The sequence below is a fragment of the Campylobacter sp. BCW_6871 genome, from assembly GCF_001762325.1.
Lineage (GTDB): Bacteria > Campylobacterota > Campylobacteria > Campylobacterales > Campylobacteraceae > Campylobacter_D > Campylobacter_D jejuni.
This window is the reverse complement of record NZ_MJWQ01000065.1, coordinates 63,215-105,894: the sequence shown is the minus strand read 5'-3', so window position 1 is coordinate 105,894 and position 42,680 is coordinate 63,215. Positions and strand designations below refer to the sequence as shown.

Here is a 42,680-nt window from a genome sequence, read left to right as displayed (position 1 = left end):
TTCTAAATCTTCATCATTTTTATCATCTAGTTCATCTAAACTAGGCTCAGTATCCAAAGCTGTATGTTCTTGGCTTAAGTCTTCTTTTTCGCTTCCGCCATCTTCCAAAGTTAAATCTAAATCAGTTTGAATGTCTTCTTGATTCTGTTCTTTAGTTGTTTCTTGTTCTAAATTTTCATCTTCTAAATTTTGAGTTTCTAAAGTTTCGTTTGCATTATCATCTTGCGCATCATCATCAAAACTCAAATTTTCCATTCCATCTGAATTTATATCTAAAGAATTTTCATCAGGCAAATCATCTAAATTTAAATTATCTAAATCCAAGCTTATATCAGCATAAGGATTTTCATCATTGCTTAACATTGGCAAATCAATAGATGTATGTTTGTTTGTATCTTTATTATTAAGTAAATTTAAAAAATCTGTAGGTAAAAAAGGTTTTTGTAAAATTTGCGCATCTATATCTTCTACATTTTGGTTTCGCGGAGCTAAAAAAATCAATCTATCACATTTTTCTTTAAGAATTTTTAAAGGTGCTGGAGTATCGCTATCTACAACAATCACATCATAATTACCCAAATTTTCACTATAAGCATTAAGTTCTTCAAAATCATAAGACATTTTTTTAGCACTAAGGCTTACAAGTCTTGAAACTACAGGGTTTTCATTTAAAAGTAAAATTTTCATCACTTTAATCCTTAAAAAATAATCACTATTTTACGATAATTTCATTTATCCTTTCCTTAGGAGAAAAAAAGAGTTTGCATATGAGTAAAAAGTTCTAAAATTAAATTTTTAAAATATTGCATCATAACTAATAAAATAGCGATCAAAACTACAAAGCCTAAAGCTATCTTTATAGGATAGCCAATAACTAAAAGATTAAATTGTGGCATTGTTTTCATCAAAAGTCCAAAAATAACATCGGCTAAAAGTGAAATTCCAAGTATGGGAAAGCTCATAGTAAAACCTATGATGAAAATATTAAACATACCCATATTTAAATAATGCATTAAATTCTCATGCGGATAAAATCCACCTAAACTAATATAACCTAAAGAATGACTTAAAAACAAAAGCATTAAATGATGACCATCAAAAGCAAGAAAAAACATCAAAGCAAGCAAATTTAAAATTTGTGCCGTAATAGGCATACTCGTTCCAGAACTTGGATCTAATATACTTGCCATAGTAAATCCCATAGTAAAAGCAATCTGCTCACCTGCCATCATAATAATAGCAAAAATAATTTGAAGCATTAATCCTGCTATCATTCCAAAAATCACTTCACTAATAAGCTGTAAAACAAAAAAACTATCTAAATGCAAAGATTCTAATCTAGCCAAAGGATATAAATACATAGTCAAAAATAAAACTATAGTACTTTTTATCACCATAGGGATAGAATTATGTGAAAAAAAAGGAAAAAAAACTATAAGACCACTCATTCTAGCAAGAAGCAACATAAAAGTTACAACATTTTTATCGCCTAAATAATTAACAAATTCCATTGGCGTTTATAGTATAAGTTTTATCACAAAAACTTGCAAGCTTACTATCGTGAGTTACAAAAAATAAAGCTGCATCATTTTCTTTAACATAGGAAATTAAAAGTTCGATAACATTTTTAGCATTATCAAAATCCAAATTTCCAGTTGCTTCATCAGCAAAAATAATCTTTGGTTTTTTACAAAGCACGCGCGCGATACTCACACGCTGTTGTTGTCCGCCGCTAAGCTTTCCTATTTTTTGATGTAAAAGCGTATCAATACCTAATCTTTTTAAAATTTTCTCATCTAAATCTTGACCCGATAAAACACTAGCAAGTTCGATATTTTCTAAAGCTGAAAAACCTTTAAAAAGATAATGTGTCTGAAAAATAATACCAAAATCATAACGGCGAATTTTTAATCTTTCGTTTTCATCTATCTGATAAAGACTAGAACCTTTAAAAAAAACTTCACCTTTTTTTGGAATTAATAAAGAAGAAAGTATATGTAAAAGAGTAGATTTGCCACAACCGCTACTCCCTTGAATAGCAATGCAATCTTTAGTGTTTAAAGTAAGATTTAAACCCTCAAAAAGCGGATAATCAAAACTATGGCTTAAATTTTCCGCTCTTAAGAGTTCCATTTTTAACCGTTTTTAAAGTTGTGCAGCAACTTCAGCCGCAAAATCTTCAGTTTTCTTTTCTAAACCTTCGCCAACTTCAAAGCAAATAAATTCGACAATTTTAATTTTTCCGCCAAATTCTTTTTCTTTTTCGGCAATTACTTGTTCTACGGTTTTTTTATCATCCATTACATAAAACTGACCCATTAAAGTAAGTTTGCTATCAAGTTGAGAATTATCTGCTATAAAGCTATTCATTTTACCTGGGATAATATTGTCCCAAATTTTTTCAGGTTTACCTTGAGCTTTAAGCTCTTCTTTGATTTTTTCTTCAGCTTCTTTTAAAATTGCATCGCTTAATTGTTTGCGACTTGCAAATTGAGGAATTTTATGTTCAGGTTTATTTGGATCTTTAAGTCTGCGTCTTTCTTCATTTTCTTTTTCAAGTTCAGCAACCAAAGCTTTGTATTCATTTTCAACAAAAGTCATATCCAAATCTTCATAACTTAAATAACTTGGTCTCATTGCTGCAATATGCATACAAATTTGTCTTAACAAATCTCTTGATTTTGAAGCCACTTCAGCGCTATCACAAGCTGCAGCGATCACAACACCAACACGGCCATTTGTATGGATATAACCATTTACAACGCCATTAGGACCTGCTTTTAAAGTTGCAAATCTTCTTACAACTAAGTTTTCTCCTATAGTTGCAATTTGACTTTTTAAATATTCTTCAAATTTTACGCCATTGATTATGCTTGAATGAAGTTCTTCCACACTTTGTAAGCTATTACTTTGAATATGAGCTGTAGTATCTTTTGTTAAAGCGATAAACTGATCATTTTTTGCCACAAAATCTGTTTCGGAATTAATCTCGCTTACAGTTGCGCTTGTAAAATCATCGCTTACTTTTACACTTACTAAACCTTCTGCAGCAAGTCTATCTGCTTTTTTAGCAGCCTTACCTAAACCTTTTTCTCTTAAAAGTTGTACTGCTTTATCAAAATCTCCATTAGTTTCACTCAAAGCATTTTTACAATCCATCATCCCCGCACCTGTACTTTCGCGGAGTTCTTTTACCATTGCAGCAGTGATTTCAGCCATTATTCTTGCTCCTCACCGAAGTCTTCTTCGCTCATCGCTTCATCTAAAACTTCTTTTTTCTCTTCATCGGTGATTTCTTTTTCTTCATTTGCTAAAGCTTCACCATCTTGTTCTCTTAAAGCTTTTCCTTCATTAATCGCTTCAGCCATTTCTTGACAGAAAAGTTGCACTGAACGAATTGCATCATCATTTCCTGGAATAGGATAAGTTACCAAATCAGGATCGCAGTTTGTATCTAGTGGAGCTACAACAGGAATTCTTAATCTATTTGCTTCTTGAACAGCAATTTTTTCTTTTACTGTGTCAACAACAAAAATCATATCAGGTTGAGTTTTCATATAACGAATTCCACCTAAATAAGCTAATAATTTTTCTTTTTTTCTTGTAAGCATTAAAGCTTCTTTTTTAGTTAAAAGCTTAATACTTCCATCTTCTTCCATTTTTTCAATTACTTCTAATTTTCTAATTGATTGGCGAATAGTACCAAAATTTGTCATCATACCGCCAAGCCATCTATGATTTACATAAGGCATACCGCATTTTTCAGCGTATTCTTTAATCGCTCCACCTGCTTGTTTTTTTGTTCCAACAAAAAGTATAGTTTTTCCTTCGGCAGCAGCGTCACGAACGATATTATAGGTATATCTAAAATATCTTAAAGTTTTTTGTAAATCAATTACATAAATACCTTTTCTCTCGCCAAAAATGAATTTTTTCATCTTTGGATTCCAGCGTCTTGTTTGGTGTCCAAAATGCACACCGCATTCTAATAAATCTCTCATACTAACCATGAGTTTCTCCTTATAAATTTAGCTTTATTCCTCCACATCCCTTAATTTACACAAGCTAAAAAGGATTGATGTGTGTGAAATGAAGCTAAGATTCTATCAAATTTAAGTTTAGTTTTTACTTATATATGTAGTCCTTAGTAAGGCTTAGATTATTATTGATTTCTTTTGTGATTAAAAATTGGAACAAATCCACGCTTCCAACACGAAAAGCAGAGGCACAAGAACGAAGGTATAAATCCCACATTCTTATAAATTCTTCATCATATTTTTCCCTTACCTTGTCCAATACTTTGTTAAAATTTTCATCCCATAAATCTAAAGTTTTTGCATAGTGCATTCTTAAACTTTCTGCTAAAAGAAGATGAAAATCCCACTCACTCATAGCACTTACAACCTCTCTTAAAGAAGGTAAATATCCTCCTGGAAAAATATATTTATCTATCCAAGCATTTGTTTTTCCTTCAAACATGGCTAAAATAGAATGTAAAAGCATAGAACCTCCAGGTTTTAAAACTTGTTTTACTTTCATAAAATAAAGTCCTAAATTCTCTTTGCCTACATGTTCAAACATACCCACAGAAACAACTTTATCAAAATAATTTTCAAATTCTAAATCTTGATAATTTTGAAGTCTTATTTCTATTTTATCTTCAAGATCAAGTTCTTTTACTCTTTCCTTGGCTTTTTTACACTGCTCCTCTGAAATAGTAATTCCAACAACCTTAACCCCATACTTTTGAGCCGCCATAATAGAAAGCCAACCCCAACCACAACCTATATCTAAAAGCTTTTCTCCTTCTTTTAAATCAAGTTTTTTAAGGGTATGTTCTATTTTGTTAATTTGAGCTTCATAAAGAGTATTATTAGGCTCTTTAAAATAAGCGCAAGAATAGCTCATAGTATCATCAAGCCAAAGCTTATAAAAATCATTACCTATATCATAATGACTTTTGATATTTTTACTTTCTTGCTTTTGAGTTATTTTACTCAATACATCTTTTTTGGTTTTAAAAAATTGCTGATTAGAAAAATAATATAATACCCTAGCCATTTCATCATAATCGCCCTCTATGTCAAGTTTTGCCTGCATATAATGTCTTGCAAAAACCAAACTTGTATCACCAAATAACTCCAAAAAAGGAATTTTTTCTTTAAAAATTAAAGAAAATTTAGCAGGTTTGTTTCCGATAAAAAATTCTTCTTTATCCCAAAAAACAACTCTAAAATCCCCATAATCCCATTTTTTTAAAATAGATTTGATTAAAGTTTTTTCTAACATAAAATACTCCTAAATTCTAAAATAATTATATTTTGAAGTATCTCTCTTTAAATATTAAAAATTAATAAAAATGAAGAAAAAATAAGATTTTTGCCATTATCATTAAATAATGGCAAAAAATGTAATATTAATGTAATTTAGACCAAACAGAACGCTTCCAACCTATAGCAAAAATACTTAAAATTACAAAGAATATCATTACATAAATTCCTGTAGTTTTTCTTTCTTCTTTTTTGCTATCACCCACTTGATCAATATAAGATACAACCTTAGCCTGTGCAGCTTCTGTTAAACCTACTCTTGGCATAGCGGTTCCTGGAAGAAGTTTTTGAGTGTTATTAATAAAATCATGTAAATATTGCTCACCACGAGATCTTATCATCATAGAAAGATCAGGCGGAACAGAACCTAAATAAGTTTTTAAATCATTTTGATTTGATGGAGTAAAAAAGCTATCGTATTTCATATCATGACAACGTCCGCAAGCCTCAATAAAAGTTGCTTTATCTTTAGCAAATTTTATATCTTTTTCCATTAAAGCCGCTTTTTGAGCACTATTTTCCATTTTAGCATATTTTGCCTCAACATCTTTCTTAATAGTAGCATCTTCATTGGTTTCAAATTTAACACTCACATCTTTAAGATAAGCAATTACATTGGCTATATTTGCATTTGTAGCTTCTTCACTTTCTCCTGAAGTATCTTTATTGTAAGCTGTCATAATAAAAGCATCACCAAATTTATGATCTACTTTTAAAGCAAGCGCAGGATGCATAATCAAAGCTGCTAAAAATTTTTCATCAAAAATAGCACCAGCTGCACTAAGATCAGGTGGTATTACTCCCATAGAAGAATCGGTGATATTAGCTGCTATTCCATCTTCTTTTACACCATGACATGCAAAACAGTTATTTTCAAAAAATTCTTTACCTTTTTTTGCATCACCCTTAGCAAAATCGATCTTTGCAACATCTGCCCAAAGTGTTTCAACTTTGCTTAATTCTTCTTTTGCTTTTTCAAGTTCTTTGTTTGCACTCTCTATTCTTTTAGCATCTCCTGAAGCTTGTGCATCTTTTAGAGCTAATTCTTTAGCTTCAACTATACCTTTTGCAAAAGTAGTATCTTCAACAGCAAAATCAAAATTTGCAGGAGCAACATGAGGTTTCATCACTGAATGAGCATAAGGCTCTACCCCCCAATATACAAGCACAGTAAAAACTACCACAACTAAAAATATTTTTATTTCTCTCATTGTTTAGCTCCTTTTCTCTCCATAATAGTAATAACCGGTAAAACTACAATAAGTAAAAGTAAAAATACTATAGAAGCATAAAATCCTACCCAAGCATTTACACCTGTTGGAGGTAATTTTCCATAAACTGTTAAAACAATTAAATCAATAAGCAATATCCAAAACCAAATGAAAAATAAAGGTCTTTCATGGGCTGGTTTTACAACATCACTTCTATCAAGCCAAGGAAGCAAGAAGAAAATCACTTGAGCAATACCAAATGCAGCCAAACCTATATCAAAAGCTTTAATACCTGCAATATCAAAGAAAAATCCTCTTAAAACTTCATAACTCCATAAGAAATACCACTCAGGATAAATATGAGCTGGTGTTTTAAGCGCATTAGCCGGATCAAAATTAATTGGATCCATTGCAAATTCAAATTTAAAACAGACTAAATAAAAGAAGAAAATCATAAAAAAGCTTATATACATAAAATCTTTTGATAAAAATCCTGGCCAAAAAGGAATCACTTTAGAACCCTTTGTGTCACCTGCCATGTACTTTTCAGCCTCTAAGTCAAAGTCAAGTTCTTCAGAAATTTCATTATTAACATGAGGAATTCTTAAAGAATAGAAGTGAAATGCTATAATAGCAATGATAACTATAGGAAGCAAGCACACATGAAGCATAAAAAATCTTGTTAAAGTTGGATCAGAAACCGCATAATCTCCACGAATCCAAATCACAAGCTCAGGGCCAATAAATGGTATCCCTCCAAAAAGATTAGTGATTACTTGAGCTGCCCAATAACTCATTTGTCCCCAAGGAAGCATATACCCACTAAAAGCTTCAGCAGAAAATACAACAAACAAAAGCATACCGCTAACCCAAATCATCTCACGACCTTTCTTATAAGAACCGTAATAAATTCCTGTTAACATATGTATGTATATAATCAAAAATACAACAGAAGCGGCAACACCATGCATGTGACGCCAAAGCCATCCATAATCCACCTCTTGCATAATAGTCTTATTCACACTATCAAAAGCAAGTGCAGTATCTGGTTTATAATACATTACAAGTAAAAGTCCTGTAACAAAAAGCACTGCAAAAAGAGTGGTTAAAATAACCCCCATTGCCCAAAGAAAGTTAATTTGCTTTGGTATCCAATACTTTACCATTAAAACATCAAGTAGTTTATGTACTGCAAGTCTTTGATCAAGCCAATCTACAAGACCATTAGCTTTTCTAATTTGTGCCATCTTAAGCCTCCGCTATCATTTTTTTATATTCAGGACCCTCTTCGCCTAAAACAAGTTTGGTTCCATCGATCTTAAAAGGAGGAATTTCAAGAGGCTTTGGAGGAGGTCCAAAGACATTTTTTCCACTTGTGTCAAATTCTCCACCATGACAGGCACATTTAAACAATTGCTCGCTTGGTTGGTAAGCAGGTATACAACCCAAATGCGTACAAAGTCCTATAACCACAGTATAAGCTGCGTTATCTACCACAACATCACGTTTTTCATCTTTTGGCATACTCGCATCTTTTTTTAATATAAAAATAGGCTTTTTACGCCATTCTATAGTTCTAAGCTCTCCATCTTGCATTCCTGATAAATCTACTGTAGTAAAACCTGCAGCTTTGACACTTGGAAGTGGATCCCAAGTTTTTTTCATCGCAACAAGCGAGAAAACACCGCCTACAGCAGCTACGCTTCCAAATGCAAAGCCCATAAAGCTTCGTCTACTCTCAGATGTAGCCATAACTTGTCCTTTCGATTTTATTTTTTAACCAAGTTAAAAGTTTATCGAAATTAAAATAAATTTTTTCTTTGTTTAACAAATTTTGATATTTAGACAATAAGAGCAAAAAGAGAAAAAACAAGCACAGGTAAAGTTATCAAAAAGCCAAATTTAGAATATTGCCAAAAAGAAATATTAATGCCTTTTCTAGCCAAAACTCCAAGCCAAAGCAAAGTTGCCAAAGAACCTATTGGCGTAAGTTTTGGGCCTATGTTTACCCCCAAAAGATGCGCATAAATCATCAAGGAATCAAAAGAAAAATTCTCAAAATATTCTTTTAATGCCAAATCGCCGATTAAAACCATAGGCAAATTATTAAACACAGAAGATCCAAAAGCTGAAATCAAAGCCACACCAAAAATTCCACTCTTATCTTGCATCAAAAAAGCATAGCTTTTAACCAAAATTTCACTCACGCCTATTTTATGTAAAGCAAAAACCACCATATAAAGCCCAAAACTAAAAAGCAAAACTCCATAAGGTGCTTCAAAAAGAATTTTAACACTTTTTTTACCTTGAATTTTTAAAACAATAAGCCAAAAAATTCCCGCCCAAAGCAAAGCAAAAAAACTTATTTTAATATCAAAAATTTCACCTATAAAAAAACTGATCACAAAAAGAAGTAAAAATACTATGCAAAGAAAAAACAATTTCAATGAAATTTGCTCTTTTTTGACTAATTTAAATTCAAGCCTTTTAGGCAAAACTCTCCCATAAAGCATAAAAACCATAACTATAGTAGAAAGCAAAACAAAAAAATTTGGCAAAAACATATTTTTAGCAAATTCTAAAAATTCTATCTTAAAATAATTTGCTGTAATGATATTGGTTAAATTTGAAATAACCAAAGCATTTGAACTTGCATCACATAAAAAAGAAAGACTAAGCAAAAAAGAACTTAAAATAAAAGCATGATTTTTACAATCTTTAAGAGTTGAAAATAAAGCTATAATAATAGGTGTAATGATTAAAATCGCTCCATCGTTAGCAAAAAATGCAGAAAGAAAAAAGACAAAAATCAACAAAAATAACATCAACTTTTTTGTGCTAATATAAATTTTTTCTTGATTTTTCTCTCTAGAAAAATGCAAAATTTTACTCGCAATAAAATCAAAAAATCCTAAAGCTTCCAAGCTAAAAGAAAGGATAATCAACCCAACTAAAGTTAAAGAACTATCCCAAACCAAAGAAAAAACAAAATAAGCATCTTTAAAATCTACCAATTGAAAAATAAAAACAAAAAAAGCTCCCAAGCTAGAAAATACCCAAATAGGTAAATTCCATGGACGCCAAAAAAGTAAAATTAAAGTAGATAAAAAAATAAAAAAAGCAAGCATTTAAGCTTTTTTCTTTTGCATTTTGATATAAATTTGCAAAATATCCAACGCCGCAGGAGTGATTCCACTGATTTGACTTGCAGCAAAAATAGTTGGAGGTTTATGATGATTAAGCTTTTCTACAACTTCATTACTCAAACCGCTTACACTTTTAAAATCAAAATTTTCAGGAATTTTAAGCTCGCTAAGATTTTTCATTTTTTCTACTTGAGCTTTTTGCATACTAATGTAATGATAATACTTTGCCTCATTTAAAATCTCTCTTAAGGAGTAATGATCCATAGTTTCAAACATAGGATCAAGTTTTTTTAATTTTTCTATATCAAAACTTGCTCTTGCGACAATTTTTTGAAGATTGACTATAGAAGAAATTTTATCTTCTCCTAAACTCTCTAAAAAAGCATTATTTTGGTTATTAGGCGTGAATTCTTTAGAAAGTAAAAATTCAAGTCCTTTTTGAAGATTGTTTGCGATATTTTGTATATAAGTAAAATCTTGCTCGCTTAAAAGCCCTAAATCATAGCCATATTTTCCAAGTCTAAGTATAGCATTTTCTTCCCTTAAAAGCAGTCTAAATTCCGCTCTTGAAGTAAACATTCTATAAGGTTCTTTTGTACCTTTTACTACCAAATCATCGATTAAAACTCCTATATAAGCTTCATCACGCCTTAAAATCAAAGGCTCTTTCATATCTATGCTTAAACTTGCATTGATTCCTGCCATAAAGCCTTGTGCTGCAGCCTCTTCATAACCTGTAGTTCCATTAATCTGTCCTGCACAATAAAGATTTTTAATCTTTTTAAGTTCTAAAGTATGCTTAAGTTCAGTTGGCTCTATATAGTCATATTCTATAGCATAACCAAAACGGGTTATTTTAGCATTTTCAAAACCCTTTATAGAACGCAGCATTTGAGTTTGCACTTCATAGGGCAAAGAAGTAGAAAAACCATTGATATAATACTCCGTTGCATCGATAGTTTGAGGTTCTATAAAAAGATGATGACTTTCTTTGTCGCTAAAACGATTGATCTTATCTTCTATAGAAGGACAATACCTTGGCCCCACACCTTCAATCTGTCCTGTAAAAAGTGGGGCACGATAAAAATTATTCTTAATAATCTCATGCGTAGTTGTATTAGTGCGTGCGATATAACAAGGAAGTTGAGTAGGATTAAAATTTCTTGAACGAAAACTAAAAGCTTTAGGATTTACATCGCCATCTTGGATTTCAAGTGCGCTAAAATCAATACTTTTTGCATCTACTCTTGGGCAAGTTCCTGTTTTTAAACGCCCCATTTTTAAACCCAAAGTTTGTAGATAATTGCCTAAATTTACTGAAGCAAGCTCCCCTACCCTTCCTGCTTGAAGTTTATTTTCGCCTATATGAATAAGTCCATTTAAAAAAGTCCCTGTTGTAAGTATCACTTTTTTGGCAAAATATGTATTTTCTAAATTTGTTTTTACGCCTTTAACTTCATCATTTTCTACGATTAAAGCATTCGCTTGTTCTTGAGAAATTTCTAAATTTGGAAGTTTTAAAAGTTTATTACGTGCAATGATACGGTACTTATCCATATCAATTTGCGCCCTACTTCCTTGAACGGCTACGCCCTTGCTTTCATTTAAAATGCGAAATTGTATTCCCGCTTCATCGGTGATTTCACCCATAAGACCACCCATGGCATCAAGTTCTTTTACCAAATGCCCTTTTGCAAGTCCACCTATAGCTGGATTACAACTTGCTGCTCCTATTTGCTCAATCAATGTAGTTAAAAGTAAGGTTTTTTTACCCATTCTAGCAGCAGCAGCACTTGCTTCAACACCCGCATGTCCACCACCTATAACAATGACATCAAACATATTTTGCCTTGAAAAATGTGAATTTTTAAAAGAAAGATTATATAATATTTAGACTTAAAACAAACTCGTTTTAAGCCTAACAAAAATTTATTTAGCTTCTTGGAGAGAGAAAATTAACTCATTATAAGTTTTATCTGCATCTTTGCAGAAATTTTTAAGCATCTCAACACCCTTATTTAAACCTTGTTGCTGTTCTACTCTTAAAAGATCGCTATAAAGGCTTTCTATTGTAGAAATAGCGCTTTTATTTGGCATACGACGAACGGAATAATAGCCTATGATATTATTATTAATATCTATTGATGGAGTTACATTTGCAAAAACCCAGTAGTAATTGTTATCTTTAGTTTTGTTTTTTACGTAAGCAAAAATTTCCTTACCCTCTCTCATATAATCCCATAAATATTTAAAAACAGTTTTTGGCATCTCTTCATGTCTTACTATGTTATGAGGTTTATTTAAAACTTCACCCATGGTATAACCTGCATACTTTAAAAAATCATCATTTGCATAAACTATTTTACCTTTTAAATCTGTTTTAGAAGTAATTAAACTATCTTCTTGTAAAAAAATTTCTCTTGACATTTCCCCACCCTCTTAATTTATATTTTTAATTTTGCTAAGATTTCAGCACTTCTTTGCTCTAGTGATTTAATATCATTTACAATCGCATCATAAGCTTTTTGATCGATATAATCTTGACTTGATTCTTCTATTGCTTTTTTAGCGTTATCTTTTATAAATTCTTTAGCTAAATTTAACTCAGTTTCAGAACTAAGTTCATTAATAACACCTTGAGCTCTCTCATCTTGGCAAAGATTAGAAATTGGATCTACACTTTCAAGATTGAAATTTTGAGCCCCATTTAAATTTAAATATATATTTGATTTATAAAGAATATGATCGATTTTAACTACAGATAAAATCAATCTCTTTGCAAAGGATCCAAAATTAACACCAAGAGCACTACTATTTTCTTCTAGACGTTTAAAAGCTTGAGAAAATTTATTAATTCTTTCTTCAGATTCACTAACAATGTTAAAAACTTGATCGCTGCCACTTTGGATATTTACAAAATCCTGTTGCATAGTCTGAATTGCAATGGAAATTTCGCTTGTAGATCTTTGAGTTCTTTCTGCTAACTTTCTAACTTCATCAGCCACAACCGCAAAGCCCCTACCATGTTCTCCTGCACGTGCAGCTTCAATAGCAGCATTTAAAGCTAGAAGATTGGTTTGATCAGCTATATCGCGTATTACTTCAACCACTGAAGTAATATTTTGGGAATTAGCCACAAAAGTTTGTACTGTTTCCTTGCTCGAATTTACAACATCCATTAAAGAACCCATGGCACTTTGCAAAGAATCCACCTCTGAGCCATTTTCTGTAGCTGTATGAGTAATGGCATCAACTGTATCATATACATTTTTCATCATGCTAATATCTTGATTTAATGAGCTAGAAATTTGAGACATATCTTTATTTTGATTTCCAAGGCTTAAATCCATTAAAGTTCTTGATAAAGCATTTTTAAAAGTGGATCTTGCTGTCACTTCTATGTTTGCTAAAGCTTTATTTATAAATTCGATATTATGAGCAAAAATTCCTTTTAAACCTTCAGGCAAAGCCTTACGATAAAATTCGCCTTTTTGGGAACAAGAAATAGAAGTATTAATTTCCCTTAAATAAGCTTCTAGTCCATCAATAGTATTGTTAAGATTATCTGCTATTTCGGCTAATTTTTTGCTTTTTGTTTTTACATAGATCATTCTATTGTCAAAATTTCCTTCTTTTAACTCTCTACAAAGAACCAAAAGTTTATCTATCATTATTTGCTCATCTTTGTGTTGTCTAAGCAAATAAATCATTAAAACAGCGATTAAAATAAAAATTATCACTCCAACATAAATATGAATAAAAATGGCACCTAAAACACCGATAATACTTAGAAAAATAGTTAATAATAATCCATTTTTCACCATAAATTTACCCCTTTATTAAAAATTTTTGAAGTCATAAATTAAAGTAATACTTTAATAATATATATTACTTTAATTTTTAGGCGAAAATTATACAATAAAAAAGATTAAATATATCTTATTTAATTATTTTCTTGTAAGTTAAAAATAAGTTCATTATAAGTCATTTTATAAGAACTTACAATATCCATTAAAGCTGAAACTCCAGCATTAATGCCCGATTTTTGCTCTTTTTCAAGTAAAATTTTATAAACTTCTTCAATTATAGAAAGAGATTTTCTATTGGGTGCACGACGAACAGAATAGTAGTTGATGATATCTCCATTGGCATCAAATGAAGCACTTACATTTGCAAACACCCAGTAAAAACTACCATCCTTGGCTTTATTTTTTACAAATGCAAAAATTTCTTCTCCTTTTTGAATATAATCCCAAAGACATTTAAATACAGTACGTGGCATATCTTCATGTCTTACTATATTATGAGATTTATACAAAAGCTCATCGACTTTATAACCTGCGTATTTTAAAAAGTCATTATTGGCATAAATGATATTCCCCTTAAGATCTGTTTTAGAAGTAATTAAAGCATTTTCAGACAAAACTATTTCTTTCATAATTAAAACATCCCAATAAAACAAATAAATCAAAAATAGAATTATTACTAATAATAAACAATAAAAAGTATACTAAATTATAAAATTTTCAAAAAATATTTTAAATTTTATAATGTAAATAATGAGAAATTTTGTAACATTTATATAAAAAATTGTCATATCATATAAAAGAAAGTATTTCTAGATTTGTTTTTTTGTTAAAATTTACAATACGCATTGTTAAAATTATATTTCACAAAAGATCAAAAGGAGTGAATAAACTTGGAAACTTTAAGTCAAACTTTAGCTGAAAGAAAACCGCCTTTATATAAACGTATTATAAAAAGTCTTGGATTTTGGGTGATTATAGGCATTATTACAGGTATTATACTTGGCTATACAGATAAAGAATTAGCCATTGCTAGCAAACCAGGAGTTGATTATTTTATAGGTGCTTTAAAGGTTCTTATAGGTCCTATTATTTTTGTTACTTTGGTTTTGGGCATCATTAGTCTTGAAAGTTTAAAAAAAGTAGGTAGTATTGGTGCTAAAGCGGTTATTTACTTTGAAGTTGTAAGTACTTTAGCACTTGCTATAGGTATTTTTATGGCAAATGTTATGCAACCAGGTCATGGAATGAATCTTGATCCAAGTCAACTTGATACAAAAAGCGTTCAAAAATACATTTCTCAAACCACAGAAGTAAGTGCGAGCTCTGAGATCATGCATATTTTAAAAGATGCTATGCCTACTGATATTATCACGCCTTTTACAGAAGGAAAAACCATACAAGTTTTAGTTATTGCTATAGTTACTGCTTTGATTATTTCTTTAATGAGAATAGAAGATAAACAGGCAATTCAAAGAGTTTTTGAAGTGGTGCAAAATTTTGTTTTTAAAATTCTACAAATCATTATGTATTTTAGTCCTATTGCCGCCTTTTCAGCAATGGCTGTACTCATAGCTCAATACGGAATTGGCTCTTTGATCAACTTAGCATATTTACTTTTAGTGATGCTGATTTCATGTCTTGTTTTTATATTTGGAATCTTAGGTCTGATTTGTTATTTTGCAAAAGTAAATATCTTCAAATTTATGAGATTTATCTCAAGAGAAGTATTGATCGTTTTTGCAACCAGTTCAAGCGAGTCTGCACTTGCTCCTTTAATGAGAAAACTAGAAAAAGCGGGACTTTCTAAAGCAACAGTCGGACTTGTTTTACCAACGGGATATAGTTTTAATCTTGATTGTACAAATATTTATCTAGCTATGAGCTTAATCTTTCTAGCACAAGCTTTTAATGTAAATTTAAGTTTAACACACGAAATCAGTATTTTAATAGTATTAATGATAGCTTCAAAAGGTGCAGTGGGTGTAACTGGATCAGGTTTTATAGTGCTTGGAAGTACGCTTGCGGCTCTAGGAAATATGGAAATTTCAGAAGCAAATGCAACCTTAGCACAAGTTCTACCAGTAGCTGCTATAGGCGTTCTTTTAGGTGTTGATAAATTTATGTCTGAAATGAGGGCTGTTGGAAATCTTTGTGGAAATTCAGTAGCAGCCTTAATCGTTGCGATCTGGGATAAACAAATTGATCGGGAAAAATTCAACTATGCTATGGATAATCCAGAAAAATTCCATAATGCTGGAATGAACTAATGGGTTCTTTGGAGGAAATCATATCGATTAACCTCCTCTAAAGTATTATCTTTTTTCCTAAATTGTTTTAAAAAACTTTCATTGAAATTAAAACTAAATCCAACTTGAACAACGGTATCATCAACAGTCTCTCTTGCGCTATAATCACGACGCAATAAATTTAAACTAAATACACTATAAGGAGAGTAAGATACTTGATAATTAGTTTTATCATTATCCTTGCTTATATCAAAAGCAAAAGCGGTGTAAGTTGGAATTACAAAACTCATTCCAAGCTGTAAATTTTTTTCTGCTTCATTGGGTATGTAATAATTACTATAAGCCTTTATAAATTTACTATAACCAAACTCTGTACCAAAGCTTTTAGTATCTTTTTGTTCCTTTTGTTTGTCAATAAAACCATTAACTCCAAATAAAAAATCATCTTTTTCATAACGATTGATTAAGCCCCCTGAGTAATTATAATTATCTTGAGCCACAAAAAGTTCTTTTTGAAAAAGCAAAGAATTATTCTCTCCCTCATAAAGAGAACTTAAATTTTTAACCTGCGCGTTTTCGTTTTGAAAATCTAAATTCCCATCTGTTTTATCTATACCATTATTATTTTCTAAAGTTTTTGAAAGCAAGCTATCAAAAGTACTTTTAAAATCCACATTCTCTTCTTGAATTTTTGGAGCTTCTTTGGTGTTTTTATAATCAAAGTGCTCCCAAGAATTTTGATTATTATTTTTTACTAAAGCCTCTGCAAGTTCATCGGCATGGAGTAAAGAAAACAATGCTATTATATAAAAAATACCCCTCATTATTCTTATATTCCTTATTATTTCTTGTTTGAGTATTTATTATAAAAAAATAATATAAATAAAAATTCCACAAAGACTAAAAACTAAAATTAGCAAATTTAAAGTAAATAAGTGTATAATTAAAATAAAAAAGGGTTATTAATGCAAAAAGACAACCTCATAGCTTTTGTTATTTTTATTATCAGCACTATCGCATTTGTTATTTGGGGATTTGGTTATATTTCGCAACATCAACTCATTCTTTTTATTCTTGCTTCTATATTTGGCATTTTTATGGCATTTAATATAGGTGGAAATGATGTAGCCAATTCTTTTGGAACAAGCGTTGGTGCAAAAACAGTAACCATTAAACAAGCTTTAATTATAGCAGCTGTTTTTGAGCTAAGCGGGGCAATCTTCGCAGGCGCAGAAGTTACTAAGACCATACGTAGCGGTATTGTTGTTTTTCCAAATTCTTTAGATCCTATGCTTTTTGTTATCATTATGCTTGCCGCACTTTTAAGCTCTGGGGTTTGGATTTTTATTGCAACCAAGAAAGGCTTACCTGTATCAACCACACACAGTATAGTCGGTGGGATTGTAGGTGCTAGTATTATGATGGGGCTTTTAAAATTTGATGGGATTCAAACACTCTCCATGGTTAAATGGAGTGAAATTTTAAGAATAGCTATTTCTTGGGTAGCTTCGCCTCTTTTAGGGGGTATTGTAGCTTATATTATTTATTCATATATTGATAAGAAAATTTTAAAACCATCAGAAAAACTAAATGATGATTTGAAAAATATCAAAAAAGAAAGAAAAAAATTCAAAGAAGAATATTTTTTAAATTTAAAAACAAAATCCCAAGAAGAACAAATTAAAGAACTTTCCGCTATTGCTTTAGATGAGGAAGAACAAGAAAATAATTTCTATAGAAATAAAATGAAGGAATTTAAGGATCAAGAAAAAGATATAGATATTTACTCTATTTTAAAAACTCATATGCCAATCATTGCTTGTATTGCTGCTGCTATCATTTCGGCAATGTTTTTATTTAAAGGTTTAAATAATGTTAGCACTTTAGATATTTTACAAAACTTTTGGATTATCGGAATTATAGGAACTATAAGTTATGTTGTAACATTTGCTATAGTCAAAATCGTTAAAAAAACAGAACTTAATAAAACTACTGATAGAATTTTCTCATGGTTTCAAATATTTACAGCCTCTAGTTTTGCATTTTCACACGGAGCCAATGATATAGCCAATGCTATAGGTCCTTTTGCAGCGATTTTAGATGTCTTAAAAAACGGCACAATTAACGCGACTTCTCCTGTACCTTTTGCCGCTTTAGCTATGTTTGGAGTTGCTCTAGTTGTAGGGCTTTGGTTTTTAGGTAAAGAAGTGATTACTACAGTGGGTTCAAAACTTGCAACCATACGCCCTACTACTGGATTTTCTGCAGAACTTGGTGCAAGCATAGTTATACTCTTAGCTACACAATTTGGAATTCCTGTTAGCTCCACCCATATACTCATAGGTGCTATCTTGGGTATAGGAGTGTATAATAAAAACGCAAATTGGATTATGATGAAGCCTATAGGATTGGCTTGGATTATCACTTTACCAGTCGCTGGTATTATGGCAGCACTTGTATTTTTAGGATTTAAACTATCTTTAGGAATTTAAGTAAAGCTTATTTTTCTAAAATATTTTTTCCTTTAATTATATGCATTTTAATTTTTCCAAAAAGTTTATCCTCAGAATAAAGAGAACTTTTTGGAGCAAAAATTTCTTCATTCTCATCAAAAAGAACTAGATTAGCTTCTTTTCCGACTTCTATAACTCCGCTATTTAAACCTAAAAATTCACTAGGATTTTTACTTGTAAATTGACAAAGCTCTTGCCAATTTAAAAATCCTTCTTTGATTAAAAAAGTATAGCAAAGACTTATAAATTCGCATACGCTATGGATTCCAAAGGCCGCTTCATCAAAAGCTAAATCTTTTAAAGAAATTGATTTTGCACTATGTAAGGAAGTTAAAAAGCTGATTTTTCCTTCTTTTAAAGCCTCTCTTAAAGCCAAAACATCTTCTTTGCTTCTTAAAGGTGGCATAAGTTTCGCAGCAGTATTAAAATCTTCACAAGCACTATCATCTTTGATAAGATGATGAATGCTTACAAGTTTTAAATCCTTTTCATCTAATAATAATAAAGAATCTTTCAAACTTAAAAGATCAAAAATAACTTTATTTTTATAAAATTTAGCCAATTCTTTCATTTTAGCTATCTGGCTAGTTTCAGCGATTTTACTCATGCCTATAAGCCCTAACTCAAAACTCATTTCACAATCATTCATCACTCCATTATCATCAAAATCCTTATCATAACAACGCACAAAAATTGGAGAGTCTTTCATAAAAGCATATTGTGAACTTACTTTTAAAGTATTTGCATCCAAAGAGCTATCAAGCTCTAAAGCACAAGCCCCCTTGTTTAAAAGAGTGGCTAAATTTTTAAGCTTGCCATTTGCATCCTTAACCCGCACACTTGAAAAAATTTGCATCTTTCTTTGAGCTAAATTTTGTAAAAATAAAGCAAAACTTTCTTCATCAAAATCCATGCAATCACGCAAAACTATACTAGAAATTCCTCCTTTTAGACACTCATTTTCTAAAAGCTCTAAATTAGCTAAAGAAAATTTATCATTTTTCAAACTTACACACAAATCCACAAAAGATGGAAGTAAAGTCATACCTTTAGCATCTAAAATTTCTTCACCTTGTAAATTAGAACCAATATTGGTAATTTTTCCTTCTTTAATCTCTATATCTTGTAAAGAATCTCCATAAATTTTTGCATTTTTAATTATCATGATTTTTCCTTAATCATTTTGCTTTAATAAATTCTGCGTTGCTTCTTGCACACTTTTACCCTTAAAAATTGCCACTACTTCATTTACAATAGGTGTATAAATTCCTTTCATTTTTGCTAATTTTTCTATAGCATAAGCAGTTTTTACACCTTCTGCTACTTCATTAAGCTCGGCTAAAATACTATCTAACTTTTGATTTTGCGCCAGTTTTAAACCCACTCTATAATTTCTTGATAAAACACTGGTTGCAGTTAAAAACAAATCCCCTGCTCCACTTAACCCTAAAAAAGTTTCTTCTTTAGCACCAAAAAATTTACCAAAACGGTGCATTTCTATAAGTCCTCTTGAAATCAATGCTGCTCTTGCATTATTGCCAAGTTTTAACCCATCACTAATCCCACTTGCAATCGCTAAAACATTCTTATAAGCACCACAAATTTCAGCACCACGCACATCATTATCAATATAAGTTTTAATAAAATCAGGGAAAAAACTCGCAAATTTTTTACAAAGCTCTTGATTTATCCCACTAATCATCAAAGCAGTAGGAAGTTTTTGCATTACTTCAGCAGCAAAAGAAGGACCGCTTAAAACACAAAAATTTTCTTTTGGCACAAAATCTAAAAAAATTTCATCTAAAAATTGACAACTTTGATCTTCTATGCCTTTTGAAGCAATTAAAATTTTTTGTCCTTTGTTGATGAAATTTTCTTTAAGCCAAGCACGCATCCCTTGAGAACTTAAAGCAAAAACAAGGTATTCACATTCTAAAGCTTCTTTTATGCTAACAAAATCTTCTAAATCACGCTGATGCAAAGAACTGATAAAACAATTGTGATTTTCTTTTAAGGCTAGATGTAAAGCACTGCCCCATTTTCCCGCACCAATAACCGCTATACGCATCAACCAAGCTTTGCTTTTAAAATTTCATTTACTTTTGCAGGGTTAAAAGCTCCCTTACCCTCTTTCATTGTTTGACCCACAAAAAATCCAAAAAGCTTGTCTTTACCGCTTTTATACTCTGCAACCTTATCAGCATTTGCATTTAAAATTTGTTCAATTACCGCTTCTATAGCTGAATCATCACTTACTTGCTTAAGTCCTAGCTTTTCTATAGCTTCATCAATTTCCATGCTAGTATTTTCAAACACAAAAGCTAAGACATCTTTAGCCGCTTTTGCACTGATAGTGCCATCTTCTATGCGTTTAATTAAAACTCCAAGCTTTTGAGCATCTACGGGAGAATTTTCTATAGTCAATTCTCCTTTTAAAAGTCCCATAAGTTCAGTATTTAACCAATTTACACAAAGCTTAGGATTTAAATTTTGAGAAATAAGACTTTCAAAAAAACGACTCATTTCTAAAGAACTGATTAAAACCTCAGCATCACTTTCTTTTATACCAAGCTCGTCTATAAAGCGTGCTTTCTTCTCATCAGGAAGTTCAGGGATTTTAATATCCAAAAACTCATCTTTTAATAAAACAGGCAATAAATCAGGATCTGGAAAATAGCGATATTCTGCCGCCTCTTCTTTACCACGCATACTTCTTGTAACTAAATTTGTTGTATCAAAAAGTCTGGTTTCTTGAACTACTTCTTGTTCGTAAGTTCCATCTTCCCAAGCCTCACTTTGTCTTTTTACCTCATATTCTATAGCTTTTTGGATAAAACGAAAAGAATTAAGATTTTTAATCTCTACCCTAGTATAAAGTTTTGTATCACCCTTAGGTCTTATACTAACATTTGCATCGCATCTAAAACTTCCTTCTTGCATATTTGCATCTGAAATGTCTAAAAAGCGTATGATAGAATGAAGCTTTTTAAGATAAGCTACTGCCTCATCGCTACTTCTAAGCTCAGGTTCGCTGACAATCTCAAGCAAAGGAGTTCCTGCGCGATTTAAGTCCACTTTAGAAAAATTATTTTCGTGGATATTTTTACCTGCATCTTCTTCTAAGTGTGCTCTTGTAATACCTATGCGTTTATTTTCACCCTTTACATTGATAAAAAGCTCACCCTTTTCTACTATAGGGATATCAAATTGTGAAATTTGATAAGCCTTAGGTAAATCTGGATAAAAATAATTCTTACGATTAAAAACACTTTTTTTATTAATTGTTGCATTGACAGCTTTTCCAAAAGCTATAGCTTTTTTTACAACCTCTTCATTTAAAACAGGCAAAGCTCCTGGCAAAGCCAAACAAGTGGGACAAACATTGGTATTTGGAGCTTCTCCAAAAGAAGTTGCACATGAACAAAAGATTTTTGTTTTAGTATTTAATTGAGTATGAACTTCAAGACCTATAACTACTTCAAACATAAAATTTCCTTGAATTTTTAAATGCTTTATTTTATCTTTTTTTCTTTTAGAAAAGGCTTTAAATATTAGACTTTGATTTGTATTTGTTTAATTTTAAAATTATGAAATTATAAAACAACTATTTTTTCTGATTTTTAAGTTCATAGTTTTCTATAAACAACATAAAAACCAAAAATAAAAGCAGGCTAAAAATAAACCCCAAAACAAGATAAAAATAAGATATAAATTTAAAAAGGAGAAAAAAGGTGCACAAAAGCATTAAAGCTAAAGATGCACCTTTAAAAAATTCTAAAATATAGATCAATGACCTTCCTCAACAACAGTTGCACCCGCTAAATATACATAAGTTAAAATCATAAAAATAAAAGCTTGTAAAAATGCCATAAAAGTTAAAAGCACATAAGCAGGAAGCGGAGCTATATAAGGAACTAAAGCTAAAATTACCATCAAAAATAAATCGTCACCTTTAATATTTCCAAACAAACGGAAGGACAAAGAAACCACACGAGAAAGATGAGAGACTATCTCTATAGGAAACATCAAAGGAGCTAAAAGTTTAATAGGTCCCATGAAATGAGCAAAATACTTTACAAAACCTTGTGCCCTAATACCCTCAAAATGATAATATACAAAAACTATAATAGCCAAGGACAAAGTCAAATTTAAACTTGCAGTTGGAGCGTGAAAACCAGGTATTATACCTATAATATTACTAAAAAACACTATAATCCCCAAAGTTGCAACCAAAGGAAGATATTTTCTTGCACCTTTTTCACTTCCCATGGTATCTCTACCCATAGATAAAACTCCCTCTAAAAAAGCCTCACCTAAATTTTGCATACCGCGTGGAACAAGTTGCATAGAACGAGTAGCCATCATAGCCACTATAACAGCAATTAAAGCTACCAAACCTATGTGAAAAAAATAAGAAAAAGTATGACTTGCATCAAGCAAAGAGCTAAATAAAAATAAATCTTTCATGGTTTCCTCAAAAATTTTATTCTAAACTCGAAATTTTAGCAAAATCTTACTTATATTTTAATGAAAATTTACATCCATTCTAAAACTTGCGAAAGTTCTTTAGCAACAAAACACTTAAGCCCTATATCTTCCAAAGGCTTAGAAGGAACAATGGCATTTTTAAATTTTTGCATTTTAGCTTCTTTTAAACGCGTATCAAGGCTAAAAACCTCTCTAATTTCTCCATTTAAACTAAGCTCCCCTATAAAAATACTATCTTTGCTCAAAGGGCGATTTTTAAAACTTGAAATAATAGCTGCAACCACAGCCAAATCCGCCGCAGTTTCGCTTACTTTTACTCCACCACTAATATTTACAAATACATCATAATGTCCTAAAGGAATTTCAAGCTTTCTTTCAAGCAAAGCCAAAAGCATATCTAAGCGATTTTTTTCATATCCCGTAGCGCTACGCTTTGGATAAGAACTTTCACACACTAGAGCTTGAACTTCTAAAACCAAAGCACGAGATCCTTCCATCACAACACCTAAAGCACTTCCTGAAATAGCCTTTCCACGAGTAAAAAAACGATTTGCCAAATCTTTTGCGCTGATCAAACCCTTAGCAGTCATCTCAAAAATACCTACTTCATTCGTTCCACCAAAACGATTTTTAAAGCCTCTTAAAAGTCTAATTTCTTTAGTGGCATCTCCTTCAAAATAAAGCACCACATCCACCATATGTTCAAGAACCCTAGGTCCTGCTATAGCACCTTCTTTAGTAATGTGCCCTATGATAAAAGTACTGATATTATAAGCCTTGCTAACACGCATAAGTTCAAAAGTAATCTCACGCACCTGAGTGATGCTTCCTGCTGCTGAAGTGATTTTATTTGAATATAGAGTTTGTATAGAATCAATGATAAGAATACTATAATCTTTTTTGTGCAATTCTTCTAAAATATTTTCAAGGCAAAGTTCAGTAAGTAAAAATAAATTCGGAGTATTAGCCTCAAGGCGATCAGCTCTTAATTTAATCTGAGCTTTACTTTCTTCGCCACTGACATAAAGCACTTTTTTACCCTGTTTGGCTAAATTTGAAGCAATTTTTAACAAAAGCGTAGATTTTCCCACACCTGGACTTCCGCCTATAAGCACTAAAGAACCTTCAACAAGCCCTCCGCCTAAAACCAAATCAAGCTCATTATCATCTGTGCTGTATCTTGTAAAATGTTCTAATTCCACATCTTCAATACAAACAGCTTCACTTGTTTTCATACTAACTTGCGCAAGCTCTTTTAAAACTTTAATTTGCTCAGCTTTTAATTCTACAAAACTATCCCAAGCTCCACAATCAGGACATTTTCCAAGCCATTTGCTTTGTTGATTTCCACAAGCTTGACATTCAAAAAGTGCTTTATTTTTTGCCATTATTCAAAAATAGGATCTAATAAAGTATCTAAATAAGTACTTGCATTAAATTCTTGTAAATCCGTCATTTGCTCACCTACGCCTACGTAAAAAATAGGAAGTTCAAGCTCTCTTGCTATGCTAAAAAGCGCACCCCCTTTAGCAGTCCCATCAAGCTTTGTGATAATCACGCCATCAAGTTTTACAAGCTCATTAAAAGCTTTAGCTTGTAAAATTCCAGCATTTCCCTGTGTTCCATCTAAAACTAAAATTTTTCTATGTGGTGCACCTTCTAAAGCTTTGTTTGAAATTCTTACAATTTTTTCAAGCTCATGAGTTAAATTTTTTTGATTTTGCAAACGCCCTGCTGTATCGATAATAACCCTATCAAAATCCTTTGCTTTTGCTTTAGAAATGGTATCAAAAGCAACCGCTGAAGGATCATGCCCTTGTGCAGTTAAAACTATATCTACATCCACTTTTTGCGCCCAAAGTTTTAATTGCTCAATCGCACCTGCTCTAAAAGTATCACACGCTCCTAAAATCACTTTTTGATTTTGGTTTTTATATAAATAAGCAAGTTTGGCAATACTTGTTGTTTTTCCCGCTCCATTTACTCCTAAAATAAGCTCTACAAAAGGTTTTTCTTGATTGGTTTCTTTTTTTTCATAAAGAAAATAAGAACCCATAACACGCTTTAAATCTTCTTTTTTTACTTCATTTTGAGGCGGTAAATAATAAATTATCTCTTCAACTATTTCATAACTTACATCTGCTTCAAGCAAAATTTCTTCAAGCAAATCTTTGGTTATCTTTTTATTCTCTCCTTTAACTCCAATAATATTTTCAAGAGTTTTTGCAAGTCCTTTTTTAAAAAAATTAAACATTAAAGTATAGCCTTTTGTATATCGATTTCTAGCATTTCTTCAGGAATAAGCCCTAAATACTGATTAATCAATTTAGAATGCTTGTTGTAAAGAAACATGGTAGGAATTCCATTTACCCCACCTAAAACTTTAGCTAAAAGATAGTTATTTTCACCATTAGAGACTTTATAAGATATTTTATGTTGTTCTATAAATTTTTGAATCTCCTCATTAGACTTATCCTCTAATAAAACTCCAACTATATTAAAATCATTGTTATACTTTTCTTGCAGTTTGTTAAGATGAGGAATTTCGACAATACAAGGAGTACACCAAGTAGTAAAAAATACAAACAAAGTTGCCTTATCTTCATCGTTGAAATTTAAAACGGCATTTTCTTTTTTTACTGAAATTGATCCTCCATCAATCAAATTAAGTTTAAAATTCATATCATCACTTTGATTTATACTTGCCTCGGTGCTTAAATTTACATCATTTTGCTGTTTTTCTTTATCATTGCTACAAGCAACAAATAAACAAGATATTACCACTAGTAAAAGTATTTTTTTAATCTTCATTATTTATCAATCCTTTATTCTTCTTTATAAAAATGCTAAAATTATAACATATATAAGATAATATTTTTTTAAAGGCATATTAATGGAAAAAACAGATTTTAGGGCATTGCAAAAAATACGCCTTTTCAAACATTCAAAACTAAATTTCAAACAAGATTATAAAATATTTAAAGAATGTCTTAAAATAATAAAACTATTTAAAGCTAAAAATATTTTAATTTTTATTCCCTTGCATTATGAACCAAACTTAATAAAATTTCGCCATATTCTTAATAAAAATTACAAACTTTTTGTTCCATTTATGCAAGATAAAAGTTTAAAAATTGTAAAATTAAGATTGCCTTTTATTAAAAAAAGGTTTGGGGTTTTAGAGCCTATAGATTCTTTTTTTAAAGCAAAAATTGATTTAGCTATTGTGCCTGTAATTGGCGTCGATAAAAATTTAAAAAGAATAGGACATGGGCAAGGTTTTTATGATAGATTTTTTGAAAATTTAAATTACAAACCTCATATAATATTTGTCCAAAGTATAGATGCTTTAAGTCAAAATAATCTAACACAAAAGCATGATATTTCAGGAAAATTATACATAAACCCTTATAAAAAATATTACAAGAAAGAAAGAAAAAATGATAGAATCACTTATCGCATTTATAGCCGCTATAGTCGGACTCGGTATAGGATATTTAGTTGCAAAAAAAATCAATGATGCCAAATATGAAATTTTCGTAGAGCAAGCTAAAGCTAAAGCCAAAGCTATAGAATACGAAGCAGAGCTTATTTTAAAAGATGCAAAAAATTCAATTCTTAATGCAGAATTAGAAGTTAAAAAAAAATATGAAGAAAAAACTCACAAAATTCAAAAAGATTTTAATCAAAAATTTGATGATCTTTCTAAAAAAGAACAAAAACTTCAGCAAGAAGAAGAAAAACTAAAAGAAGATAAAGAATACCTTTGCAAGTCAAAAAAACACATTCAAGACTTACAATCTGATGTTGATAAATTAAAAAATAAATATCAAGAAAAACTTGACGATGTTTTAAAAATTTTAGAACATTCTACAGGACTTACACAAAATGAAGCTAAAGCAATCATTCTTAAAAAAGTAGAAGAAAATTCTCGCGAGCAAATTGCACATATAGTAAGAAAATATGAAGAAGAAGCAAAAAATGAAGCCAAAAGAAAAGCTAATTTCATCATTGCTCAAGCTACCTCTCGTTTTGCAGGTGAATTTGCAGCTGAAAGACTTATCAATGTTATTAACATTAAAAACGATGAACTTAAAGGACGTATCATTGGTAAAGAAGGACGCAATGTTAAAACCTTAGAAATGGTTTTAGGTGTTGATATTATCATCGATGATACACCAGGTGCTATTATAGTAAGCTGTTTTAATCTTTATCGCCGTGCTATTGCTACAAAAGTTATAGAGCTTTTAGTTGAAGATGGCAGAATTCAACCCGCGCGCATAGAAGAAATTCACGAAAAAGTATGCAAAGAATTTGATAGCGCTATTCTAGAAGAAGGAGAAACCATAGTTATGGATCTAGGTTTAAATAAAATACACCCTGAAATTGTAAAACTCATAGGGAAACTCAAATACCGAGCAAGCTATGGACAAAACGCTTTAGCACATTCTTTGGAAGTGGCTCACCTTGCAGGAATCATTGCTGCTGAGTGTGGTGGAGATGAGAATTTAGCACGTCGTGCGGGAATTTTACATGATATAGGAAAAGCATTAACCCATGATTTTGAAGGATCTCATGTGGATTTAGGTGCAGAACTTTGCAAACGCTACAAAGAGCATCCTGTAGTAATCAATGCTATTTACGCACATCATGGACACGAAGAAGCTACAAGCATAGAATCAGCAGCTGTTTGCGCAGCAGATACTTTAAGTGCTGCACGACCTGGAGCTAGAAGAGAAGTGTTAGAAGCTTTCTTAAAAAGAGTCAGTGAGCTAGAAGATATCGCTAAAAGTAAAGAAGGAATTAAAAATGCCTATGCAATCAATGCCGGAAGAGAGATTCGCGTCATAGCCAATGCTCAGCTTGTTAATGATGATGAAAGTGTACTTTTAGCTAAGGAAATAGCAGCTGAAATTCAAGAAAAAATGCAATATCCTGGTGAAATTAAAGTCAATGTTATACGTGAACTTAGAGCTGTAGAATACGCTAAATAAGGTTTATTATGCAAGATATGATTGATACTTTAATAAAATATGGTTATATTGTTTTATTCTTTTACTCTTTAGGAGGTGGAATGGTTGGAATTTTAGCTGCAGGAGTTTTAAGTTCTCAAGGAAAAATGGATCTTAGTTTTTGTATTGCTCTTGCTTTTATTGCTAATACCATAGGTTCAACTTTGCTTTTTATACTTGGAAAATATTATAAAAAAGACATTATGCCTTATTTTAAAAAACACCGACGCAAGATAGCCCTTGCTATGATGAAAACAAAACAACACGGAATTATTTTACTTGTAACTCAAAAATTTATTTATGGTTTAAAAACTTTCATTCCTATAGCTGCAGGTATGGCAAAATATAATTTTATTAAATTTTTTATTATCAATACTCTAGCTAGTTTGATATGGGCTATTGTTCTAGGTTTTGCTGCTTATACTTTTGGGTATGTTATTGAAGCAATTTTTGATAAACTGAGTTTATATCCTTATGCTGCTCCTTTATTTTTATTATTTTTAGCTGGAATAATTTGGTTTTATTTAAGTAAATTTTCCAAAAAATAATGTCTCTATGGAATTCTTTTTTTTACTCTTTTAAAGAATTTCATTATTTATTTTTATCTGTTGTTATTATTTTTATTTTTAATATCCTTTTAGAATATAATAATTTTTTAAACTTTAAAAACCAAAAACATTACTTTATAAGTAACGCTCTATTAACGCACCAATATATAAAATATAATAAAAAAAATAAAAAATACTGGGTTTTAAAGCTACAAACTGAAAACTTCACTTTTTATACTACAAGTTTTAAGGATTTAAATTTAAGCAAGAATCAACTTTTAAGCCTTAGAATTATCACCCATAATATTAACTTTAAAGACTATCTGAGCAAAAGTTTTTATGCACCTTCTTATGATTTTAAAAAATTAAAAGAAAAAGAATACAATCCCATTATATCTTACTTCTTAAATCAACATACAAATGAAAAAATTAAAGAATTTTATGGTGCTTTATTTTTTGCACTGCCCATATCTTTAGAGCTTAGAAACGATGTAAATTACTACGGCATAGCACACCTTATAGCAATTAGCGGTTATCACATAGGCTTACTTTTTAGTTTAGTTTTCTTTATTTTAGCTCCAATTTATAGTTTTTTCCAAAAAAGATATTTTCCTTATAGAAATTTACGTTTAGATTTAAGTATTTTAATTTTTACACTACTTTTAGCTTATGCTTGTTTAATAGGGTTTGTCCCTTCTTTTGTGCGCTCCTTGATTATGGCTTTTTGGGTTTTTTATCTATTGTGTAAAAATATAAAAATTATTAATTTCTTTACACTTTTTTGTAGTATTTTATTGTGCATTTCTCTTTACCCTAGACTTTTATTTAGTATTGGATTTTTATTTTCTATTTTAGGTGTTTTTTATATTTTTTTATATATGCATCATTTTGCAAATAAATTTAATAATCTTATAAATATTATTTTGCTTAATATTTGGACTTTTTTTGCTATGGTTTTACCTGTGCTTTATTTTTTTCCACTTATAAGCTACCAACAAATTTTAGGTATTATTTTGAGTGGAATTTTTGTAATATTTTATCCTTTAGTATTATTTTTGCATCTTATAAACTATGGAGATTTGCTCAATTTTATCTTGGATGAATTTTTTAAATTTAAAATTTATGGAACTAATATCCATATCCCGTTTTGGATTTTTATAAGTTATCTTATTGCTTCTTTAATCTCTGTGCGATTTAAATATCTAGCTTTTCTTTGTATTTTTGCGAATTTTATTCCCTTCATTATGATTGTGATTTAGAAAATAATAGAGTTTAAGCCCAAAAAGATAAATAATCCAAGAAATATAAATCCAAATAAAAAAGAATAAAATAGTAGAAAAAGATCCATAAACACTAGCGTATGTTTTATTATATACCACATAATATACAAATAAATTTTTTCCTATATACCAAATAGCACCCGCTCCAAAAGATACTAAAGCTAAACTTTTAAGAGTTCCCTTATGAACAGAACTTGAATAAGATATAAAAAATAAACCCCAAATAATTACAAAGGGTAAAATTTCAAAAAAATTAAACCCTATTTTATAATCATCTAAAGTTTGTTGGATAAAACCTGAAATATAAAAACTAAGCCCAAGCCCTAAAGGAACAAGAGTCAAAAGAGTCCAATAAGAACTAATGCTTTGCCAAAGTCCTTTAGGTTCATTTTTAGTAATGCGATTGATTACAAAATCATAGCCTGAAAAAAAAGCTAAAGAAGTAAATGCCATAGCAATAAGACCTACAATACCCAAATTTACACTATTTTTTAAAAAAGTATCGATGTAAGTAGCAACAATATCTTGTTGCGTTGGTATTAAAAAAGCAAAAATTACTTGCTTTGCTTTTTCATAATAAGCTTTAAAACTAGAAATTTGCGTAAAAACAGAAAAACATACAAATAAAATAGGTATTAAAGATAATACAGTATAAAAACTAAGCGCTGCTGCATAATTTAAAATTTCCTTATCACGCAAATTTAGCAAAATAGTAAAAAAATTTTTCAACTTCTAAAGTCCCATTTTAAAAGGATTTAGTATATTATTTGGATCAAAAGCTTTTTTAATATTTCTCATTAAATTCATTTCGGCTTCAGAAAAAGCTAAATTCATAAAAGGTGCTTTAGAGAGTCCGATACCATGCTCTCCGCTTAAAGTTCCTCCAAGTTTCACTGTTAATTTAAAAATCTCTTCCACAGCTTCATAGCCTTTTTTCACTTGCTCTTGATCATTTTTATCAGGAACCATCACATTAGTATGCACATTTCCATCCCCTGTATGCCCAAAACAAGGAATTTTAAAACCATATCTTTTAGAAATCTCATCTATACCTTCAAGCAAGGCAGGTAGTTTAGAACGCGGAACTGTAATATCTTCATTAAGTTTTAAAGTTCCATACATGGCAATGCTTTGAGAACAATTTCTTCTAGCAAACCAAATATCTGCGGCTTCTTGTTCGTCTTTTGCTATTTTAAATTCACTAGCTCCAGCTTCTAAAAAATAATGTTCTAAATTTCTTAAATCCTCATCAATAGCTTCTTTAACATTACCATCCACATCAGCAATCAAAATAGCGCCAGCTTCTATAGGCAAACCTTTATTAAATTTACTCTCAACCGCTCTAATGCTAAGATTGTCTAAAAATTCCATAGATACAGGACTTACACCGCTAGCAAGACTTTTGTAAACCGCATTCATAGCACTTTTTACACTTGGAAAAATAGCAAAAGCGGTTTTTTTGAATTTAGGTAAAGGCATTAATTTTAAAGTAAGCTCACTTAAAACTGCCAAAGAACCTTCACTAGCGATTAAAATTCCTGCCAAATTATAACCTGCCACATCTTTAATAGTGCGTTTTCCTGCACGAATGATTTCTCCGCTAGGCAAAACAGCCCTTAAAGCCATCACATAATCTTTTGTAATGCCATATTTTGCAGCTCTCATTCCCCCAGCATTTTCGCTTACATTACCCCCTAAGCTAGAATACTCCATGCTAGCAGGGTCAGGCGGGTAAAAAAGTCCGTATTTAGCCACTTCTTTTTGTAAATGTATATTAATAACCCCAGGTTGCACAACAGCCACTAAATTTTCAAGATCAATTTCTAAAATTTTATTCATATGCTTTTCAAAAGCAAGCACCATCCCGCCATTAACAGCTAAAGCTCCTCCTGTAAAACCAGATCCTGAGCCTCGCGGTATGACTATGATATTATTTTCATTGCAAAATTTTAAAATTTGAGCAATATCTTCTTCATTTCTTGGAAAAAGAACCCCATCGGGTAAATAATGCTTTTTTGTCGCATCATAGCTATAAGCTCTTTTGTGAATTTCATCAAAATAAGCGTTTTCTTCTCCTAAAAATCGTTTAAAATATTGTTCAAATTCTTTTTTCATGTTTATTGCACCTTAGGAAGATTAATCAAAGCATCATAATACCTATAATAATTTCCTATTTCTTGAGAGTTAAAATCAAAAAAATTACTTTTATATCCACCTATACGAGAATAAAAAGGAACCTGAACGCTAGTTGGCTTGCTTATAGGCACTTCATAAAGCTTATTAAAATCTTGACAATCTACAACTTCTGCTTGATTTTCCAAAGCCACAACCAAAATGCCAACCGCATTATCATCACAAAATTGCCTAAAATCTGAACGCTTAGGAGAAAGAGTGGCCGTTCTAATTAATTGTGCTCCAAAAATGTCAATATGGGTAAAATATATCTGCGGAAATTCTCTAACAAGTTCATTATAAGTTTGTTCATCAGGAGCAATTACCAATCCTCTATCATAAAGAAAATTTAAAACAACCTCATCACCTACTTTAGGTAAAACATTTGGCAAAGGCAAAGCATCTTGCTTAAGAGCTGAAAAAACGCTAAATTCTAATTTTGCCAAACCATTTTTTTTATCTATAACACTTGCTCTAGCGATGATACTTTGCGAATTGCTAAAATGTTGTACTACTACGCCACTTGAATAAAGTTTTATATCATCACTATCTTTAATATAACCATAAATATCATCAACTTTTACAAGTTCACTTTTTATAGGTTTTAAATCAAATCCAACCGCAAAGAGGCTAAGGTTTAAAGCTAAAAAACACACTATAGTTTTAAACAAATTTGCTCCTTAAATAAAAATTTATAGAATTATAATCCTTTTTTGTTAAGCAATTGTAAGAAAAATAAAGTAAAATATAGCTTTCAAATTTCAAAATTCTTTTAAAAATTAAGGTTATCTCATGAAAAAATTATTGCTTTTATTTATTTTTGTTGTTCAAAGTTTTGCAGCTTTAAGTGTTGAAGAGCTAACTTGGGATAATGGAGATACCTTACTTAAATTCTTACAAAGAAATTCCATACCTATGTCGCTTTATTATGGACTTGATAGAGAAGATCAAGAGCTTGCTTCTGATATAGCCTACAAAATAAAATATCAAGTTTTAAAAGATGAAAACAACAACATAGAACAAGTTTTAATTCCAATTAGTGATGATTTACAAATTCATATCTATAAAGATAAAGGTGGACAATACACTCTTGCTTTTACTCCTGTATCTTATCAAAAAGAAGATAGAATTTTACATTTAACCATTAAAAGCTCTGCTTATCAAGATGTCTATGAAGAAAGTGGTAGCAGCACTTTAGCTCGTGCTATGGTTCGTGCTTTTCGAGGAAGTATAAATTTTCGCAATATCCAAAAAGGTGATGAAGTAACCCTATATTATGAACAAAAAAGACGCATGGGTAAACTTTGGGGTGATATAAATATAAAAATGGCAATGGTAGAAATCAATAAAAGCGCAAGAGAAGTCTTTTCTTATAATGATATATTCTATGATCGTGATGGCAAAGAATTGGAATCTTTTTTGCTTACAAAACCTGTGAATTACACTAGAATTTCTTCTCCTTTTACAACAGCAAGATATCATCCTATATTAAAACGCTATCGCGCCCATCTTGGTATAGACTATGCTGCACCTACCGGAACCCCCGTGAAAAGTGCTGGCAAAGGAGTAGTAACCTTTATAGGCACAAAAGGTGGTTATGGAAATGTAATTCAAATCAAGCATGACTCAGGTTATATGACTTTATATGCTCATCTTAGTCGTTTTGCAAAAATTAAAAACGGACAAAAGGTAAATCAAGGACAAGTAATTGCATATGTTGGTTCAACTGGTATGAGCACAGGTCCTCATTTGCATTTTGGAGTATATTTAAATAATAGAGCTATAAATCCTGCATCTGTTGTAAAAATCGCCAAATCAGAACTTAGTGGAAAAGCGAAAGAGAATTTTAAACATATCATAGCTGGATACGAGCAGGTTGTTAAAGAAGCCCTAGCTTCAAATCAACCCAATCCTCCAAAAGAAGAAGATTTTGAAAACTATATAGAATTTTAATTACTCAACAACGCTTTATCTTTTGCATTGATTAAAGAATTTAGAAGAGTTGCAAGCTCTTCTTTTTCTTTTTCATTAATTTCACAAAAATCCGCATCAATCAATTGTTTCACCAAAGCTTCATTTAGCAAATCCCCATCGCCAAATTCTCTAGCTTTTTGAATGATTTTTAACACTCTTAAATCTTTTCTTTCGTACATTTTAATCCTTTAAATAAACCACACTCACAAAACGCTTAGTCGTTTTATCTCGACGATAAGAAAAAAAACTCTCATCATCAAAGCTACAAATTCCACAATCTTTAATATTTTCAATGCCTAAATTTTGCGCTTGAAATTTTACTAAAGCTTTTAAATCAAGTTTATCGTCTTGAACAAATTCTTTAAATTCTTTTTTAGCAAATTCTAAAATTTCTCCATCTATTTCATAATTTTTAGCACAAATTCCAGGCAGGATAAAAAGATGAAATTTATTTTTATCTAAATGTGAATTTTGCATAGCAATTTGATCAACGCATTCTTTTAGGATATTTTCAAAGCTTCCTTTTCTACCTGAATGCAAAGCTGCTATAATGCCACTTTCATGATATAAAATTAAAGGCAAACAATCCGCACTTAAAACACAAAGAGCAGTATTTTTTTCCTTACTTATAAGCCCATCACAACTGAGATTTTTTAAATTTTTATCATAAATAATAACTTTATGAGAGTGAATTTGATCCATAAAAACACATTTTTCAATGTCTTTAAAACCTAAATGAGAAAATAAATTCTCATTATGAATTTTAGCCCTAAAAACATTATAATCCTTATCAAAAGCACAAAAAATACCGACTTTATCATTTTCTAATAAAGATAAGAAATTCTTTCCACTTCTTCCCATGATAATCCTTTGTTTTTGCCTTGTAATTGTGCATAAATATAACGAGCAAGCAAATCACTTTCTATGTTGATTTTTCTACCTACTTGATAGTCTTTAAAAAGCGTTTCTTTAAAGGTAATAGGAATAATAGTAAGCCTAATACCATTTTTTAAAATTTCATTGATAGTAAGACTTACTCCATCAACACCTATACTTCCTTTTTCTGCCATAAATTTCATAGCTTCTTTAGGTAAAGATATATGAAAATCTACTCCATTTTCATCTTTTTGAATTTTTTCAAGTGTGCCAATAAAATCAATATGTCCTTGCATAAGATGTCCATCAATTCTATCACCGTATCTTAAAGCAGATTCTATATGAACTTTATCTTTTAAATTTTCTATAGCTATATGAGTGCGACTTTCACGAGAAAGCTCCACTTCAAAACCTCCCTTATAAAGTTTTGTCACACTTAAACAAGCTCCATTCACAGCTATACTATCGCCAAAATTTGGGCGATATTTTGCTTTTAAACTTAAAGTATTGTTTTGATAAGATTGAACTTTAGCAATTTCTCTTATGAGTCCATTAAACATTTTTTACCTTAAAAAATCTTATTTAATAATTTATTTACCGCTTTATCTACTTTATCGCCTGTACTTTTAGCACCATCACTCACACCACCACCTACTACATTTTTAATAGAATTTAACACACTTCCTGCATTTAAATTTACTTTAGGGTTTTCCGTAGTTCCTGTAATGCTTCCTTTAAAATTGGCTCTATCGAGTTTAATATCAAAAGGCAAATTTAAAGCCCCGCTTTTAGAATTTAAAGCTCCTGATTGTACTAAAATATAAGAACGATCTGCTTGCATATTAAGATCAAGTTTGATATTTTCTTTTTTAATCAAAGCTTTAGCATTAACAGTGCGATAAACATCATTTGTAATATCTTTTAGCGTTAAAATTTTTAAAGCATTGGTAATAAGATTTGGTTTTAATTTACCCTCTTTCATGTCCAAATTAACCTCGCCTTCTTCGCTTAAAAGATTGTAATTTGCCTTCACATCTGCCTTGCCTTGATAAACATCCATAAAGTCCAAACTTTGAGCTAGACTACTTAAATCCACTCCATTTAAATCAGCAAGCAAAAGGTTATTTTTAAGTGTGCTTTGAAGCTTCCCTTCAAATAAATTTGGACTATTTACAACAAAATTTAAACTCTTATCAAAACCTACCTTTCCATTAAATTCTGCCTTACCTTTAAGTTTTCTATCCAACAAAAAGCCTAGTTTTGAAAAATCATTTATCTTTAGACTAAAATCCGAATTTAAAAGCATTTTGCCTATATCAAAACTTCCTTGTAGTTTTGTAAGATCAGCTAAAGATGAATTTAAAACGGAATCAAATTGAGCGATATTGTTTTTAAAATTAATTTTGGTATTTAAATCATAACTTGTATTGTTTGGAAAATTTTTATTTAAAATTTTACTTAAAGTTGCAGCATTTAATATACCTTTAGCTTCTAAATTTGCTTTACCATTAAGGTTGTTAAAATCGATATTATCTAAATTAACTTTTGCATTAACAATCCCACTGGCATAATTTGGCATACCTGCTATAACAAAAAGTTTAGATAAATCAAGTTTATCAATGTTTAAATCAAGTTTTTTACCATTTGAATCAACCTTGATTACACCATCTGCCAAATTTGCATTTGCATTTAAATTTTGTATTTGAGTGCCTATAATATGAGCTTTTGCAGTAAGATCTGCCTTACCTTGTAATTTTTGTCCTGCTATAGCACTAAACTGAGACAAGTCATCAATAAAAGCATTTAAATCTGTATTTAACTCACTATTTTTTAAATTATAAGTTCCTTGAAGTTTTTTAATATTAAGCAAATTTGAAGCAAGTAAAGCATTGTAAGAAATATTGCTATTTTTTGCATTTGCTTTAGTATCAAGACTAAAAATTGTATTTGGAAGTTCTATTTTGGCTATTTTTTTAAGCTCATTGGTGTTAATCTTTGCATTGTTTATTTTTGCTTCAAGATCGAAATTAGAAAAATCTAAATCCGCATTTAGAAGTTTAGCATTTAAATTTCCAGAAACCAAAGCTCCATATCCTGCAAGAGCTAATAATTTTTCCAAACTTACTTCATTAATATCTGCAAAAATTTTATTATTTTTCAAACTTGCCTTTACCTCTCCACCAAGTCCGATAACTTGAGCATTTAAACTTGATAAGGCATTATTTACAACACTTGTTTGACCTATCACACCCAAACTACCATTTAGTCTAGTTTTTGTAAGTTTTTCAAGCTTTGCAAGAGAAGGAATACTTAAATTAAAATCAGTACTTAAAGCATTCTTGCTAATATCATAAAGAGTTTTTTGGGTTTGTAAGTTAAGATAATCATTGTAAATTTTACTTACAGCATAAATCTTATCTTCTTTAACATTGGCCAAAATTTCTGCTTTAGGATTAGAATTTAAAGGCAAGTCTAAAGAAAAATCTTTTTTTATCGCCTCATAGTTTATATAACTTGTATCAAGTTTTATGATAATATTTCCATCAGGTTTTAAATTCTGTGCTGAAATTTTTGCTTGAGCATTTAAAAAACCTTTAGCGTAACTAGGGTAAGATAAAAGATGAAGTATTTCTTCTACCTTAAGATTTTGCGCATCTAAATTTAAAGCAATAGGATTGTAATTATACATTCTTGCATTTAAAAGTACATTTGAACCTAATAAATAACCTTTTCCATCTAAAGTAAAATCACTTGCTTTACCTTGAATCTTACCGCCAAAAGAAAGGTTTTGATTTAAATTTAAACCTAAATTTTTAGCATAATTTTGATTTAAAGAAATAAGATAGTCAAAATCAAATCCAAGCTTAAAAGGACTCAAAGCTCCCTTGAGATTGAAATCTGCCATATTTGCGATATTTGCTTGCAGTTCAAGACTTGAAAAACGCAAAGTAAAATGCGTGATATTTACGTCTAATCCCGCACTTTCTTTGATCTTTTTTTGCGCTATATTTACCACTATATTATTACCAAAACTTGTGAAAAGTATGGTATAAATAGCAATTAAAAGCACAACAACAAAAGCTATAACTCCATAAAAAATCTTTTTCATTTTTATCCTTTAGTTTATTTTATAAAATAACTTTAGTCTATAAAACTAAACTTTTATAAATATTTTAATTTAAAGTATTGACAAAATTCATTTTTTATAGTATGATTTTATCACTCTAAATAAAAGAGTGCTAAAATCAATATTTTTAAGGATGGACAAAAATGAATTTTCAACCTTTAGGAAAGCGTGTTCTAGTTAAACGCGTTGAAGAAACCAAAACAACAGCCTCAGGCATAATTATACCAGATAATGCTAAAGAAAAGCCTTTAATGGGTGAAGTAGTGGCAGTAAGTAAAGAAATCACTGATATTGCAAATGGTGATAAAATCGTGTTTGCTAAATACGGTGGAACAGAAATTAAACTTGATAATAATGAATATTTAGTTTTAAATTTAGATGATATCTTAGGAATTTTAAAATAATTTATAAAAAGGATAAAAAATGGCAAAAGAAATTATTTTTTCAGATGAAGCAAGAAATAAACTTTATGAGGGCGTTAAAAAACTTAATGACGCGGTAAAAGTAACTATGGGGCCAAGAGGACGCAATGTTTTAATCCAAAAAAGCTTTGGTGCTCCAAGCATTACTAAAGATGGCGTAAGTGTTGCTAAAGAAGTAGAACTTAAAGACAGTCTTGAAAATATGGGTGCTTCACTTGTAAGAGAAGTAGCAAGCAAAACAGCTGATCAAGCAGGGGATGGAACAACTACTGCAACGGTTTTAGCTCATGCAATTTTCAAAGAAGGTTTAAGAAATATCACAGCAGGTGCAAATCCTATTGAAATAAAACGCGGTATGGATAAGGCTTGCGAAGCTATAGTAGGCGAACTTAAAAAACTTTCTCGCGAAGTAAAAGATAAAAAAGAAATTGCACAAGTTGCTACAATCTCAGCCAACTCTGATGAAAAAATCGGAAATTTAATCGCTGATGCTATGGAAAAAGTGGGCAAAGATGGTGTTATCACTGTTGAAGAGGCAAAATCAATCAATGATGAATTAAATGTAGTTGAAGGTATGCAATTTGACAGAGGTTATTTAAGCCCTTATTTTATCACTAATGCAGAAAAAATGACAGTAGAGCTTTCAAGCCCTTATATCCTGCTTTTTGATAAAAAAATTGCAAATTTAAAAGATTTATTACCGGTTTTAGAACAAATTCAAAAAACAGGCAAGCCACTTTTAATTATCGCTGAAGATATTGAAGGTGAAGCGCTTGCAACTTTGGTTGTAAATAAACTTCGCGGTGTTCTTAATATTTCAGCCGTAAAAGCTCCAGGTTTTGGCGATAGAAGAAAAGCTATGCTTGAAGATATAGCAATTTTAACAGGCGGAGAAGTGATTTCTGAAGAACTTGGAAGAACTCTTGAAAGTGCGACCATACAAGATCTTGGACAAGCTTCTAGCGTAATTATCGATAAAGACAATACAACCATAGTAAATGGCGCAGGTGAAAAAGCAAATATCGATGCAAGAGTAAATCAAATCAAAGCACAAATTGCTGAAACAACTTCAGATTATGACAGAGAAAAACTACAAGAAAGACTTGCAAAATTAAGCGGTGGTGTTGCAGTGATTAAAGTAGGTGCAGCAACTGAAACTGAAATGAAAGAGAAAAAAGATCGTGTTGATGATGCTTTAAGTGCTACTAAAGCAGCAGTTGAAGAAGGTATAGTAATTGGTGGTGGTGCAGCACTTATCAAAGCAAAAGCTAAAATCAAACTTGATCTACAAGGCGATGAAGCAATTGGCGCAGCTATCGTTGAAAGAGCTTTAAGAGCACCTTTAAGACAAATTGCTGAAAATGCAGGCTTTGATGCAGGTGTGGTTGTAAATAGCGTAGAAAATGCTAAAGATGAAAACACAGGATTTGATGCTGCAAAAGGTGAATATGTTAATATGCTTGAAAGTGGAATTATCGACCCTGTTAAAGTAGAAAGAGTAGCTTTACTCAATGCAGTTTCTGTAGCTAGTATGCTTTTAACTACTGAAGCAACAATTAGTGAAATTAAAGAAGATAAACCTGCTATGCCGGATATGGGCGGAATGGGCGGAATGGGCGGAATGGGTGGTATGGGCGGAATGATGTAATATCTGCTCTAACCTCTTATCAGCAAGAAAAATTCTTGCTGATTACCAATTTAATTTAAAAACACTCCCTTGATTTTCTACAGATTCGCAAATAATCTTAATATCATTATCATCACAAACTTTTTTTACCAAAGAAAGCCCTATACCAAATCCTCCTTGATCGGTATTAAATCTTGCATATCTATCAAAAATTTGATTTAAATTTGACTTTGAAATTCCACAACCTGTATCCGCAATACTTAAAAAATTGGCTTTCAAAATTATAGAAATTACTCCACCTTTTTTATTGTATTTAATAGCATTGCTTATAAGATTATCAATCAATTTAGAAATTTGATTTTTAGGGGCAAAAATATTTGCTTGATTTAAATCAAGCTTTAGTGTAATTTTTTTTTGCTCAAAAAATACTTTAAAATATTCCAATCTTTCTTCAAGTAGCATTCTTAAATCAAATTTTTGTTTTTCTGTTTCTAAGGTATTAGGAAAATTATAAAAAACAAGATCAGAATACACTTGAGATAAACTTTTTGCAGCAAGCTTAATCCTTGCAAATTTAGCATTATCTCCTAAATTTTGATGATCAAGTTGTTCTATACTCATCAAAATAATACTTAATGGGGTATTGAGTTCATGAGTTGAATCTTTAATAAAACGATTTAGTGTGCTGATTTTATCCTCTAAAGGCTTTAGAGCAATTTTTACTAGAATATAAGATATTAAGCCCAATATGAAAAAAGCCATAATAGCAAAACCAAAAACTTTCGTTCTAATCCAAAAAAGATCTTTACCAACATCTTCACCCTGTATTAAAATTTGCAAACCATCGTTAGTATTTACTTCTTCATTGCTAGAATGTCTTAAAAAATAATGATCTGCACTCATAGGAGCAAGAAAAAAAACCTTATTATCACAAATACCTCTACCTTTAAGCTCTATCTTTGCCTTTCTTAAATCAAAATCTATATTACTAAAAACAATCTTTTTAGCATCAAATATAGCAAATTTTAATGCTGTGCTTTGAGCAATATTTTTTGCACTTATATCTATAGGGGTAAAACGAGAATTTAAGATGCTTATAACAATATTTCTATGATTTTCTCTCAAAGTGGCACCCTTTAAAACAACCAATTCTTCATATAATTTTTGATACCATAATGCAAAAAAAATAGTTAAAAAAATACCTGTAGTTGTTAGGTAGATTAATAAAATTTGCCTAATGACTTTTTTAGCCATAGCAATATCCCCTGCCTCTTTGATTTATAATTTTTTCTTTTCCTAAAATTTTACGTAAATTTTTCACATAAGCCCTTAAACTTAGCTCACTAGGCTCTTCATCATAATCCCAGAGTTCTTCAAAAATTCTCTCTGTGCTTAAAAAGTTGTTTTTATTTTTAAGTAATAAAGACAAAAGCTTAATTTCTTTACTCGGTAAAGTCAAGGCTTTATTATTATAGTAAAGAATTTGTGTAGTAAATTCAAATCTAAATCCATCCCCTAAATCTTCAAAATCTTCATTTTTATGTGAAAAAGCTCTTTTAAGCAAAGCTTTAACCCTAATAGATAGCTCAGCAAGTTCAAAAGGTTTTTTTATATAATCATCACAACCTGCATCAAAGCCTTGTTTTAAATCGTTTGTTGTGTTTAAAGAAGTCATGAAAATTGCTGGGGTTTGCTTTCCGCTTTTTCTTAATTCTTTAAGCAATGAAAATCCATCTCCTAAAGGAACTTTTACATCTAAAATCCAAAGATCAAAATATCTTTCATAAGCTATATCTAAAGATTCTTGCGCATTATTGCATAAAAATACTTCATATCCTTCATCATTTAAAAACTCTTCAATGATCTCACTCAAACTCAAATCATCTTCTAAAAGTAAAATTTTAGCAGCCATAATTTAAATCTTTCTAATTTCAAATCTCTTAAAATATATATCATTGTATCAAAATTCCTATCAATTATTTAATAAAATTTCATTTTTATTTAATTTATTTTTATCTATAATCCTTTTATATAAATAAATTTTTCCTTAAGGAGTTAAAATGCTTCCAAAATGGGATAATAGCTATAGTGTGCACAATGCTAAAATTGACGAACAACATAAAAAGCTTTTTGAACTTGCTGCAAAAGTTGAAGTTGTATCAGATAGATCTGTAAGTAAAAATGAAGTCAAAGAACTTTTGGCTGAATTTTTTAATTATATGAAAGATCACTTTAATGATGAAGAAAAATACATGCAGCTAATAGGCTATCCAAATTTAGAAGAACATCGAAAAATACATAAAGAAATCATCCAAACCATGATTAATTTAATCAAAGATATCAAATCAACCAATGATCTTAAAGAAAAACTTTATATAGTGGCTAAAAAGTGGCTTTTAGAACACATACTATACGAAGACATGAAAGTTGAAAAATGGAGAAGTTCTTCTTTATCTACAGATGATGGCAGTGATATTAGCTTTGAAGCAGCAGAAGATGAAGATAATGAGCATCCACAATTTTATCTTTATATCTGTAATTGTCCTGGTAAAATTCACGATGTTCCTTATAACATTCATCAAAAAATAGAACTACAAGGTCACAAATTTACCTGCAAAACTTGTAAGCAAATTATAAAATTTTACAAAAAACATTCTTAAGGAGGATAAAATGAAACACAATGTAAAAACTTATTCTTTTAGAATGCCTTTAGAGCTTAAGGAGCGTTTGGATAATTTAAGTAAAAATCTTTCTAAGCCAAAATCAGCTATAATAAAAGAAGCTATAGAAGCTTATCTTAATGAAGTTGAAGATTTTTCTTTTGCTGTTAATGCCCTAGAAGAACTTAAAGATGGGGATTATCAAAAGGCAAGTAAAAAAATAGATAAAATTGTCAAAA

Annotated in this window: 42 protein-coding genes and 1 pseudogene; 11 read left to right on the top strand and 32 right to left on the bottom strand. The window is 30.5% G+C overall.

All coding sequences use genetic code 11. The features are described from left to right. The 14 genes and pseudogenes from AJ930_RS07310 to cetC all read right to left on the bottom strand — a co-directional run. Positions 1-687, bottom strand: a pseudogene (locus AJ930_RS07310) (highly acidic protein); the annotation flags it as partial. Between the two features lie 56 nt (positions 688-743). Further along, positions 744-1,511: a flagellar biosynthetic protein FliR gene (fliR, locus tag AJ930_RS07305; protein ID WP_002859266.1), complete on the bottom strand. Its 768-nt coding sequence runs from the start codon at positions 1,509-1,511 to the stop codon at positions 744-746. Continuing rightward, a complete protein-coding gene (locus AJ930_RS07300) occupies positions 1,498-2,133 on the bottom strand; it encodes an ABC transporter ATP-binding protein (RefSeq protein WP_002852807.1) in 636 nt (211 codons plus the stop codon). The genes fliR and AJ930_RS07300 overlap by 14 nt, the downstream gene beginning before the upstream one ends. A 12-nt stretch (positions 2,134-2,145) precedes the next feature. Further along, the gene (tsf, locus tag AJ930_RS07295; protein WP_070261329.1) at positions 2,146-3,219 is read right to left on the bottom strand and encodes a translation elongation factor Ts; all 1,074 of its coding nucleotides are present in this window, start codon (positions 3,217-3,219) and stop codon (positions 2,146-2,148) included. Further along, positions 3,219-4,010 carry a 30S ribosomal protein S2 gene (rpsB, locus tag AJ930_RS07290; RefSeq protein WP_002870699.1) on the bottom strand — a complete coding sequence of 264 codons (792 nt, stop codon included), beginning with the start codon at positions 4,008-4,010 and terminating at the stop codon, positions 3,219-3,221. Before rpsB ends, tsf begins: the two co-directional genes overlap by 1 nt. 115 nt (positions 4,011-4,125) lie before the next feature. Then, on the bottom strand, positions 4,126-5,289 hold the full coding sequence (locus tag AJ930_RS07285; RefSeq protein ID WP_044780079.1) for an SAM-dependent methyltransferase: 1,164 nt from the start codon (positions 5,287-5,289) through the stop codon (positions 4,126-4,128). Positions 5,290-5,416: 127 nt separating this feature from the next. After that, positions 5,417-6,541: a cytochrome c1 gene (locus tag AJ930_RS07280; RefSeq protein ID WP_070275096.1), complete on the bottom strand. Its 1,125-nt coding sequence runs from the start codon at positions 6,539-6,541 to the stop codon at positions 5,417-5,419. Then, positions 6,538-7,788: a cytochrome b gene (locus tag AJ930_RS07275; protein ID WP_002852758.1), complete on the bottom strand. Its 1,251-nt coding sequence runs from the start codon at positions 7,786-7,788 to the stop codon at positions 6,538-6,540. Before AJ930_RS07275 ends, AJ930_RS07280 begins: the two co-directional genes overlap by 4 nt. Position 7,789: 1 nt before the next feature. Further along, entirely contained in the window at positions 7,790-8,293 is a 504-nt protein-coding gene (petA, locus tag AJ930_RS07270) for a ubiquinol-cytochrome c reductase iron-sulfur subunit (RefSeq protein WP_002852880.1), read from the bottom strand. Between the two features lie 89 nt (positions 8,294-8,382). Continuing rightward, positions 8,383-9,669: an arsenic transporter gene (locus AJ930_RS07265; protein WP_070275095.1), complete on the bottom strand. Its 1,287-nt coding sequence runs from the start codon at positions 9,667-9,669 to the stop codon at positions 8,383-8,385. Then, positions 9,670-11,529 carry a tRNA uridine-5-carboxymethylaminomethyl(34) synthesis enzyme MnmG gene (gene mnmG, locus AJ930_RS07260; RefSeq protein WP_044794133.1) on the bottom strand — a complete coding sequence of 620 codons (1,860 nt, stop codon included), beginning with the start codon at positions 11,527-11,529 and terminating at the stop codon, positions 9,670-9,672. It abuts the gene before it with no gap. A gap of 87 nt (positions 11,530-11,616) precedes the next feature. Continuing rightward, positions 11,617-12,114: a bipartate energy taxis response protein CetB gene (gene cetB, locus AJ930_RS07255; protein WP_002861897.1), complete on the bottom strand. Its 498-nt coding sequence runs from the start codon at positions 12,112-12,114 to the stop codon at positions 11,617-11,619. Between the two features lie 17 nt (positions 12,115-12,131). Then, on the bottom strand, positions 12,132-12,878 hold the full coding sequence (locus tag AJ930_RS10850) for a methyl-accepting chemotaxis protein (RefSeq protein ID WP_374700111.1): 747 nt from the start codon (positions 12,876-12,878) through the stop codon (positions 12,132-12,134). A gap of 752 nt (positions 12,879-13,630) precedes the next feature. After that, positions 13,631-14,125, bottom strand: a complete 495-nt coding sequence (gene cetC / locus AJ930_RS07245) for an energy taxis response protein CetC (RefSeq protein WP_070275094.1) — start codon at positions 14,123-14,125, stop codon at positions 13,631-13,633. 261 nt (positions 14,126-14,386) lie between these two features. On the opposite strand from cetC, the gene AJ930_RS07240 reads away from it, so the two are divergent. Next, positions 14,387-15,763 carry a cation:dicarboxylate symporter family transporter gene (locus AJ930_RS07240; RefSeq protein ID WP_070233542.1) on the top strand — a complete coding sequence of 459 codons (1,377 nt, stop codon included), beginning with the start codon at positions 14,387-14,389 and terminating at the stop codon, positions 15,761-15,763. Here the strand turns inward: AJ930_RS07240 and AJ930_RS07235 are convergent. Next, positions 15,760-16,566 (bottom strand): inverse autotransporter beta domain-containing protein, encoded by an 807-nt coding sequence (locus AJ930_RS07235; protein ID WP_070233543.1) that lies wholly within the window; start codon positions 16,564-16,566, stop codon positions 15,760-15,762. The genes AJ930_RS07240 and AJ930_RS07235 overlap by 4 nt on opposite strands. 141 nt (positions 16,567-16,707) lie before the next feature. On the opposite strand from AJ930_RS07235, the gene AJ930_RS07230 reads away from it, so the two are divergent. After that, positions 16,708-18,234 carry an inorganic phosphate transporter gene (locus AJ930_RS07230; RefSeq protein WP_070275093.1) on the top strand — a complete coding sequence of 509 codons (1,527 nt, stop codon included), beginning with the start codon at positions 16,708-16,710 and terminating at the stop codon, positions 18,232-18,234. A gap of 7 nt (positions 18,235-18,241) precedes the next feature. Here AJ930_RS07230 and AJ930_RS07225 read toward each other — a convergent pair whose 3' ends face one another. The 8 genes from AJ930_RS07225 to AJ930_RS07190 all read right to left on the bottom strand — a co-directional run bounded on the left by AJ930_RS07225 (position 18,242) and on the right by AJ930_RS07190 (position 25,554). Then, positions 18,242-19,420 (bottom strand): metal-dependent hydrolase, encoded by a 1,179-nt coding sequence (locus tag AJ930_RS07225; protein ID WP_002861903.1) that lies wholly within the window; start codon positions 19,418-19,420, stop codon positions 18,242-18,244. A gap of 9 nt (positions 19,421-19,429) precedes the next feature. After that, on the bottom strand, positions 19,430-20,326 hold the full coding sequence (locus AJ930_RS07220; RefSeq protein ID WP_074468983.1) for an NAD(P)H-dependent glycerol-3-phosphate dehydrogenase: 897 nt from the start codon (positions 20,324-20,326) through the stop codon (positions 19,430-19,432). Beyond that, on the bottom strand, positions 20,323-21,741 hold the full coding sequence (gatB, locus tag AJ930_RS07215) for an Asp-tRNA(Asn)/Glu-tRNA(Gln) amidotransferase subunit GatB (protein WP_002861904.1): 1,419 nt from the start codon (positions 21,739-21,741) through the stop codon (positions 20,323-20,325). The genes AJ930_RS07220 and gatB overlap by 4 nt, the downstream gene beginning before the upstream one ends. 118 nt (positions 21,742-21,859) lie before the next feature. After that, on the bottom strand, positions 21,860-22,045 hold the full coding sequence (locus AJ930_RS10560; protein ID WP_044779077.1) for a hypothetical protein: 186 nt from the start codon (positions 22,043-22,045) through the stop codon (positions 21,860-21,862). Then, complete coding sequence (locus AJ930_RS07205; protein ID WP_002858390.1) at positions 22,042-22,722, bottom strand: F0F1 ATP synthase subunit A; 681 nt, start codon at positions 22,720-22,722, stop codon at positions 22,042-22,044. The genes AJ930_RS10560 and AJ930_RS07205 overlap by 4 nt, the downstream gene beginning before the upstream one ends. A 68-nt stretch (positions 22,723-22,790) precedes the next feature. Beyond that, entirely contained in the window at positions 22,791-24,131 is a 1,341-nt protein-coding gene (gene radA / locus AJ930_RS07200) for a DNA repair protein RadA (RefSeq protein ID WP_002854001.1), read from the bottom strand. Further along, positions 24,131-24,997: a signal recognition particle-docking protein FtsY gene (gene ftsY / locus AJ930_RS07195; RefSeq protein WP_070275092.1), complete on the bottom strand. Its 867-nt coding sequence runs from the start codon at positions 24,995-24,997 to the stop codon at positions 24,131-24,133. Before ftsY ends, radA begins: the two co-directional genes overlap by 1 nt. Next, entirely contained in the window at positions 24,997-25,554 is a 558-nt protein-coding gene (locus AJ930_RS07190) for a TlpA family protein disulfide reductase (protein ID WP_053872365.1), read from the bottom strand. The genes ftsY and AJ930_RS07190 overlap by 1 nt, the downstream gene beginning before the upstream one ends. Positions 25,555-25,636: 82 nt before the next feature. Between AJ930_RS07190 and AJ930_RS07185 the strand changes: the two genes are divergently transcribed. The 4 genes from AJ930_RS07185 to AJ930_RS07170 are packed head-to-tail and all read left to right on the top strand — an operon-like array spanning position 25,637 to position 29,562. After that, positions 25,637-26,263 (top strand): 5-formyltetrahydrofolate cyclo-ligase, encoded by a 627-nt coding sequence (locus tag AJ930_RS07185; RefSeq protein ID WP_044779072.1) that lies wholly within the window; start codon positions 25,637-25,639, stop codon positions 26,261-26,263. Next, positions 26,184-27,737 carry a ribonuclease Y gene (rny, locus tag AJ930_RS07180; RefSeq protein WP_070275091.1) on the top strand — a complete coding sequence of 518 codons (1,554 nt, stop codon included), beginning with the start codon at positions 26,184-26,186 and terminating at the stop codon, positions 27,735-27,737. Before AJ930_RS07185 ends, rny begins: the two co-directional genes overlap by 80 nt. Before the next feature lie 8 nt (positions 27,738-27,745). Further along, positions 27,746-28,303: a DedA family protein gene (locus AJ930_RS07175; protein ID WP_070275090.1), complete on the top strand. Its 558-nt coding sequence runs from the start codon at positions 27,746-27,748 to the stop codon at positions 28,301-28,303. After that, a complete protein-coding gene (locus AJ930_RS07170; protein ID WP_044780092.1) occupies positions 28,303-29,562 on the top strand; it encodes a ComEC/Rec2 family competence protein in 1,260 nt (419 codons plus the stop codon). The genes AJ930_RS07175 and AJ930_RS07170 overlap by 1 nt, the downstream gene beginning before the upstream one ends. Here AJ930_RS07170 and AJ930_RS07165 read toward each other — a convergent pair. From AJ930_RS07165 to AJ930_RS07155, 3 genes are read right to left on the bottom strand one after another with little or no spacing between them, the layout of a single operon-like run. Then, positions 29,506-30,312 (bottom strand): YihY/virulence factor BrkB family protein, encoded by an 807-nt coding sequence (locus tag AJ930_RS07165; RefSeq protein WP_044779068.1) that lies wholly within the window; start codon positions 30,310-30,312, stop codon positions 29,506-29,508. The two genes, AJ930_RS07170 and AJ930_RS07165, sit on opposite strands and share 57 nt — an antisense overlap. A 3-nt stretch (positions 30,313-30,315) precedes the next feature. Beyond that, positions 30,316-31,698 (bottom strand): FAD-linked oxidase C-terminal domain-containing protein, encoded by a 1,383-nt coding sequence (locus AJ930_RS07160; protein WP_070275089.1) that lies wholly within the window; start codon positions 31,696-31,698, stop codon positions 30,316-30,318. Between the two features lie 2 nt (positions 31,699-31,700). Next, positions 31,701-32,426, bottom strand: coding sequence for a plasminogen-binding N-terminal domain-containing protein (locus tag AJ930_RS07155; protein WP_002853792.1), 726 nt, complete (start codon positions 32,424-32,426; stop codon positions 31,701-31,703). Positions 32,427-32,547: 121 nt separating this feature from the next. Between AJ930_RS07155 and AJ930_RS07150 the strand changes: the two genes are divergently transcribed. Beyond that, positions 32,548-33,708 (top strand): M23 family metallopeptidase, encoded by a 1,161-nt coding sequence (locus AJ930_RS07150; RefSeq protein ID WP_070248819.1) that lies wholly within the window; start codon positions 32,548-32,550, stop codon positions 33,706-33,708. Here AJ930_RS07150 and AJ930_RS07145 read toward each other — a convergent pair. Genes AJ930_RS07145 through AJ930_RS07130 form a run of 4 tightly spaced genes read right to left on the bottom strand, consistent with a single transcriptional unit; the run spans position 33,705 to position 37,714 of the window. Beyond that, the gene (locus tag AJ930_RS07145; RefSeq protein WP_002853612.1) at positions 33,705-33,908 is read right to left on the bottom strand and encodes a hypothetical protein; all 204 of its coding nucleotides are present in this window, start codon (positions 33,906-33,908) and stop codon (positions 33,705-33,707) included. The two genes, AJ930_RS07150 and AJ930_RS07145, sit on opposite strands and share 4 nt — an antisense overlap. Before the next feature lies 1 nt (position 33,909). Further along, positions 33,910-34,590: a polyphenol oxidase family protein gene (locus AJ930_RS07140; RefSeq protein ID WP_002880585.1), complete on the bottom strand. Its 681-nt coding sequence runs from the start codon at positions 34,588-34,590 to the stop codon at positions 33,910-33,912. Then, the gene (locus AJ930_RS07135; RefSeq protein ID WP_070275088.1) at positions 34,554-35,165 is read right to left on the bottom strand and encodes a riboflavin synthase; all 612 of its coding nucleotides are present in this window, start codon (positions 35,163-35,165) and stop codon (positions 34,554-34,556) included. The genes AJ930_RS07140 and AJ930_RS07135 overlap by 37 nt, the downstream gene beginning before the upstream one ends. Positions 35,166-35,173: 8 nt before the next feature. Then, complete coding sequence (locus AJ930_RS07130) at positions 35,174-37,714, bottom strand: hypothetical protein (RefSeq protein WP_070275087.1); 2,541 nt, start codon at positions 37,712-37,714, stop codon at positions 35,174-35,176. Between the two features lie 161 nt (positions 37,715-37,875). On the opposite strand from AJ930_RS07130, the gene groES reads away from it, so the two are divergent. Together groES and groL are read left to right on the top strand one after the other, a co-directional pair. Beyond that, on the top strand, positions 37,876-38,136 hold the full coding sequence (gene groES, locus AJ930_RS07125) for a co-chaperone GroES (protein WP_002825273.1): 261 nt from the start codon (positions 37,876-37,878) through the stop codon (positions 38,134-38,136). A 19-nt stretch (positions 38,137-38,155) separates the two neighbouring features. Next, positions 38,156-39,802, top strand: a complete 1,647-nt coding sequence (gene groL / locus AJ930_RS07120) for a chaperonin GroEL (RefSeq protein WP_070275086.1) — start codon at positions 38,156-38,158, stop codon at positions 39,800-39,802. A gap of 42 nt (positions 39,803-39,844) precedes the next feature. Here groL and dccS read toward each other — a convergent pair whose 3' ends face one another. Continuing rightward, positions 39,845-41,035, bottom strand: a complete 1,191-nt coding sequence (gene dccS / locus AJ930_RS07115) for a two-component system sensor histidine kinase DccS (RefSeq protein WP_070275085.1) — start codon at positions 41,033-41,035, stop codon at positions 39,845-39,847. After that, a complete protein-coding gene (gene dccR, locus AJ930_RS07110) occupies positions 41,028-41,693 on the bottom strand; it encodes a two-component system response regulator DccR (RefSeq protein WP_070275084.1) in 666 nt (221 codons plus the stop codon). The genes dccS and dccR overlap by 8 nt, the downstream gene beginning before the upstream one ends. Positions 41,694-41,841: 148 nt before the next feature. Between dccR and AJ930_RS07105 the strand changes: the two genes are divergently transcribed. Further along, positions 41,842-42,441 carry a bacteriohemerythrin gene (locus tag AJ930_RS07105; RefSeq protein WP_002861919.1) on the top strand — a complete coding sequence of 200 codons (600 nt, stop codon included), beginning with the start codon at positions 41,842-41,844 and terminating at the stop codon, positions 42,439-42,441. Between the two features lie 10 nt (positions 42,442-42,451). After that, positions 42,452-42,680: ribbon-helix-helix domain-containing protein (locus tag AJ930_RS10555; RefSeq protein ID WP_070275083.1), on the top strand; the 229-nt coding region annotated here is incomplete at its 3' end.

Excerpts from the sequence above, each read along its gene's own strand:
- fliR (WP_002859266.1), bottom strand. The coding sequence starts at position 1,511 with ATGGAATTTGTTAATTATTTAGGCGATAAAAATGTTGTAACTTTTATG.
- AJ930_RS07300 (WP_002852807.1), bottom strand. The coding sequence starts at position 2,133 with ATGGAACTCTTAAGAGCGGAAAATTTAAGCCATAGTTTTGATTATCCG.
- tsf (WP_070261329.1), bottom strand. The coding sequence starts at position 3,219 with ATGGCTGAAATCACTGCTGCAATGGTAAAAGAACTCCGCGAAAGTACA.
- rpsB (WP_002870699.1), bottom strand. The coding sequence starts at position 4,010 with ATGGTTAGTATGAGAGATTTATTAGAATGCGGTGTGCATTTTGGACAC.
- AJ930_RS07285 (WP_044780079.1), bottom strand. The coding sequence starts at position 5,289 with ATGTTAGAAAAAACTTTAATCAAATCTATTTTAAAAAAATGGGATTAT.
- AJ930_RS07280 (WP_070275096.1), bottom strand. The coding sequence starts at position 6,541 with ATGAGAGAAATAAAAATATTTTTAGTTGTGGTAGTTTTTACTGTGCTT.
- AJ930_RS07275 (WP_002852758.1), bottom strand. The coding sequence starts at position 7,788 with ATGGCACAAATTAGAAAAGCTAATGGTCTTGTAGATTGGCTTGATCAA.
- petA (WP_002852880.1), bottom strand. The coding sequence starts at position 8,293 with ATGGCTACATCTGAGAGTAGACGAAGCTTTATGGGCTTTGCATTTGGA.
- AJ930_RS07265 (WP_070275095.1), bottom strand. The coding sequence starts at position 9,669 with ATGCTTGCTTTTTTTATTTTTTTATCTACTTTAATTTTACTTTTTTGG.
- mnmG (WP_044794133.1), bottom strand. The coding sequence starts at position 11,529 with ATGTTTGATGTCATTGTTATAGGTGGTGGACATGCGGGTGTTGAAGCA.
- cetB (WP_002861897.1), bottom strand. The coding sequence starts at position 12,114 with ATGTCAAGAGAAATTTTTTTACAAGAAGATAGTTTAATTACTTCTAAA.
- AJ930_RS10850 (WP_374700111.1), bottom strand. The coding sequence starts at position 12,878 with ATGGGTTCTTTAATGGATGTTGTAAATTCGAGCAAGGAAACAGTACAA.
- cetC (WP_070275094.1), bottom strand. The coding sequence starts at position 14,125 with ATGAAAGAAATAGTTTTGTCTGAAAATGCTTTAATTACTTCTAAAACA.
- AJ930_RS07235 (WP_070233543.1), bottom strand. The coding sequence starts at position 16,566 with ATGAGGGGTATTTTTTATATAATAGCATTGTTTTCTTTACTCCATGCC.
- AJ930_RS07230 (WP_070275093.1), top strand. The coding sequence starts at position 16,708 with ATGCAAAAAGACAACCTCATAGCTTTTGTTATTTTTATTATCAGCACT.
- AJ930_RS07225 (WP_002861903.1), bottom strand. The coding sequence starts at position 19,420 with ATGATAATTAAAAATGCAAAAATTTATGGAGATTCTTTACAAGATATA.
- gatB (WP_002861904.1), bottom strand. The coding sequence starts at position 21,741 with ATGTTTGAAGTAGTTATAGGTCTTGAAGTTCATACTCAATTAAATACT.
- AJ930_RS07205 (WP_002858390.1), bottom strand. The coding sequence starts at position 22,722 with ATGAAAGATTTATTTTTATTTAGCTCTTTGCTTGATGCAAGTCATACT.
- radA (WP_002854001.1), bottom strand. The coding sequence starts at position 24,131 with ATGGCAAAAAATAAAGCACTTTTTGAATGTCAAGCTTGTGGAAATCAA.
- ftsY (WP_070275092.1), bottom strand. The coding sequence starts at position 24,997 with ATGTTTAATTTTTTTAAAAAAGGACTTGCAAAAACTCTTGAAAATATT.
- AJ930_RS07190 (WP_053872365.1), bottom strand. The coding sequence starts at position 25,554 with ATGAAGATTAAAAAAATACTTTTACTAGTGGTAATATCTTGTTTATTT.
- AJ930_RS07185 (WP_044779072.1), top strand. The coding sequence starts at position 25,637 with ATGGAAAAAACAGATTTTAGGGCATTGCAAAAAATACGCCTTTTCAAA.
- rny (WP_070275091.1), top strand. The coding sequence starts at position 26,184 with ATGATAGAATCACTTATCGCATTTATAGCCGCTATAGTCGGACTCGGT.
- AJ930_RS07175 (WP_070275090.1), top strand. The coding sequence starts at position 27,746 with ATGCAAGATATGATTGATACTTTAATAAAATATGGTTATATTGTTTTA.
- AJ930_RS07170 (WP_044780092.1), top strand. The coding sequence starts at position 28,303 with ATGTCTCTATGGAATTCTTTTTTTTACTCTTTTAAAGAATTTCATTAT.
- AJ930_RS07160 (WP_070275089.1), bottom strand. The coding sequence starts at position 31,698 with ATGAAAAAAGAATTTGAACAATATTTTAAACGATTTTTAGGAGAAGAA.
- AJ930_RS07150 (WP_070248819.1), top strand. The coding sequence starts at position 32,548 with ATGAAAAAATTATTGCTTTTATTTATTTTTGTTGTTCAAAGTTTTGCA.
- AJ930_RS07145 (WP_002853612.1), bottom strand. The coding sequence starts at position 33,908 with ATGTACGAAAGAAAAGATTTAAGAGTGTTAAAAATCATTCAAAAAGCT.
- AJ930_RS07140 (WP_002880585.1), bottom strand. The coding sequence starts at position 34,590 with ATGGGAAGAAGTGGAAAGAATTTCTTATCTTTATTAGAAAATGATAAA.
- AJ930_RS07135 (WP_070275088.1), bottom strand. The coding sequence starts at position 35,165 with ATGTTTAATGGACTCATAAGAGAAATTGCTAAAGTTCAATCTTATCAA.
- AJ930_RS07130 (WP_070275087.1), bottom strand. The coding sequence starts at position 37,714 with ATGAAAAAGATTTTTTATGGAGTTATAGCTTTTGTTGTTGTGCTTTTA.
- groES (WP_002825273.1), top strand. The coding sequence starts at position 37,876 with ATGAATTTTCAACCTTTAGGAAAGCGTGTTCTAGTTAAACGCGTTGAA.
- groL (WP_070275086.1), top strand. The coding sequence starts at position 38,156 with ATGGCAAAAGAAATTATTTTTTCAGATGAAGCAAGAAATAAACTTTAT.
- dccS (WP_070275085.1), bottom strand. The coding sequence starts at position 41,035 with ATGGCTAAAAAAGTCATTAGGCAAATTTTATTAATCTACCTAACAACT.
- dccR (WP_070275084.1), bottom strand. The coding sequence starts at position 41,693 with ATGGCTGCTAAAATTTTACTTTTAGAAGATGATTTGAGTTTGAGTGAG.
- AJ930_RS07105 (WP_002861919.1), top strand. The coding sequence starts at position 41,842 with ATGCTTCCAAAATGGGATAATAGCTATAGTGTGCACAATGCTAAAATT.